The 57,143-nt window shown below is 71.8% G+C and carries 49 protein-coding genes (1 of these 49 running past the window's edge); 14 read left to right on the plus strand and 35 right to left on the minus strand.

Going from position 1 to position 57,143, the window contains the following annotated elements; translation table 11 throughout:
* A partial coding sequence (locus ACIQ7M_RS38550) for a hypothetical protein (RefSeq protein ID WP_403653173.1) occupies positions 1-3,338 on the minus strand: 3,338 nt, incomplete at its 3' end.
* A 143-nt stretch (positions 3,339-3,481) separates the two neighbouring features.
* Entirely contained in the window at positions 3,482-3,814 is a 333-nt protein-coding gene (locus tag ACIQ7M_RS38555; protein ID WP_403653176.1) for a trypco2 family protein, read from the minus strand.
* A gap of 1,420 nt (positions 3,815-5,234) precedes the next feature.
* Between ACIQ7M_RS38555 and ACIQ7M_RS38560 the strand changes: the two genes are divergently transcribed.
* A complete protein-coding gene (locus ACIQ7M_RS38560; protein WP_403653179.1) occupies positions 5,235-6,284 on the plus strand; it encodes a lytic polysaccharide monooxygenase in 1,050 nt (349 codons plus the stop codon).
* A 158-nt stretch (positions 6,285-6,442) separates the two neighbouring features.
* Here ACIQ7M_RS38560 and ACIQ7M_RS38565 read toward each other — a convergent pair whose 3' ends face one another.
* Together ACIQ7M_RS38565 and ACIQ7M_RS38570 are read right to left on the minus strand one after the other, a co-directional pair.
* Positions 6,443-7,303, minus strand: a complete 861-nt coding sequence (locus tag ACIQ7M_RS38565) for an alpha/beta fold hydrolase (RefSeq protein ID WP_355769392.1) — start codon at positions 7,301-7,303, stop codon at positions 6,443-6,445.
* 170 nt (positions 7,304-7,473) lie between these two features.
* Positions 7,474-7,920 (minus strand): MarR family winged helix-turn-helix transcriptional regulator, encoded by a 447-nt coding sequence (locus ACIQ7M_RS38570; RefSeq protein WP_403653182.1) that lies wholly within the window; start codon positions 7,918-7,920, stop codon positions 7,474-7,476.
* Positions 7,921-8,045: 125 nt separating this feature from the next.
* On the opposite strand from ACIQ7M_RS38570, the gene ACIQ7M_RS38575 reads away from it, so the two are divergent.
* The gene (locus tag ACIQ7M_RS38575; RefSeq protein ID WP_403653185.1) at positions 8,046-8,420 is read left to right on the plus strand and encodes a cupin domain-containing protein; all 375 of its coding nucleotides are present in this window, start codon (positions 8,046-8,048) and stop codon (positions 8,418-8,420) included.
* A gap of 24 nt (positions 8,421-8,444) precedes the next feature.
* Here the strand turns inward: ACIQ7M_RS38575 and ACIQ7M_RS38580 are convergent, their stop codons facing one another.
* From ACIQ7M_RS38580 to ACIQ7M_RS38610, 7 genes are all read right to left on the minus strand, one after another.
* Positions 8,445-9,419, minus strand: a complete 975-nt coding sequence (locus ACIQ7M_RS38580; protein WP_403653188.1) for a DNA polymerase thumb domain-containing protein — start codon at positions 9,417-9,419, stop codon at positions 8,445-8,447.
* A complete protein-coding gene (locus tag ACIQ7M_RS38585) occupies positions 9,416-13,192 on the minus strand; it encodes a DNA polymerase III subunit alpha (protein WP_403653191.1) in 3,777 nt (1,258 codons plus the stop codon). Before ACIQ7M_RS38585 ends, ACIQ7M_RS38580 begins: the two co-directional genes overlap by 4 nt.
* A gap of 217 nt (positions 13,193-13,409) precedes the next feature.
* A complete protein-coding gene (locus ACIQ7M_RS38590) occupies positions 13,410-14,456 on the minus strand; it encodes a S1 family peptidase (protein ID WP_355769378.1) in 1,047 nt (348 codons plus the stop codon).
* Between the two features lie 418 nt (positions 14,457-14,874).
* The gene (locus ACIQ7M_RS38595; RefSeq protein WP_403653273.1) at positions 14,875-15,660 is read right to left on the minus strand and encodes a slipin family protein; all 786 of its coding nucleotides are present in this window, start codon (positions 15,658-15,660) and stop codon (positions 14,875-14,877) included.
* Between the two features lie 236 nt (positions 15,661-15,896).
* Positions 15,897-16,796 (minus strand): S1 family peptidase, encoded by a 900-nt coding sequence (locus ACIQ7M_RS38600; RefSeq protein ID WP_389849974.1) that lies wholly within the window; start codon positions 16,794-16,796, stop codon positions 15,897-15,899.
* 262 nt (positions 16,797-17,058) lie between these two features.
* Positions 17,059-17,841 (minus strand): DUF1684 domain-containing protein, encoded by a 783-nt coding sequence (locus ACIQ7M_RS38605; RefSeq protein WP_386988583.1) that lies wholly within the window; start codon positions 17,839-17,841, stop codon positions 17,059-17,061.
* Between the two features lie 36 nt (positions 17,842-17,877).
* Positions 17,878-19,140, minus strand: a complete 1,263-nt coding sequence (locus ACIQ7M_RS38610; RefSeq protein ID WP_403653195.1) for a DUF5685 family protein — start codon at positions 19,138-19,140, stop codon at positions 17,878-17,880.
* A 289-nt stretch (positions 19,141-19,429) separates the two neighbouring features.
* On the opposite strand from ACIQ7M_RS38610, the gene ACIQ7M_RS38615 reads away from it, so the two are divergent.
* Complete coding sequence (locus ACIQ7M_RS38615) at positions 19,430-19,867, plus strand: cell division protein SepF (protein WP_355770299.1); 438 nt, start codon at positions 19,430-19,432, stop codon at positions 19,865-19,867.
* A 51-nt stretch (positions 19,868-19,918) separates the two neighbouring features.
* Here ACIQ7M_RS38615 and ACIQ7M_RS38620 read toward each other — a convergent pair whose 3' ends face one another.
* Both ACIQ7M_RS38620 and ACIQ7M_RS38625 read right to left on the minus strand, forming a co-directional pair.
* The gene (locus tag ACIQ7M_RS38620; protein ID WP_389849981.1) at positions 19,919-21,109 is read right to left on the minus strand and encodes an acyl-CoA dehydrogenase family protein; all 1,191 of its coding nucleotides are present in this window, start codon (positions 21,107-21,109) and stop codon (positions 19,919-19,921) included.
* A 144-nt stretch (positions 21,110-21,253) separates the two neighbouring features.
* The gene (locus ACIQ7M_RS38625; RefSeq protein ID WP_403653199.1) at positions 21,254-22,978 is read right to left on the minus strand and encodes an MFS transporter; all 1,725 of its coding nucleotides are present in this window, start codon (positions 22,976-22,978) and stop codon (positions 21,254-21,256) included.
* 256 nt (positions 22,979-23,234) lie between these two features.
* Here ACIQ7M_RS38625 and ACIQ7M_RS38630 point away from each other — a divergent pair, with 256 nt between their 5' ends.
* Positions 23,235-24,413 carry a glycosyltransferase family 39 protein gene (locus ACIQ7M_RS38630; protein WP_403653202.1) on the plus strand — a complete coding sequence of 393 codons (1,179 nt, stop codon included), beginning with the start codon at positions 23,235-23,237 and terminating at the stop codon, positions 24,411-24,413.
* 251 nt (positions 24,414-24,664) lie between these two features.
* On the plus strand, positions 24,665-25,711 hold the full coding sequence (locus ACIQ7M_RS38635) for a phosphatase PAP2 family protein (protein WP_403653205.1): 1,047 nt from the start codon (positions 24,665-24,667) through the stop codon (positions 25,709-25,711).
* A 141-nt stretch (positions 25,712-25,852) separates the two neighbouring features.
* Here ACIQ7M_RS38635 and ACIQ7M_RS38640 read toward each other — a convergent pair whose 3' ends face one another.
* The 4 genes from ACIQ7M_RS38640 to ACIQ7M_RS38655 form a co-directional block, all read right to left on the minus strand.
* Positions 25,853-26,068 carry an I78 family peptidase inhibitor gene (locus tag ACIQ7M_RS38640; protein ID WP_384802721.1) on the minus strand — a complete coding sequence of 72 codons (216 nt, stop codon included), beginning with the start codon at positions 26,066-26,068 and terminating at the stop codon, positions 25,853-25,855.
* Between the two features lie 363 nt (positions 26,069-26,431).
* A complete protein-coding gene (locus tag ACIQ7M_RS38645; RefSeq protein ID WP_403653208.1) occupies positions 26,432-27,478 on the minus strand; it encodes a helix-turn-helix transcriptional regulator in 1,047 nt (348 codons plus the stop codon).
* Between the two features lie 90 nt (positions 27,479-27,568).
* Positions 27,569-28,849, minus strand: a complete 1,281-nt coding sequence (locus ACIQ7M_RS38650) for an ABC transporter substrate-binding protein (RefSeq protein ID WP_403653211.1) — start codon at positions 28,847-28,849, stop codon at positions 27,569-27,571.
* A 6-nt stretch (positions 28,850-28,855) separates the two neighbouring features.
* Positions 28,856-29,386 (minus strand): hypothetical protein, encoded by a 531-nt coding sequence (locus tag ACIQ7M_RS38655; RefSeq protein WP_403653214.1) that lies wholly within the window; start codon positions 29,384-29,386, stop codon positions 28,856-28,858.
* 122 nt (positions 29,387-29,508) lie between these two features.
* On the opposite strand from ACIQ7M_RS38655, the gene ACIQ7M_RS38660 reads away from it, so the two are divergent.
* The 3 genes from ACIQ7M_RS38660 to ACIQ7M_RS38670 are packed head-to-tail and all read left to right on the plus strand — an operon-like array spanning position 29,509 to position 33,910.
* On the plus strand, positions 29,509-30,042 hold the full coding sequence (locus ACIQ7M_RS38660; protein WP_403653217.1) for a hypothetical protein: 534 nt from the start codon (positions 29,509-29,511) through the stop codon (positions 30,040-30,042).
* The gene (locus ACIQ7M_RS38665) at positions 30,042-33,185 is read left to right on the plus strand and encodes an ATP-binding cassette domain-containing protein (protein ID WP_403653220.1); all 3,144 of its coding nucleotides are present in this window, start codon (positions 30,042-30,044) and stop codon (positions 33,183-33,185) included. Before ACIQ7M_RS38660 ends, ACIQ7M_RS38665 begins: the two co-directional genes overlap by 1 nt.
* Complete coding sequence (locus ACIQ7M_RS38670; RefSeq protein ID WP_389850007.1) at positions 33,182-33,910, plus strand: ATP-binding cassette domain-containing protein; 729 nt, start codon at positions 33,182-33,184, stop codon at positions 33,908-33,910. The genes ACIQ7M_RS38665 and ACIQ7M_RS38670 overlap by 4 nt, the downstream gene beginning before the upstream one ends.
* Here the strand turns inward: ACIQ7M_RS38670 and ACIQ7M_RS38675 are convergent.
* Both ACIQ7M_RS38675 and ACIQ7M_RS38680 read right to left on the minus strand, forming a co-directional pair.
* Entirely contained in the window at positions 33,798-34,505 is a 708-nt protein-coding gene (locus tag ACIQ7M_RS38675) for a transglycosylase family protein (RefSeq protein ID WP_403653224.1), read from the minus strand. The genes ACIQ7M_RS38670 and ACIQ7M_RS38675 overlap by 113 nt on opposite strands.
* Positions 34,506-34,693: 188 nt before the next feature.
* Entirely contained in the window at positions 34,694-35,386 is a 693-nt protein-coding gene (locus ACIQ7M_RS38680) for a transglycosylase family protein (protein ID WP_355775671.1), read from the minus strand.
* A 534-nt stretch (positions 35,387-35,920) separates the two neighbouring features.
* Between ACIQ7M_RS38680 and ACIQ7M_RS38685 the strand changes: the two genes are divergently transcribed.
* Together ACIQ7M_RS38685 and ACIQ7M_RS38690 are read left to right on the plus strand one after the other, a co-directional pair.
* Entirely contained in the window at positions 35,921-36,694 is a 774-nt protein-coding gene (locus ACIQ7M_RS38685) for a hypothetical protein (protein ID WP_355775669.1), read from the plus strand.
* Positions 36,695-36,961: 267 nt separating this feature from the next.
* Positions 36,962-37,303, plus strand: a complete 342-nt coding sequence (locus ACIQ7M_RS38690) for a hypothetical protein (RefSeq protein ID WP_403653228.1) — start codon at positions 36,962-36,964, stop codon at positions 37,301-37,303.
* 76 nt (positions 37,304-37,379) lie between these two features.
* Here the strand turns inward: ACIQ7M_RS38690 and der are convergent, their stop codons facing one another.
* From der to aroH, 5 genes are all read right to left on the minus strand, one after another.
* Positions 37,380-38,858, minus strand: coding sequence for a ribosome biogenesis GTPase Der (der, locus tag ACIQ7M_RS38695; protein WP_355768068.1), 1,479 nt, complete (start codon positions 38,856-38,858; stop codon positions 37,380-37,382).
* 77 nt (positions 38,859-38,935) lie between these two features.
* The gene (locus ACIQ7M_RS38700; protein ID WP_403653231.1) at positions 38,936-39,649 is read right to left on the minus strand and encodes a lysophospholipid acyltransferase family protein; all 714 of its coding nucleotides are present in this window, start codon (positions 39,647-39,649) and stop codon (positions 38,936-38,938) included.
* Positions 39,607-40,302, minus strand: coding sequence for a (d)CMP kinase (gene cmk / locus ACIQ7M_RS38705; RefSeq protein ID WP_355768071.1), 696 nt, complete (start codon positions 40,300-40,302; stop codon positions 39,607-39,609). Before cmk ends, ACIQ7M_RS38700 begins: the two co-directional genes overlap by 43 nt.
* Before the next feature lie 133 nt (positions 40,303-40,435).
* On the minus strand, positions 40,436-41,521 hold the full coding sequence (locus ACIQ7M_RS38710; protein WP_355768074.1) for a prephenate dehydrogenase: 1,086 nt from the start codon (positions 41,519-41,521) through the stop codon (positions 40,436-40,438).
* A complete protein-coding gene (aroH, locus tag ACIQ7M_RS38715; RefSeq protein WP_266757076.1) occupies positions 41,518-41,880 on the minus strand; it encodes a chorismate mutase in 363 nt (120 codons plus the stop codon). The genes ACIQ7M_RS38710 and aroH overlap by 4 nt, the downstream gene beginning before the upstream one ends.
* Positions 41,881-42,143: 263 nt before the next feature.
* Between aroH and ACIQ7M_RS38720 the strand changes: the two genes are divergently transcribed.
* From ACIQ7M_RS38720 to ACIQ7M_RS38735, 4 genes are all read left to right on the plus strand, one after another.
* Complete coding sequence (locus tag ACIQ7M_RS38720) at positions 42,144-42,827, plus strand: hypothetical protein (RefSeq protein ID WP_403653236.1); 684 nt, start codon at positions 42,144-42,146, stop codon at positions 42,825-42,827.
* A gap of 25 nt (positions 42,828-42,852) precedes the next feature.
* Complete coding sequence (locus ACIQ7M_RS38725) at positions 42,853-43,437, plus strand: DUF6529 family protein (RefSeq protein ID WP_386984231.1); 585 nt, start codon at positions 42,853-42,855, stop codon at positions 43,435-43,437.
* Positions 43,434-43,844 (plus strand): Rieske (2Fe-2S) protein, encoded by a 411-nt coding sequence (locus ACIQ7M_RS38730; RefSeq protein WP_355768082.1) that lies wholly within the window; start codon positions 43,434-43,436, stop codon positions 43,842-43,844. The genes ACIQ7M_RS38725 and ACIQ7M_RS38730 overlap by 4 nt, the downstream gene beginning before the upstream one ends.
* A gap of 174 nt (positions 43,845-44,018) precedes the next feature.
* Entirely contained in the window at positions 44,019-44,672 is a 654-nt protein-coding gene (locus ACIQ7M_RS38735) for a DNA polymerase beta superfamily protein (protein ID WP_403653276.1), read from the plus strand.
* Here ACIQ7M_RS38735 and ACIQ7M_RS38740 read toward each other — a convergent pair.
* The 11 genes from ACIQ7M_RS38740 to ACIQ7M_RS38790 form a co-directional block, all read right to left on the minus strand.
* Positions 44,640-45,458 carry a DNA polymerase beta superfamily protein gene (locus ACIQ7M_RS38740; protein ID WP_355768088.1) on the minus strand — a complete coding sequence of 273 codons (819 nt, stop codon included), beginning with the start codon at positions 45,456-45,458 and terminating at the stop codon, positions 44,640-44,642. The genes ACIQ7M_RS38735 and ACIQ7M_RS38740 overlap by 33 nt on opposite strands.
* 3 nt (positions 45,459-45,461) lie before the next feature.
* Entirely contained in the window at positions 45,462-46,484 is a 1,023-nt protein-coding gene (locus ACIQ7M_RS38745) for an ADP-ribosylglycohydrolase family protein (protein ID WP_403653241.1), read from the minus strand.
* An 11-nt stretch (positions 46,485-46,495) separates the two neighbouring features.
* Positions 46,496-47,239, minus strand: a complete 744-nt coding sequence (locus tag ACIQ7M_RS38750; RefSeq protein WP_386984226.1) for an NUDIX domain-containing protein — start codon at positions 47,237-47,239, stop codon at positions 46,496-46,498.
* A 174-nt stretch (positions 47,240-47,413) separates the two neighbouring features.
* On the minus strand, positions 47,414-48,685 hold the full coding sequence (locus tag ACIQ7M_RS38755) for a pseudouridine synthase (protein WP_355768097.1): 1,272 nt from the start codon (positions 48,683-48,685) through the stop codon (positions 47,414-47,416).
* On the minus strand, positions 48,685-49,341 hold the full coding sequence (scpB, locus tag ACIQ7M_RS38760) for an SMC-Scp complex subunit ScpB (RefSeq protein WP_355768100.1): 657 nt from the start codon (positions 49,339-49,341) through the stop codon (positions 48,685-48,687). Before scpB ends, ACIQ7M_RS38755 begins: the two co-directional genes overlap by 1 nt.
* Positions 49,338-50,747, minus strand: coding sequence for a segregation and condensation protein A (locus ACIQ7M_RS38765; protein ID WP_403653246.1), 1,410 nt, complete (start codon positions 50,745-50,747; stop codon positions 49,338-49,340). The genes scpB and ACIQ7M_RS38765 overlap by 4 nt, the downstream gene beginning before the upstream one ends.
* A gap of 18 nt (positions 50,748-50,765) precedes the next feature.
* Positions 50,766-51,344, minus strand: a complete 579-nt coding sequence (locus ACIQ7M_RS38770; protein WP_355768105.1) for a hypothetical protein — start codon at positions 51,342-51,344, stop codon at positions 50,766-50,768.
* A complete protein-coding gene (locus tag ACIQ7M_RS38775) occupies positions 51,329-52,456 on the minus strand; it encodes a ParA family protein (protein WP_386984222.1) in 1,128 nt (375 codons plus the stop codon). Before ACIQ7M_RS38775 ends, ACIQ7M_RS38770 begins: the two co-directional genes overlap by 16 nt.
* A 424-nt stretch (positions 52,457-52,880) precedes the next feature.
* Entirely contained in the window at positions 52,881-54,005 is a 1,125-nt protein-coding gene (ald, locus tag ACIQ7M_RS38780) for an alanine dehydrogenase (protein ID WP_355768111.1), read from the minus strand.
* 161 nt (positions 54,006-54,166) lie between these two features.
* The gene (locus ACIQ7M_RS38785) at positions 54,167-56,248 is read right to left on the minus strand and encodes a tetratricopeptide repeat protein (RefSeq protein ID WP_403653250.1); all 2,082 of its coding nucleotides are present in this window, start codon (positions 56,246-56,248) and stop codon (positions 54,167-54,169) included.
* A 287-nt stretch (positions 56,249-56,535) separates the two neighbouring features.
* A protein-coding gene (locus tag ACIQ7M_RS38790) for an NUDIX hydrolase (RefSeq protein ID WP_355768117.1) crosses the window boundary here: on the minus strand, positions 56,536-57,143 show its 3' portion. Its footprint extends 19 nt past the window's final position; the window shows 608 of its 627 coding nt (coding positions 20-627); the start codon falls outside the window, past its right edge — the gene reads right to left on this strand; the stop codon is at positions 56,536-56,538.

The following is a 57,143-nucleotide window of genomic DNA, read 5'->3' on the forward strand; positions in this document are numbered from 1 at the left end:
TCCGGATTGGCCAGCACGAGCTCGCGGTAGTGACCGACCGCTTCCCGGCCCACGGCCACAGCTCCCTTCCGCTGCCCCACCGCACCCAGGCCAGCGGACAGGGTGTTGAGGGACTTCGCGAGCTTGGGCAGGTGAGCGTCCGGATTGGCCAGCACGAGCTCGCGGTAGTGACCGACCGCTTCCCGGATCGCGGCCAGGCTCTCCTGGCGCTGCCCCACCGCACCCAGGCCAGCGGACAGGGTGTTGAGGGACATGGCGAGCTTGGGCAGGTGAGCGTCCGGATTGGCCAGCACGAGCTCGCGGTAGTGACCGACCGCTTCCCGGCCCACGGCCAGGCCCTCCTGGCGCTGCCCCACCGCACCCAGGCCAGCGGACAGGTTGTTGAGGGACATGGCGAGCTTGGGCAGGTGAGCGTCCGGATTGGCCAGCACGAGCTCGCGGTAGTGACCGACCGCTTCCCGGCCCACGGCCACAGCCTCCTCCCGCAGCCCCACCGCACCCAGGCCAGCGGACAGGGTGTTGAGGGAGATGGCGAGGTGGGGCAGGTGAGCGTCCGGACGCGCCAGCACGAGCTCGCGGTAGTGACCGACCGCTTCCCGGATCGCAGCCAGGCCCTCCTCCGGCCGCCCCATCTCACCCAACTGGGCGGACAGAGTGTTCAGGGACATGGCGAGGTGGGGCAGGTGAGCGTCCGGATTGGCCAGCACGAGCTCGCGGTAGTGACCGACGGCTTCCCGGATCGCGGCCACAGCCTCCTCCCGCAGCCCCACCGCGCCCAACTGGGCGGACAGAGTGTTGAGGCACATGGCGAGGTGGGGCAGGTGAGCGTCCGGATTGGCCAGCACGAGCTCGCGGTAGTGACCGACCGCTTCCCGGCTCGCGGCCAGGCCCTCCTCCCACCGCCCCATCTCACCCAACTGGGCGGACAGAGTGTTGAGGGACGCAGCGAGGTGGGGCAGGCGAGCGTCCGGATTGGCCAGCACGAGCTCGCGGTAGTGACCGACGGCTTCCCGGATCGCGGCCACAGCCTCCTCCCGCAGCCCCATCTCACCCAGCTGGACGGAAAGGTTATTCAGGGATCCAGCGAGGTGGGGCAGGCGAGCGTCCGGATTGGCCAGCACGAGCTCGCGGTAGTGACCGACCGCTTCCCGGATCGCGGCCACAGCCTCCTCCCGCAGCCCCACCGCGCCCAACTGGGCGGACAGGTTACTCAGGGATTCAGCGAGGTCGGGCAAGTGAGCATCCGGATTCGCCTGAGCGAGTGCGCGGTGGTGACTGGCGAGGATGTGGGCCAGGCGAAGCGCGGTGCGAGCGAGGCGCTGACTGGATTGCGGGAAGTGGTAGTAGAGGGTGGTGAGGTCGTCCAGGGTAGTAGCGGGGTCGGTGGTGATCGTGTCGAGTGCGGCGGTGAGGGGGGCAGGGTGATCGGTTCGGGTGGCAGTAGCGATGACCGCCGCAGCGAGCTGCTGGGAGCGGCGAGTGCAGAGGGTAGTGAGCTGGCCGTCCAGGCGGTGGTTGAAAGCGGGGTGGGCAGCGGCGCGGCTGTAGACAGTCAGGAGCTGGTTTGTCTGGGTGTCGTCGGCGCCGTCGAGGAGATGATCGGCGAGCGCGGGGTTGGCGTCTAGAGAGCGGCCGACGTGGCGTTCGGCGAGGCGGTCGGGTCCGATCGTGCCCCAGGGCAGCGGAGCGACGGCTGGGTAAAGGGCGGCGATCCAGGCGGTGACGGCGTCGCGCCGGTCGCGAGGCTGGTCAGCCAAGGCTGGCAGTCGCCCCCATAGCATATCGGCCTGGTCGCGGTCGGCAGCGCCGGCCAAGTGGGCGGCGGCCAGAGCTGTCTCCAGCGTCGCGGTGGATAGGCCCGGGGTGAGGCCGCGGGCAACGGCACTCTGGTGCCAGTAACGGCGTTCGTGACCGAGCAACCGGTCCTCCACACCCTCCGCCTCCTCGCGTGCCGTGTCGCCCATGGCGCAGTGCGGGCCGGGCCCGGGCTCGGCCAGGCCGACCTGCCCGGGTGTGGTGGTGTCGAGGAGGTCGGCGAGGGCGGTCATGTGGAGGGTGAGGGCATTGCCGTAGGCATGCTCGTGCAGCCGCAGAGGCAGGGGAAGGTTGCTCGCAATGTTGGGCCAGTCGTAGCCTGCCAAGCCCGTGACCTGGCCCAGGGCGGGCGCCAGCGCGCGGACGGCGGCCCGGTAAGCGTCAGGCCTGACATCGGGGTCGCCCTCCAGGGGCGCCAGCAGCCGAGTGGGGGCGGCGTCCAGATAATCCTGGGCAAGACTTCCGGCGGTAGCAGCCTGGCGCCACCAGTCGCCGTCGGTACGGGCTAGAAGCAACACCTTGAACGGAGCTGTACCGGGGTGGTCTGCAGCGGCCTCGACCAAGGCGGCCAACTGCTCGGTGCGAGTTTCGGCGTAGTCAAGGACGACCAACAGCGGCTTGGAGACGTCCCGCATTTGCCTCAGCTGATCCGCTGTGGCGTCAGGGCGTGGCCACAGCACAACCCACCGATCGGCCGTTAGCAGCGAAGCGAGGTGGTGTGCGAGGCGAGTCTTGCCTTGCCCACCGGGCCCATGCAGGAGCCACGCCCCGAATCCGCCCCGGGTGCACCAGATCGTCAGTTCTTCCAGTAGCTGCCGACGGCCATGGAAGGGGACGGTCTGCCGCGCGGCGAGCAGCAGCGCGGCCGGTGAGCGCACCGGCCCGGTGCCTCGGGGCCCGGTAGCGGGGTCGGCGAGGTGCTGCAACTCGACCGCGTCCAGACCGGATAGTGGGGCGCCTTGCGTGGCCAGGACAGCGCGGAAGGCGGCGTCGTGATGCAGGACATAGGCGGGGACGGTGTTCAGCTGTCCGTGGCCGGAGTGAGCCCGGTCGGAAGCCACCACACCCACGAGCAGGCGGTCGCAACAGACCGCCGCACCCGACAGCCCGCCCCACGGCGAGGCGCCGGACGCCGACCACTGCGGCGGATGCTGGAGGAGATCCATTACATACTGGTTGTGGGTGATCCCGCTGCCCGGGTTCAGCCTGCCGCGCAGTTGCACGGCCTCCACCGCCCGACTCTTGTGCTGGGCAAGATCGGGCACGCCCCAGGTCTCGCACTCGGCACCAGGCCGGTCGGTGACCAGACGGCCCCAACGAACCGGGGCAACGGGCGCGCTCCACCCCGGGCTGTCGTCGACCAGGACAAGCGCAGCATCGTTCCGGCCGCCTGACGTGCCGCACCACACGACCACCCCATCAAGAACACGGTCCCCGCCGGGATGGAACACCTGAACCCGTCGCCCTATCGGCGCCACGTCCTCCTCCCGCGGAACGGTGACGACGTGCGCGGAGGTCAGCACCAACCGCCCACCCAGCGCGTACCCCGACCCCGGACCACCTAGCCCCGTCACCCCAACAAGTCGTGACCGCTCCACCCCAACACCCCCGCTAACCCGTCACCAACCCGAACCCACAATCCCGTGGACCGCCCCCGACTCACGGGTCAGTCCTCAATGCGTCCCGAGGCGTCCCCGGGGCCCGCTGCGCGGTCGGCGCTGCCGCTAACCAGCAGGTCACCGCCGTTCACGCTGAGCGGCGTCAGCGTGAACTTCACCCGATGCGTACGACCACGTGAGACACCGGCCTTGGCCTCAGCCCCAACCGCCCACAACCGGAATCCTGCCTTCACGCTCGCATCTGCACGAATCTCAACCTCGAACTCCATCTCCACTGGGCCTACCGCGAACACCAAATCTGGATGGCTCCCGCCCGCAGCCGCTGCCGAGATCAACTCATCCCGCACCGCAGCCACCGCAGCCACCAAAGGAATATCCATAGACACCCACCCCTTAGACACAACACGCCATTCCTGTGCCAACACAGTAGAACCGCCATCACGCCACCGGCAGCCCAACCTTCAACCTCACAAGCGTCGGAGCCCGACGGGATACGCCCCAACGGCCTTTTCCACCGGCTGCCGCGAGGTGGCCCCGGTCCGCAGTTCTCCCGCCAGAGCCGCTCAAGGTTCCTACTCCGCTACGTAGCGGAGGAACTCCCGCCCGGACATGATTCCCCTGCCTTGCGCGACCTGGCCGGACTGTCGCGCAGGAGCGACGCGACAGCGATCCGTGAGTTGTACGTCCAGGCCCTGCACGAATTCGGCGTACCGCTTCGCGACGAAAAGGCGGCCGACCGACGCCTCCTCACGAGCCTCGCTTTGGTCTCGCGAAAGGCGATCTGAACCCCAAGGGCGTGGCCGATCGGTTGTCGATGACGGTCGAAGCCAGCGCCCTGGAGGAAACACGGTTCCTCTCCGTCCCAGCGGACTCCAGCAAATGGATCGCCCCGACGAGCTCTCAAGATGGGAGCACGACCTGAGAAGCGCGGCCCACTCGTCGACCGCCTCCACCACCCTCGGCGCCGACATTGGCGTGTCGAGTTCGCGGCGACTGACTCACCCGCTTGAACGTTCTCCCGTGCCAATCCCGTGCCAGATACTGCGGGGAACCACGGGGAACACCGGTGCCCCACCCAGCACACCTTCGGGCCATGACGCCGCTCCGTAGCAGGTCAGCAAGCCTCTCGGCGGTGCAGGGCCCCAGCTTCCCAACCTGATGTCCCACCAAAAGGCAGTGGGCTGGACCGGCCGTCGGCATGGACGACCACGTCCGCCCTTACAAGGCGGTAGTCCGCTAGTCGACGGTCTGCTCGTATCCGCCTTGAAGGCTGGGCCGTCGGAGGGCGGCCACGGCGACCACCAGCGACCGTGGACGGCCACTTGATCGCAAGTCAGCGCCGTCTCGGTGTGCATCGTTCGAGGGCCATCCGGCGCCGCACAAGTTCCTGCGCAAGCGCCAAGAGTAGGAGGGCTCCCACTTCAAGGTGACCGCCTGCAAGCTGTGGAAAGCCCTGCCCGTGCTGTAGACGCGGAGTGGCGCGGGAACGGCCCCAAGAGCCGGCGGCCCTTGGGAGCCAAACGGGGAGCCAACCGAGGCGTCCGACGACGGACGAGTGCGGACCCTCGCGGACAGTGGCAGTGCTCCGCAGCAGGTCAACCCGGCCTCCCCACCCCCCCTTCCTGAGCCCCCCGTTAGCTCTGCCTTAAAGGCACCATAAGGATCTCCCTCACCCGCCTTCAGCAGGCGATTTCTCGGATTCTTGGGGCTAGCTTTCTGATCACCCCCACGGGATCCCCGCACGGAGCGCCGTGCGGGGCTCGCTGGCCCCACGCATCAGGACCGTTCGAGGAGTTCCCCATGTCCGTACGCCGCAAGGCTGCCGGCGTCGCCGTTCTCGGAGTCGCCCCGCTCGCCCTGTCCGCGCTGGCCGCGGTGCCCGCCTCGGCGCACGGGTCGATGGGGGACCCGGTGAGCCGGGTGTCCCAGTGTTACGCGGAAGGGCCGGAGAACCCCAGGTCGGACGCCTGCAAGGCGGTTGTCGCGGCGGGCGGCACCCAGGCGCTCTACGACTGGAACGGCATCCGCATCGGCGACGCGAACGGGCGGCACCAGGAGCTGATCCCGGACGGCAAGCTGTGCAGCGCCGGCAACACCGAGTTCAAGGGGCTCGACCTGGCGCGCTCCGACTGGCCCGCGACGGGCGTGAGCAGTGGCTCGTACACCTTCAAGTACCGGGTGACCGCACCCCACAAGGGCACGTTCAAGGTGTACATCACGAAGTCGGGCTACGACCCCTCGCAGCCGCTGGGCTGGGGCGATCTCGACCTGGCGCACCCGGTCGCGACGGCCACCGACCCGGTGGCCTCGGGCGGCTTCTACACGTTCTCCGGCACTCTGCCGGAGCGCTCCGGCAAGCAGCTCCTGTACGCGGTCTGGCAGCGCTCGGACAGCCCGGAAGCCTTCTACTCCTGCTCCGACGTGGCGTTCGGCGGCGCGAGCGGCGGCAAGGGCACGGGCACCGGCGGCGGCGCTCCCGCGCCCAGCGCCTCGGCGCCGTCCGAGAAGCAGATCGAGGACGGTGGCGACAAGTCGACCGTGGAGCATCACGGCCACGGTGACGACGACGCCGGCACATCGGCTGAGCCGGCCGCGAGCACCGAAACCGGCGAGGCGGCCGAGGACGGCAGCGGTACGACCGAGGACGCCCAGGCCACCGCTGGTGCCGCGGACGTCTCGGAGAGCCGGCCGGAGGCCGCCGGGTCGGCCCGGAGCCTCGCCGAGACCGGCGCCGACGCCTCCACCTCGTACATCGCGATCGGCGGTGCCGCCGCGCTCGCGCTCGGTGCGGCCGCGCTGTTCGCCTCCGTGCGGCGGCGCGCGACACCGGGCGGCCGGCGCGGGCGCTGAACCGCGGACGACTCCGGGGGCTGACCGGCGGCTCAGGCCGGACAGCCCCCGGCGGCGTGGCCCGCCGTCCGCGTTCCGCAGGGGGGTACGCGGACGGACGGACGATCACGCCGGCGTGCTCGGGCGGACCACCATGGACGAGTGGTCCGCCGAGCCGGTCAGCTGAAGACCGACGCGCAGTTGGTGGTGGACGCGTGCGCCGGGTCGAGCGCGTTCGCCACCTCGTGGTACGCGATCCGGTCGAAGACCCCGATGGCCACGTGCTCGGAGAGGTCGAGCGCGCACAGGTTCTGCAACAGGACGTTGTGGACGTCGGATCCGCTCAGGTACTCCGACTCGTACGGCGTGACCACCTCGTCGTACTTGGTGGCGATGACCGTGTAGTGGACGCCGGGGACGGTGTCGCCGCCCGCGTTGAGCTTGGTCATGAACGCGGAGCCGGCGATCTGGTCGGCGAGTCCCGGGGTCGCCGTGGTCAGCAGGTCCTCCGCGCCCGGGAAGTACGGGAGCAGCTTGGTGAATCCGTTGAGGGTCGTGCCGTGGTTGTCGGGGGCGAGACCGACGAGGGCGTTCACCTTGGCGGCTCCGCCGAGGAACTTGAGGTAGTAGCGGGGCATCATGCCGCCCTGCGAGTGGCCCACCAGGTCGACCTTGGCGGCGCCGGTCGCGGCGAGGACCTTGTCGACGAAGACCTGGAGCTGCGCGGCCGACTTGTCGATGGGGCCGAGGCCGTTGAACAGGGGGACGCCGGGCAGTTGCCCGTAGTCGAGGGAGAAGACGCAGTATCCGCGGCTGGTCAGGTAGGGGGCGAGGGCCAGCCAGTTGTCGATGGAGTTCCCGAAGGTCCCGTGGACGAGGACGACGGGGCGGGGGTGCGCGGCGGACGGCTTGCAGGAGTAGTTGTTCCAGCCACTGCTGGGGGCGGAATCAGCTTGTGCTGTGGCAGCGGGGACGACCGCGACCATGGCGGTCAGGAGCAGCGCGGCCAGGGGTCTGAGCACTCGCTTCCAGGGCAGCATCGGGTGATCTCCTTGCGGCTCAAGGGAGTTGTGGGGGTGTACGCCCAGTGATCCGGATCACGAGGATGCTGTTCACTCGTCAAGTTACGGGCGAGTAGCAGACGTGTGAAGTTACGCGTCAGTAAAAACTTTCAGTGATAACCAGGACGGCCGCCGTCGGTGACCGAGTGTCACCAGGCGGGCCTGATGGGACCGTAGGGCGCGATGCTCGCCAAACGCGTGCACAACGCGCGCATTTCACTCTCCCCCAGCACTTCGGCCCACGCCCGTACGGCGTCCGCGGCCGCCTCTTCGGCCGCTCGGGTGCAGGCCCACCCGAGCTCCGTGAGCACGAGGAGCCGGGCCCGCGCGTCGTCGGGGTGCGGCCGCCGCTCCACGTACCCCTTACGGACGAGCTCCTCGACGAGCTGACTGGCGGCCTGCTTGGTGACCCCCAGATGGGCCGCGACCTCGGTGACGGTCGCCCCGCCCGGCGCGAGCCGCGCGAAGGCGAAGCCGTGCGCGGGCCGGACCCCCTCGAACCCCCGGGCGACCACGCCTTCGTGGATACGTTGTGTCAGCTCGCCGGCGGCGGCGAGCAGGACGGCGGACAGGGCCATGGCCTCGGAGTTCTGCACGGACGCATTCAAACACCCTTGACTATTCGGTCAAGCTGCTTGACCATTATCCCGAAGCAAGTAGTCAAGTAGCTTGACCATATTCCGAGCCCCTGGCCGGACACCCGCCGATTCTGGAGGCACCCGTGCCCGTCGTCCGTTCGTCCGAAGCCGTCGCCCACGAGGTCCACGGCGCCCGTTTCACCTCGTACGCCGCTCCCCGCAGCGGCAGCAAGGAGCTGTGCGCCTGGCGCGCGGAGATCCCCGCGGGTCATCAGGCCCCCGTGCACACCGTCAACCGCGAGGAGATCTTCCATCTCCTCTCCGGGGAACTGCTGGTCACCCTCGACGGCCGCACCGAGCGGATCACCGCGGGCGACACCGTGATCATCACGCCGGGTGCGGTCCTCGGCATCGAGAACCCGACCCAGGAGGCCGCGCTCTCCTGGGTCACCACGTCCATCGGTCTCCAGGCGGAACTGGCCGACGGCACGACCCTCACACCGCCCTGGGCCAACTAGGCCTGCCCCAGGCCCCGGAGTCTCTTACGCGGCCAGCGTCCCCGGGCCGATCACGTGCGGGCCGAACCTAGCCCGCGCCCGGTCGGCGACCTCCTCGATGCGGCGGACCTTCTCGTCGACCGGGTCGAAGGTGAGCTGATGGGAAGCCTGCTCCGCGGGGGTCAGCCCCTCGGCGCGCAGGGCGATCACACGGACCCTGGCACGCTGGAGGCCGAGCGCCTCGTACATGCGGTACGCGGTGCCGGTCAGCGTCGAGGAGTGGGCGGTCGCCTCCTTGAGGGTACGGCTGCGGGTGGTCGCGGAGCGGTCGGCGTACCGCACGGTGAGGGTCAGCGTGCGGCAGACCTTCTCCAGGGAGCGCAGCCGGCTGCCGAGCTCCTCGGTCACGGAGAGTAGTGCCCGGCGATGCCTGTCGGGGTCCAACTCGTCGCTCTGGAAAGCTCGTTCGGCGGCCAGGGAGCGTGAGGCGGCGTTCGGTACGACCCGGCCGCGGTCGACGCCGGACGCCTTCTCGCGCAGTTCGCGGCCGGACCGGACGCCGGTGAGACGCTGAAGGGTGGACAGGGGCGCGGCCGCGACCTTGCCGATGGTGTCGAGGCCGTACTCGCACAGGGTGCGGGCGGTGGCACCGCCGACGCCGGGCAGCGCGGCGACGGGCCGGCCGGCGAGGAACTCGGAGACGGCGTCCGGCTCTTCGGACACTACCCGGGGCACGCCGGGCACGGCGTCGCGCAGCGCCATCCGCGCGAGCATCGGTCCGGGCCCGGCGCCGATCACGCAGTCGATCCCGTGCAGGGCGAGGGTCCGCACCCGGATGAGCGAGGCGAACTCGACGGCGCCGCGCCCGAAGTACCGCTCGGCACCCCGCAGATCGAGCAGGGCGCCGTCGGGTGGCAGCGCCTCGACGACAGGGGTGAACTCCTCCAGCACGCCGAGGAGTCGGGGCAGGGCGGCCTCGTACATCGGAGGCAGCGTGAAACGTACACAGAGGATGGTCATCCCGCACTCCCCGGGCTCTGGTGCCACAACTTCTTTCCACCCGCGGGCCCTTCGCCCGCGGGACGCAGATCGGCCCAGGGGTGCATCTCGTACCCCGTGGGCATCCGGATCGTCCGGCCCCCGGACGGACCGCCGTCGCCGGACGGGCCGTCGTCACCCGACGGGCCACCGTCACCCGACGCTCCCGGCCGCCGCGATCCCCGCGATCCCCGCGGACCGCCCGGTTCACCCGACTCACCCGGTTCCCCACGACCGCCCGACTCCCCCGGACCGCCCGGCTCCCCCGGCTTCCGCGGTGCGGGTTCGGCCAGTCGCGCCGCCACCACGTCGAGGCCCCCCTCGGCCCGCAGTTCGGCCAGTTCGGCGAGGTTCCAGGCGGCCGCGCCCACCACGCTGAGGCTGCGCGGGCCGCGGCGCTGCACCACTCCGCGCACGAGCAGCAGCCAGGAGTGGAAGACGGTATGGGCGCAGGCGTCGTGGGAGTCGTCGAAGAAGGCGAGGTCGACCAGGCCCGTCCCGTCGTCCAGCGTGCTGAAGATGACCCGCTTGCCGGAGCGGATCGGCGGGGTCTGGGTGGCCGCCTTGGCACCCGCGACCAGGACCGTCTCACCGTGCCGCGCCTCACGCAGCCGACGTGCCGTGACCACGCCCAACTCCCCCAGGAACGTGCGGTGGTCGTCCATCAGATTGCGCGAGGCGTCCATCGAGAGCACGCCCAGTTCGGCGCTCAGCCGCTCCGCCGGGGACAGGTCCGGCAGCCCGGCCGAGGCGGTGTTCCGCCCGCCGGACAGCGGGAGTTGGCCACCGCCGGCGCCCCGGGAGCCGCGGTGCAGTTCGGTCAGATGCAGTTGCAGATCACGGCGGTTGGCGCCGAACGCGTCCAACGCGCCGACCTGAGCGAGCCGTTGGGCGAGCGGCCGGCTCGGCCGAGCCCGTTCCCAGAAGTCGAGCAGCGAGGCGTACGGCTGCCCGTCCGCGATCCGCGTCGCCTCGGCCTCACTGATGCCGTGCACGTCGGAGAGCGCCAGCCGGACACCCCAGCGACCGGCGGAACCTACGGAACCACCGGCCCCGACCCCAGCCCCACTCCCGGCCCCGGACGCGACCCCAGCCCCACTCCCACTCCCACTCCCGGACCCGGACCCGGACCCGGACCCGGACCCGGACCCGGACTTGAGCCTAGGCCCAAGCCCCGACCCCGACCCAGCCTCCGCACCCGCACCCACCCCAAACCCCGCCCCGGCCCCAGCCCCCACCTCCAACTCGGACACCAGTTCGATCCGATGGGCGACCGCCGACCGGTTCACGTCCAACGGCAGGATCGGCACCCCGCGCCGCCGCGCGTCCGCCAGCAGCAGCCGCTTCGGGTACATCCCGGGGTCGTGCGTGAGCAGCCCCGCGTAGAAGGCGGCCGGATGATGAGCCTTCAGCCACGCCGACTGGTACGTCGGGACGGCGAAGGCGACGGCGTGCGCCTTGCAGAAGCCGTACGACCCGAAGGCCTCGACGATCTCCCAGGTGCGCGCGATGGTCTCGGCGTCGTACCCCTTCACCGCCGCGTGCTGGGCGAACCAGAACCGGATGCGCTCCTGCGACTCGGGGTCGGAGAGCCCGCGCCGCACCCGGTCCGCCTCGTCGCGTCCGCAGCCGGTCATGATGGCGACGATGTCGATGATCTGCTCGTGGAAGACGACGACTCCGTACGTCTCCCTCAGCGGCTCCTCCAGGTCGGGGTGCGGGTAGCGGACCGGCGCCCGGCCGTGCCGCGCCTCGATGAACGGCCGCACCATGTCGGCGGCGACCGGCCCCGGCCGGAAGAGCGAGATGTCGACGACGAGGTCGTGGAAGGTCGCGGGCTGGAGCCGTCCGACCAGGTCGCGCTGGCCCGGCGACTCGATCTGGAAGCAGCCCAGCGTCTCCGTGGACCGGATCAGCCGGTACGTCGCCGGGTCGCCCGGCGCCACCGCGTCGATGTCCGGCCGGTCCCCCGTGGCCCGCTCCACCTCGGCCACCGCGTGCGCCATCGCGGACTGCATCCGCACACCCAGCACGTCGAGCTTGAGCAGACCGAGGTCCTCGACGTCCTCCTTGTCGAACTGCGACATCGGCAGGCCCTCGCCGCTGGTCGGCACGACCGGGGTACGGGCGAGCAGGGAGGCGTCGGAGAGGAGCACCCCGCACGGGTGCATGGCGATGCCGCGCGGGAGGGCGTCGAGGGATTCGACGAGGTCCCACAGCTTGCCGTATCTGTCCTTCTCCCCCGCCAGCTCGCGCAGTTCGGGGAGTTCCTTCATGGCCAGGCGGGCGTCGCGGGCCCGGATGTGCGGGAAGGCCTTGGCGATCCGGTCGATCTCGGCCGGATCCAGCGAGAGGGCGGCGCCCACGTCGCGGACGGCGTGCCGGACACGGTAGGTCTCGGGCATGGAGACGGTCGCGACCCGCTCGGTGCCGAACCGGCCGATGATCGCGCGATAGACCTCAAGACGGCGCGCGGACTCCACGTCGATGTCGATGTCGGGCAGCACCGGGCGGCGCTTGGACAGGAAGCGTTCCATCAGCAGCCGGTGCTCGACGGGGTCCGCGTGCGCGATGCCGAGGAGGTGGTTGACCAGGGAACCGGCCCCGGAGCCGCGCGCCGCGACCCGGATGCCCATCTCCCGTACGTCGTCCACGACCTGGGCGACCGTCAGGAAATAGGAGGCGAAGTTGTGGTGGGCGATGATGTCCAGCTCGTGGTGCATCCGTTCCCAGTACGCGCGCCGGCCGGCGTAGCCGCGCCGCACCATGCCCGCCGCCGCGCGGGAGGCGAGGACGCGCTGGGCGGTGCGCCGGTCCGCGCCGACGAGCCGCGGTTCGGGAAAGTGCACGCCGCCGATACCGAGGTCGTCCTCGGGGTCGACGCGGCAGGCGGCGGCGGTGGCCCGGGTCTGTTCGAGCAGCCGGTGCGCGGTGTCACGGCGGTAGCCCGCCGCCTCGACGATCCGTTCGGCGGCGGCCAGCATGGCGGCCTCGTCCTTGAGCCAGGCCTCGCCGGAGTCCAGCTCGCGCCGGGGGTCGACGGGGACGAGCCTGCGGGCGGCGTCCAGGACGTCGGCGACCGGGCCGAGGCCCGCGTCGGCGTACCGGACGGCGTTGCTGAGCACGGGACGCACCCGCTGCTCGGCGGCGAAGCCGACCGTGCGGGCGGCCAGACGCAGGGAGCCGGGGCCGGTGCCCTGACGGCCGTGCCAGACGGCTTCGAGGCGCAGGGCGTCGCCGTAGATCTCCCGCCAGGGTGCGAGCAGCGCGGCCGCGCGGTCGGGGCGACCCGCGGCGAGTGCGCGGCCGACGTCGGAGCCGGGGCCGAGCAGTACGGTCAGGCCCTCGGCGTGGTTGTCGGACCAGGGCAGCAGCGGGGGGCCGTCCGCCTTGCCGCCCGCATGGGTCGCCGTGACGATTCTGCAGAGGTCGGCCCAGCCGGCGGCGCCGTCCCGGGCGAGGAAGGTCGCCCGGGGTGTCGACTCGTCGATGAAGGCACCGCCGCGCACCGGGGTGCGGCGCCGCTCCCCCCGTACGGGCTCCCCGACCGCCAGGTCCACGCCGAACAGCGGGCGGATGCCCGCCTTCGCGCAGGCCTTGGCGAACCGGACCGAGCCCGCGAGGGTGTCCCGGTCGGTGAGCGCGAGGGCGTCCATGTCCCGCTCGGCGGCGCGCTCGGCGAGTCGCCCCGGGTGCGAGGCCCCGTACCTCAGGGAGAACCCGGAGGCGGTGTGCAGATGCGTGAATCCCGGCACGCACACCTCCCGACCTGTGAGCCTTTACCAGCTCTCGAACACCTGTTCCCAATTACCCCACCCCCACCATAGACCAATTCTCGAACACTTGTACGACATCCGCTCGGACCCGGCCCCACCTGCGCGAACACCGGCCGGGAAACCCGAGAGCCCCGCCCCCGCGACACGCGCGGGGACGGGGCTCGGCCTTCCCGGGGAGGCCGGGACGGGAAGGCCGTCAGCCGATCTGGGCTCCGAAGGCCGAGAGCGCCTCGGGCACCGGCTGGAAGAACGTCTCGCCGCCCGCGGTGCAGTCACCGCTGCCGCCGGAGGTGAGGCCGATGGCGGTGTCGCCGGAGAAGAGCGAGCCGCCGCTGTCGCCGGGCTCGGCGCAGACGTCGGTCTGGATGAGACCGTTGACGACATCGCCGTTGCCGTAGTTCACGGTGGCGTCCAGACCCTTGACCGTGCCGTCGTGCACATGGGTCGTGGAGCCGCTGCGGGTCACCTTCATGCCGACGGTGGCGTCACCCGCCTTGGTGATGGGCTGCGTGGAGCCGTTGTAGAGGTCGACCTCGCTCGGGTGGTCCGTGGTCGCCGTGTACTTGACCAGGCCGAAGTCGTTGTCGGGGAAGCTGGACTGCTCGTTCGTGCCGATCTCCTTGCCGTCGGCGTCCGACCAGGTGGAGATGTCCGCGGTGCAGTGCCCGGCGGTGATGAAGTACGGCTGCCCGCCCTTGACCACGTTGAAGCCGAGCGAACAGCGCCCGCCGGAACCGCTGATGGCGTCGCCACCGGCGATGAAGGGTTTGAACTCCCCCTTCGTCCGCTTGAGTTCGGCCTTGGCCCCAAGACCGTCGACGACCTTGGTGAGTCTGGCCCACTCGGCGTCGGAGACCGTGCGGTCGGCGGTGACGACGACCTGGTTGGTCTCCGGGTCGGTCGCCCAGGACGTACCGGGGATGGTCGCGTCCTTCTTGAGCGTGGTGCGGGCGCCCGCCAGTTCGGCGAGGGAGTTCTGGACGATCCTGGCCCTGGCGCCCGCGGCCGTGACGGTCTCGGCCGCGGCCTTGTCGAGCACGTTGACGACGAGGTGCCGGGACTTCGCGTCGTAATACGTTCCCGCGGCGTCGGCGCCCAGGTCCTCGCCGAGGTCCGAGGCGAGCTTTCCGGCCGCCGTGACGGAGAGAGTGTGCGGGGCGGGACTCCTCGGGACCTCGCTCGCGTTCGCAGTCTGGAAGGTGACTCCGGCGACGACCAGTGCGGCGATGCCCGCACCCGTCATGAGGGCATGCCTCTTCGATACGCGTCGGTGCTTCAACTCACGTCCTCCTGTGGGGGGTCGGTCCGGGCGGTTGTGGGGACCTCCGGGACCTGAAGGCGTACGACACGGGCGCTGAGCACGGTGGAAAAGTCCGTACCGTCGCGTCCATGCCAGTTGTTCCTCGAACCACTATTCCGAGACGCACAGGCAACACACAAGGTCGACTTCAGGACTCCTGTACGACAACAGCCGTACGCGCTCTACGCTCTGACCGTTCGTGGTCACGCCCGCGGATTCGCACCGCAAACACCGTGCCTCCATCACACCGTCACGATCTACGGGACCCGGGCCTGTCTTGATATCGCCCCCAGACGGAGCGATTCCAGGAAGGCTCACCCGTAAGGCGGTTGCATCCGCACCGGTTGCTCCGCCCGGCGGACTACTCGGACTCGGTTGGCCGCTGTCCCGACTGGGCCCGTTCCAGGAAGCGCAACAGCTCGACCGGGAAGGGCAGGACGAGGGTGGAGTTCTTCTCGGCGGCGACGGCCACCACCGTCTGCAACAGGCGCAGTTGGAGCGCGGCCGGCTGTTCCGACATCACGCCGGCGGCCTCCGCGAGCTTCCTGGACGCCTGGAGTTCCGCGTCCGCGTTGATGACCCGGGCACGCCGTTCACGGTCCGCCTCGGCCTGGCGGGCCATGGACCGCTTCATCGTCTCGGGCAGCGACACGTCCTTGATCTCGACCCGGTCGATCTGCACGCCCCAGCCGATCGCCGGGCTGTCGATCATCAACTCCAGCCCCTGATTGAGCTGTTCACGGCTGGAGAGCAGGTCGTCCAGATCGCTCTTGCCGATGATCGACCGGAGCGAGGTCTGCGCCATCTGGGAGACCGCGAAGCGGTAGTCCTCGACCTGGATGACGGCGTCGGCCGCGTCCACCACCTTGAAGTAGACGACCGCGTCGACGCGGACCGTCACGTTGTCCCGGGTGATGCCCTCCTGTGCGGGAACCGGCATCGTGACGATCTGCATGTTGACCTTGCGCAGCCGGTCCACGAAGGGCACGACCATCGTGAAGCCGGGACCGCGGACCTGGGGGCGCAGCTTGCCGAGCCGCAGCACCACGCCTCGTTCGTACTGTTTGACGACGCGGGCCGCGGCCGTCGTGTAGACCAGTCCCGCGAACACGACGGAGACTCCCGCCGCCACCAGTTCCTCGACCATCACGGCCCCCCAGGGTCCGACGTGGCGCACCGGGCGTGCACAGCGTGTCCGTACAGTGCGTGCTTCGAAGGTAGCCCCGTCACCGGAACAAGGGCGAGCCCCCGCACGCCGGTTGCGTGCGGGGGCTCGCTCATGGGTCCGTCTGCCGTGGGTCCGGTCGCGCGGAATCCGTGGGGGGTGCCGGCTCGGTGGGTCGAGGAGTCGACGAACGGCCGGTCCGTCGCGCGACCGGACGGTCAGCCGACGCTCACGCCGTAGTAGCTGAGCGCCTCGGTGACCGGCTGGAAGAAGGTCGTACCGCCGGAGGTGCAGTTGCCGCTGCCTCCGGAGGTCAGACCGTAGGCCACACTGCCGCCGTACAGGGGACCGCCGCTGTCTCCGCCCTCGGCGCAGACCGTGGTCTGGATCATGCCGTAGACGACGTCACCACTGCCGTAGTTGACCGTGGCGTTCAGGGCGGTGACCCGGCCGCTGTGCGTACCGGTGGTCGAGCCGCGCCGGTAGACCGTCGTGCCCACGCTGGGCGTGGCCGCGCTGCTGATCGTCTGGCTGCCGACCGCACTCGGGTGCGCGACCGTGGTGCTGGTGTACTTGACCAGCGCGAAGTCGTTGGTCGGGAAGCTGTAGCTGACGTTCGTGCCCAGCTTCGTGGTCTGGCCCGAGTTGGAGTACCAGGTGGAGGCGACCTCACCGCAGTGGCCGGCGGTCAGGAAGTAGTACGTGCTGCCGCTGTGCACGTTGAAGCCGAGCGAGCAGCGGTAGCCGCCGCCGTAGATGGCGTCGCCGCCGGTGATCAGCTTCTTGAAGGTGCCGGGGGTGTGCTTGATCGTGAGGGCCGCCGCGTTGCCGCCGGCGTCCCGCCTGATCTTCGCGATCTCCGCCTTCGAGACCGTGCTGTCGACGGTGACGACCACGCGGTTCGTCTTGGCGTCGACGGCCCAGGCGGTGCCCGCGACATCGGACTTGAGCACCGACTGCCTGACGCTGCCGAGCTGGGTGGCGCTGAACGTCTGGGCGTCGGACGCGTTCGCGCTGGGGACCGCGAACGCTGCGGCGGCCACGAGTCCGGTGGACACGGCGATCAGCCGGCTCCGTCTCGCGATGCCACCACGGGGGGTTGTGCGCTTGATCCTCACGTTTCATTCCTCCGAAGGGAAGTAAGGGGCCCCAGGTCGTGGGGTCGGGGCCCGTGAGGCGCAGCCGGGAGCCGCCCGTCCGGATTCCGAACAAGCCATGCCCCTGACAAGCGCTGAGGGGGAGTATTCGGCTGCGCGACCGACAGGCGCAAGGGCGCCTTTCGGCCGTGCAGCCTTCAACTTGCCCCCATACGGAGGAGGTTGATCATCGGATCACTGAAGGCGCCGGATTCCCCCCGAGTCCTCGGGAGTCCCGGGGGCCTCAGCTCAATCGGCGTTCCCCCGCGGCGACGGCCACGCGCAGCGTATTTCCGGGCGGCGGGAACGGGCAGACGAAATGGTCCGCGAACGCGCACGGCGGAAGCACGGTCCGGTTGAAGTCCACCGTCGTACGCCCCTCGGCGTCGGGCGCCGCGGGGCGCAGGAACCGGAAGCGGTAACTGCCGTCCCTGCTGGTGGTGTCGGCGAAGACGGCCCACAGCGTGCCGTCGCTCTCCACCGACACCTGGAGGGTGAGGTCCTGCCCGTCCAGGGTGAAGGCGAGGACTCCGCCGAGCGCGAGCCCACGGGTCACTCCGTCGGCGTTCTCGACGCGCACGGTACGGCCCTCGCCGTACGGGGTGAAGTGTCCGGGCACCGCCCAGCGCTCGTCGTACGGGGTCGCCTCGATGCCCGCGAAGGCTGTCCGGGTGGGCGCGTCGGGGTCGTAGACGCGTACGCCCCAGATCCCCTCGCGCACCAGGACGACGAACCGCCGCTCCCCGCGCGCGACCCGGGCGTCGCCGGCCCCTCCGTAGTCGGCGTCCAGCACGATGTCGCCGGTGAAGGGCTCGCCGTCGACCGTGAGCCCTTCCTCGGCGACCGCCGTCAGGACCACCTGGTCGCCCTTGAGCGCCCATTGCCCGGGAGTGTCCGGAAGTCGCCCTTCCGGATAGTCCTCGATCCAGTGGGTCCCCATGAGCGCGAGCGGGCCGTACGGCGCCGACACCGTCGCCACACGGTGCTCCTGCCAGTGCTTCCAGTCCTCGGATGCGTCCGTCGTCATGTGATCAACTTTTTCACACGGGCTCGGCCGGGCTTCTCACAACCCGCAGTCGCAGCACGAGCAGCACTCACAGCACTGACACGCCTCGCAGCAACCGCAGTCGCAGTCACAGTCGCTCAGGCACCCTTCGCGCTTCTTGCGCGACCACGGACCCTCGTACTCGTCGGCGCAGCACATCTTGCAGGTGCAGCACAGTCCGACGGCCGCGGCGCAGCCGGCCCAGAATCCGCGCCTGCCGGGGGCGGGGGGCGGGAAGGACGGCCCGCCGCCGAAGGGGTTGCCGCCGCCGGTGTACGGATTCCCGCCGTGCTGGGGCGGCGGCCCGAAGGAACCCTCGGGTGCGAGCAGGACCGCGGAGCCCTGCACGTCGAGGAGCCGGCCGGACCCGGGAGAGTCGAGGGAGCCGTGCGGTCCATGCGCCCCGTCCGCGGTGTGCCCGCACCCCGACGTCCCGAACGCGCGGTCCACCGAGCGGCCCAGTTCGTGGACGAGCAGCACGTGCGCCAGTCTGCCGTCGGTGAACTCGGCCTCGCGCAGGGCGAGCCGTATCCCGTGCAGGGCGTCGTCGGCGAGCCTGCGGGCCTCGGTGAGGGAGGTCCCGGTGGCCGTGAGCGGGTTCCAGGCTCCTGACGCGGCGTCCGTTTCCCTGTCCTCCACGGCGTCCAGCAGATGCGCGAGCCGTCCGAAGAGCCGTCCGGCCTCGGCCAGCGGCGCGGCGTTGCCGGAGCGGCCGGCGAGGACGGCGGTGTGCGCGAAGGCGGCGGCGGTGGCGGTCTCGGTGGGTTCCGTGACGGTCAGCAACGGCGTTCCCGGCCCCGCGAGCGCCTCGATCCCGATCTGCCGGTCCACCGCGTCGACGAGCACGGCCGTGTCGAAGCCGACGGCACTTCCCGATCGCGCCCCGGCCCTGCCCCAGCTCGTGGCCACCCGGCGCGCGGCCGGCGCGACCGGCTTGCGCGCCAGGAGCCCGTCCCCGTCGGCGACATGGTCGCGGACCTTCGCCGAGGCGAGGACCAGCGAGACGGCGGCGGCGAGCCGCGCGCCCTCGCCCTGCGCGACGGACGCGGTCCGCATGCCGCGCAGCGGACAGGGGCCCGCGGTGCGCCGCCATCCCGTCGCCTTCTCGGCCTGAGCCTCCGTCAGAACCGATATCAGCAGGCCGTCGTAGTTGGTGACCACCCGCGCGAACTGGCCGTGGTCCCCGCGCAGCGCGAGACAGAGCCCGCACAGATGCGCCATCCACTGCGTCTTGAGCCCTTCACCGAGCCGGTGGCTGCAGGGCCTCACGATTCCGAACACGACACTCCCCCGTGACCCGTACGACATTGCGGTCGGGCATCGTATCGACCCTCCCGTTCACCCGTACGCCCCGCTCGTCACCCGGTCGCCGAGAGAAATCATATTTCACTCTCAGTCAGCAGCCTTACCCCGTACGACCCTTGGGGGGCGCGGGCTCTCGACGGATTCGCTGTGCACCAGTACCGTCACGAAACCCCCACGCGGCGTCTATCCACTTGGCGCGACATCCGCATCATGGACGACCATGGGGATGCGGAAGCACGAAAGACCGCTGTGAGAGGAGGCGTCCATGGGATCGGTGCGCAAGGCGAGTGCCTGGCTTGGCCTCGTCGACGACAACGATGACGAGCGTTACTACGACGACGACTACGCCGAGGGTCAGGACTCCGGCGACGCCTGGGTCACCGACCCTCGCGTGAAGGTTGCTTCCGAGACGGCGGAGGAGAAGGGCCGCCGGATCGGCACGGTCACCCCGGACAGCTTCCGGGACGCACGCGGTATCGGCGAACTCTTCCGGGACGGCGTCCCGGTCATCATCAACCTCACGTCCATGGAGGCCTCCGACGCCAAGCGCGTGGTCGACTTCGCGGCCGGCCTGACCTTCGGCCTGCGCGGCACCATCGAGCGGGTGGCGACACGGGTCTTCCTGCTGACCCCGGCGCACACGGAGATCGTCAGCGGCGAGGCCGCGGGGCGTCAGACGGACGGCTTCTTCAACCAGAGCTGAGGCAGGGCCGCTCACCGGCCCTGCCTCACCGGGGCTTCAACCGCGGGGTCTTCACCGGAAGGCGTCGAGCCCGGTGAGCGCCTTGCCCAGCACAAGCTGATGCATCTCGACGGTGCCCTCGTAGGTGAGCACCGACTCCAAATTCGTGGCGTGCCGCATCACGGGATATTCCAGCGAGATCCCGTTGGCACCGAGGATCGTGCGCGAGGTACGGCAGATCTCGATGGCCTCGCGTACGTTGTTGAGCTTGCCGAAGCTGATCTGCTCGGGGCGGAGCCGTCCCGCGTCCATGCGGCGGCCCAGGTGGTGGGCGAGCAGGATGCCCTTGTGCAGTTCGACGGCCATGTCGGCGAGTTTGGCCTGGGTGAGCTGGAAGCCGCCGATGGGGCGTCCGAACTGCTCACGCGTCCTCGCGTACGCGAGGGCGGACTCGAAGCTGGACCGAGCCGCGCCCATGGCGCCCCACACGATCCCGTACCGCGCGTGCGAGAGACAGCCGAGCGGGCCCTTGAGTCCGACGACGTCGGGCAGGACGGCGTCGGCCGGCAGCCGCACGTCGTCGAGGACGAGCTCGCTGGTCACGCTCGCCCGCAGGGACCACTTGTGCTTGATCTCGGGGGCGGAGAACCCGGGGACGTCGGTGGGCACGACGAATCCGCGGATGCCGTCGTCGGTCTGCGCCCAGACGACGGCGACACCCGCGACGGAACCGTTGGTGATCCACATCTTGCGGCCGTTCAGGACCCAGTCCCCGCCGTCGCGCTTGGCGTGCGTGCGCATGGAGGCGGGGTCGGAGCCGTGGTCGGGCTCGGTCAGCCCGAAGCAGCCGATGATCTCGCCGGAGGCCATGCGGGGCAGCCAGGTCCGCTTCTGCTCCTCGCTGCCGAACCGGTGGATGGCGTACATGGCCAGCGAGCCCTGGACCGAGACGAGCGAGCGGATGCCGGAGTCGGCCGCCTCCAGCTCCAGACAGGCGAGGCCGTACTGCACGGCGCTCGCCCCCGCGCACCCGTACCCCTCGAGCGACATGCCGAGGGCGCCGATCCCGCCGAGTTCGCGTGCCAGTTCCCGGATGCCGGGCAGCTCGCCCTTCTCGTACCAGTCGGCGACGTACGGCAGGACCCGGTCCGCGGCCCAGGCCCGCACGGTGTCGCGGACGGCCAGTTCCTCCGCGTCCAGCAGGTCGTCGATCCCGAGCGGGTCGGCGGGGTCGAAGGACGGCAGCTTCGAGGACGCGGACATACGACAGCCTCCGGCAGGGTGATAACTAGCACCGCTAGTCAAGGATCTCGGCCCGACGTTACGACGCAGTCTCCCGCAAGTCCAGGGCACTTCCGCACACGGCTCCGGCCCAGGGACCGTCCGACACCTCGCGGCCGATCGGCCCTAGGCGGAGACGCGGGCCTCGGAGACGTCGGGCACCCCGGGGACCCCCGGGACGCGGGACACTCCGGGGGCCTCGGAGATCTTGGGGATCTCGGGAGTCCCGGAGGTCCGGGGAGCGTCCGGGATCTCGCGCGGCTCGGCGACGTCCCGCGGAGCCGGGATCCCGGTGGTACCCGCCGCGGGCGCCCCGCAGTCCATGACGCGCGGCAGCCGCAGTGCCATCACGGCGCCGAGCAGCAGCAGGCCCGCGCTCACCAGCAGCGTCACATGCAGTCCGTGCACGAAGGAGTCCCGGGCGGCGTGCCGCAGGGCGTGGCCGGACGCGCCTCCGAGCCGGTCGGCGACCTGGTAGGCCTCGCCCAGCGAGTGTCCCGCCGCCGTCGAATCGGCCGCCCGGACACCGGGGACGGAGGACAGGCCGGGCGCGTACGCCGCGTTCATCACGCTTCCCAGCAGCGCGATCCCGATCCCCGCGCCCAGTTGGTACGAGGTCTCGCCGATCGCCGCGGCACCGCCCGACTGCGCCTGCGGCGCCTCGCTCAGCATGGACTCGTACGCCCCGAAGAGGGTGGTCTCCAGACCGAAGCCCAGCAGGACGAAGCCGAAGAGCAGAAGCGCGGCGTTGTCGTCGCCGCCCATCGCGGTGAGGGTGACCACGGCGGCCGCGGTGAGACAGAACCCGAAGGAGACCATCGCGCGCGGCCCGAACCGGCGCAGCAGCTTCGCCCCCGCGAGACCGGCGGCCATCGCCGCGATGGTGAGCGGCAGCAGCCGCAGCCCGGTCTGGAGAGGGGACAGGCCGAGGACGAGCTGGAGGTACTGCGCGGCGATCAGTTCCAGGCCCACCAGGGCGAGCATGGCGAGGACGATGCACCCCACCGACGTGCTGAAGGCCGGGCGCGCGAACATGCGCAGGTCGACCAGGGGATGCGCGCGCCGCCGCTGCCGCCGCACGAAGGCGGCCATCAGCACGGCGCCGACGAGCAGTGACCCGAGGGTGACGGGGCCGAAGGGCGCCTCACCGCCGCCGAGACGCTTCACGCCGAGGACGATTCCGAACAGGCCCGCGGCGGCCATGAGCGCCCCGACGACGTCCCAGGGACCGTCGCGGTCGCCGTAGGACTCGGGCAGCAGCAGCCGTCCGACCGGAATGCTGATGATCATCAGTGGGATGTTGACGAGGAAGACCGATCCCCACCAGAAGTGTTCCAGGAGGAAGCCGCCGAGGAGCGGTCCGACCGCCGCGCCGACGGCGGCGACGGCGCTCCAGATGCCGATCGCGAGCGCCCGCTCGCGCCGGTCGGGGAAGACCTCGCGCAGGATCGACAGCGTGGCGGGCATGATCATCGCGCCGCCGATGCCGAGCAGGGCGCGGGCGCCTATCAGGAGCTGCGCGTTCCCGGAGAAGGCCGCGATGCCCGAGGCGACTCCGAAGAGGGTGTACCCGAGGAGGAGGACCCGTCTGCGGCCGATCCGGTCACCGAGCGTGCCGAAGAGTATGAGAAGCGAGGCGCAGACGAGCGGATAGACGTCGACGATCCAGAGCAGTTCCATCGCACCGGGCTTCAGGTCCTCGGTGACGGCGGGTACCGCGACATGGAGCACAGTGGCGTCGAGGGCGACCAGCAGCAGGCTGACGCACAGGACGACGAGAACGACCCATCGGTTGGCACCTGCTCCGGTCTCCCGACGGCATCGCGCAGCGGCCGTGGTCGTCCCGGACATGTACGTACCTCCAGAGGTTCCCTCGCGTTCTGCGGATCCGCAGGGTGGGGACTCCCTGGGGCTGCGGCCCGGAGAGCGGAGTCCCGGGCCCACGCAGCAAAGGCGAGTGAGCCGTCAGCGTACGACAGTTCTCGCCCGGGTCACGTGGCGGACCTCTCACGTTCGCCGGCCGGGTGTGTGGCGTGCGCCACGCCGCTCACCTGTCGTCACGCCCCGCGCGGCCTGCCGGTTCCGCCCTGTGCCGATAATCGAGCCCGTGACCGAACCCGACAGTCCCGCCGCGACGAACCTCGCGGGCGCCCTGCGCCGCGCCGCGCCCGCCCTCCTCGGGTACGCGGCGGTCCGCGCCCTGGGCCTCGTCACGCTCGCCGTGTGGAGCGCGGCGGACGGCACGAGCGCCCACCGGCTGCTGTCGGGGCGCTGGGACTCGCTCTGGTACGTCAGGGTCGCCGAGCTCGGCTACGGCTACGAGGTGCGCCTCCCGAACGGTGACGTGCACGCGAATCTCGCGTTCTTCCCGCTGCTGCCCTGGCTGGAGCGGATCGTCCACGCGGTGACACCGCTGTCGTACGCGGACGCCGGCCTGCTGGTCTCCGCGGTGGCCTCGCTCACCGCGGCCTGGGGGATCTTCGCGGTCGCCGACCACGTCCACGGCCGGCGGGCGGGGGTCTGCGCGGCGCTGGTGTGGGCGGTCCTGCCGGTCGGCGTCGTGCAGTCGATGGCGTACAGCGAGTCCCTGTTCACCGCGCTCGCCGCGTGGTCGCTGTACGCGGTGCTGACCGGCCGCTGGCTGACGGCCGGGCTGCTCGCCGCGCTCGCCGGGCTGACGCGGCCGGTGGGAGTCGCGGTGGTCGCGGCCCTGTGGGTGGCGGCGATTACCTCGTTCGTGGGAGAACGCCGGCACGGCGGAAGCACGACTCGGACGGACGGCGCGCGTCCGTGGCGGCGCGCCCTCGCCATGATCATCGCGCCGCTCGGCGCCGCCGGTTACGTGCTGTGGGTGGGGCATCGCACCGGCGGGGGCCCGCTCGGCTATCTCGACGTCCAGGCGGGGTGGCGCAACGGCTTCGACGGCGGTTACGCCTTCGGGCGCTTCGTGGCGGAGAAGTTCACCTCGTTCCCGTCCGCCCTCGCCGGTGCCGCCCTGGTCGCCGGAGTGGTGCTGATCCTGTCGCTCTACGTGACATGCGTGCGCCAGGGGCAGCCGCCGGCGCTCCTCGTCTACGCGGGGGTCGTCGTCGCGCTCGCCCTGTGCGCGTCGAGCTACTTCGGGTCGAAACCGCGCCTGCTGCTGCCCGCCTTCCCCCTCCTGTTCCCTCCGGCCAGAGCGCTGGCACGGCTGCGTACGTCCAGGTCGGCGCTGATTCTCGGGGGCGTCGCCGTGGCCTCGGCGGCGTACGGGGCCTTCTGGCTGAACGGCTCCGGACCCCCCTGACCGGCCCCGCGGCACCCCGCGCGGGACCGGTGAGCGGGCGACGAATTCCACGCCATCATTCGGTGAACGAATATAAAAGTGCCATAAACTCGAAGCCCCTCGGCGATCAATGGAATTGAAGGCTCCGGGGTCCCGGGATTAGCGATTCATTAGAATTAATCATGATCCTGAGAGGAATCCCACATCACATCGTCATCACAAACCGAGTGATTCGGCCTGGAACGCAGCTCACTCGCTGTAACGTCGATTGAGTGCGTACCGAACGAAACCTCACCCGTCTGGACCGGGTCTTCGCCCGGCTGGACCGTGAGCCGGAACGACCGGCCCACATCGATGTGCCGAAGATGAGTCGGCACAGGGTTGTCCTCTTCGCGGCGACCCTGGCCTTCTACCTGGCGATCGTGTGGGCCGTGGCGATCACGTCGTGGCTGGTCCGGTTCGACTGGCAGGTCATGTTCTTCCGGCCCTACCAGCAGTGGCCGGAGATCCATGCGTTCCTGGACTACTACGTGGTACTCGGCCAGCGCGGCCCCACCGCGGTGATGGTCGCCTCATGGCTGGGCTGGCGTTCCTGGCGCCAGCACACACTGCGCCCGCTGCTCACCCTGGGCGCGTCCCTGCTGCTGCTCAACATCACGGTGGGCGCCGCGAAGCTCGGCATGGGCCGTCTCGGCCCGCACTACGCCATCACCATCGGCTCGAACGAGATGGGCCTGGGCGGCGATATATTTCCCTCGGGCCACACCGCCAACGCCGTCGTGACCTGGGGAATCCTGGCCTATCTGGCGTCGACCCCGAGAGCCAGACGCTGGCTCTCGGCGCTGTCCGCCGTGACCTCGCTGGGCGTCGGCCTCACCACCGTCTACCTGGGTACGCACTGGCTGAGCGATGTCCTGCTGGGCTGGGCCGCGGGTCTGCTGATCCTGCTGGCGCTGCCCTGGTGCGAGCCGCTGATCGCCCGCTCCGAGGCCGGGATCTTCGCGCTGCGCGATCTGTGGCGCACCCGTCGCGACCGCACCGCGCCCAGGCCCGCCCCGGTTCCCTCTCCGGTGCCCGCGCCGGTCATGTCCTCGCGGGCCGCCGCGGTGGACAGCGAGGTGCCGGCCCGCGGTGCCGTCGCCTCCCGCCCGCCCAGATCCCCCGTCCACCTGGCTCCGGGCCCGCACACCGCCCGCTCGGAGCGCACGCCGGTGACACCGGCGGGCAGCCGCCGTCCGGCCCACCCGGACCGTCCGCCGCATCCGGACCGTCCGACGCGCGCGACCGCCGCGGCCGCCCGTCCGCTGACGGGCGGCTGAGGACCGCGGGGCCGGTACGCACAACCTCTCCCCGCACAGTGAAGGCCCCCGGCTCGTCGAGCCGGGGGCCTTCGCACGTCGTGGGGCGGTGCTCACCCCGGTGCGGCGCGGCGGCGTGCCGCCGGGGCCGGGGCCGGGAGTTCAGCCCTTCCAGCAGCGCGTCACCGTACCGTCCGTGACCTCGAAGTTCAGCCGCCCCACCAGGTACTCCATGGTGATGATCGCGCCGGGCGGCAACGAGCGGACCGTCGGCCAGCCGCGCTCCCGCGCACGCTCGCGCGCCCCGCTCACCTCCAGCCCGACATAGCTCTCCGGATCGTCCTGCGGCTCTGTGTGAGAGGGGGGATTGGGTGCCATGACCGCCACGTTAGGCGGCACGCCCGGGCGGTGGAAGCCCGATCGGCGACGAAGCGTCACCTGTCCCCCGCCGGTCACGCTTCTGTCACAGGATCACGACACGTGTTTCGCCGAACTCCATCACCCGTATGAGGGGCCGCTTCCGGGTTCCGCACACCTTCGAACGCAATTCGGAGTCGTCGTACGAACGCCCCGAATAGCCTCGCGGAATGTGAGCGGCGGTGGCCCGGGCGGGCCCTGCGGCGCTTTTCCATTCCGGTCCGCTCCGATTCCGGCCCGGACCGCGGGAGCTGACGCCGCATAGGAAATACACGCCACGAGCACACAACCCCCGCACAGCCTCCGAGGCATCCAGGACTTCCGCTACGGCACGTGGACCGTGACCGGCGTCCCCTCGGGGCCGGGGTCCCCGGGCCCCTGCTTCGCGGGTCTCGATTCCCCGGGCTTCCGCCTCTCCAGCGCCCGGGACAACCGGTCCCGGGCCGTCCTGATCACGTCGCCGAGTTCGGGCGGCTCCAGGATCTCGAAGTCGAGGCCCGTCATCATCACGTGGACGACCATGACGTCGAGGCTCGGCGCCCCCGTGCGCAGGATGCAGGTGTCCTCGTCCGAGGCCTCCAGGGTCCCGGCCGAGGGCGAGATCCGCGCGGCGGCCTCCTCCAGCGGCACCAGCAGCCGGACGACGGCGTGCGTGGCGTAGGCGCCCGTGGAGACGCCCCTGGAGACGTACTCGGCCAGGTTCGCGGCCGGTGGCGTACGGGGCGTGAAGCGCGGTCCGTGCGGCGGGCGGGGCGTGACGCGGTCGGCCCGGAAGGTACGCCAGTCGTCGCGGTCGACGTCCCAGGCGACCAGGTACCAGCGGTGCTCGGTGCACACCAGCCGGTACGGCTCGACGGTCCGGCGCGTCGAGGACCCCCCGTGGTCGCGGTACTCGAAACGCAGCCGCTCACTGTCACGGCAGGCGTTGGCCAGTTCGGTGAGGACGGCGGGATCGACGACGGAGGCCCCCGGGCCGCGCAGCATCGGCACGGTGAAGGCGTTCAGCGCGCCGACCCTGCGGCGCAGCCGGCCGGGCAGGACCTGTTCCAGCTTGGCGAGCGCGCGTACGGAGGACTCGCCGATGCCCTCGATGCCCTGCCCGGCCGCCGTGCGCAGCCCCACGGCCACCGCGACGGCCTCGTCGTCGTCCAGGAGCAGCGGCGGCAGTTCGGCCCCCGCGCCGAGCTGGTACCCGCCGCCCGTACCGGGGCTGGCGTTGACGGGATAGCCGAGCTCGCGCAGCCGGTCCACGTCACGGCGGACGGTGCGTGCGGTGACGCCCAGCCGCTCGGCGAGGTCCGCGCCCGACCAGTCGCGGTGGGCCTGCAGCAGTGAGAGCAGGCGCAGCAGTCGTGCGGATGTCTCCAACATGCCGCCGAGTCTGCCAGCGCTCGCGGACAGCCACTGTCCGCAAGGCGCCGTCCCGTTACGGGCTTCACGGATTCACGGGCTTCACGGGCTTCACGGGCGGTAGGCGATCTGCGGTACGTCGAAGCAGTTCGTGTTCATGTCGCCCTGGGTGACCCAGCCCCTGCCGTCGCGCCAGCGGGCCACCGAGAGGCACGTCCGGCGCGTCTTCGGCGGCTCGGCCAACCGCTCGTAGGTGACGGGGAGCAGCAGGCCGCCCGCGGTGTAGGGCTCGCCCCGGTTCATGAACGCGTCGACGCACCCCCGGGTGATGCCCGTACGCGCGCAGGACCCGGCCGCGTCCGTGAACCACCGGGCCGCCGCCCATCCCTCCAGTTGCCACTGGGAGTGGGTCGACAGCCCCTTCGTCGCGTCGCGGAACTCCCGTACGGCGGTGTCGCCGGTGTCCTCGTAGTTGCGGCTCGACCCGGTGGCCCACAGCGCGTTGCGGCAGCGCGGCGCGTCCTTGTAGTCCTCGGGCACGCCGGACGTCCAGTTCTGGACGTTGGTCACCTTGGCGGTGACGTGGGCGCCGACATCGTCCATGGCCTTGCAGAGCTGGGAGTTGCCATGGGTGTCGAGGGCGTCGAAGACGAGGTCCGCGTGCTGTGCCTTCAGGTCGGCCGCGGCGGCCCGGAAGTCGGGCAGCGCGAAGTCGACCTGTTCGGAGACGACCCGGTAGCCCTCGGCCCTGAGCCCCTCGGTGACCAGCCGGGCGTAGGCGGCGGAGGCGGACTGGTTGTAGGAGACGACGGCGGCCGTACGGGCACCGTGGACGCGCTTGAAGTAGCGGTAGACCTCGGTGCCGCCGTACAGCTCGCCGCCCCAGCCGGGCGTGCCGTGGCGTGGCGCGAGGCTGCCGTAGATCCCGTACAGATGCGGATACGTGTCGTAGGCGGCGCCGATGGGCTGGCCGCCGATGTCGGGCACGCCCGCGCGGGACACCTGGGAGGCGCCCGCGTAGTCGAGCGCGGTCGTGGCGACGAGGGCGACGACCTTGTCCTGGTCGATCAGCCGGCGCACGCAGGCGCTGTTGCCGACACCGCTGCCGCCGTCGTCGCACGTCCGCACCTCGACCCGCCGCCCGTCGATGCCGCCCCGGGCGTCGAGCCGGTCGAACCAGGCCTTCGCCCCGTCACGCGGTCCGGTGAACGCGGAGGCGCCGACGGGGCTGGTGGCGCTGCTGATGACGCCGACGCGGATCGGCTCGGCGGACGCCCGGGGTGTGGGCGTGGCGCGGTTCTCGAAGTCGCTCTCGGGGAGCCGGCTGCCGCAGGCCGTGCCGAGCAGGAGCAGCAGGCCCGCGACGGCGGCGCCGGTCGCTGTGCGCCGCACCGCTGATCAGCAGCCCGGGACGGGACTCGACGACCCGTTGCCGCTGAGCTGCACCAGCGCGCAGAGCGTTTTGACGGAAACCTTCCAGGTGCCGTTCTGCTCGACGGCCGTCCCCGAGGCGTTCGGCAGGGCGGTGGCGCCGTTCAGGGTGAGCGTGTAGGTCACGTTCGCCTCGGTCGGCGAGGTGAACTCGATCTTCTCCACGTTCGACTTCACCTGCTGACCGCGCTGGTCACCGTTGAAGCCCTGCAGCACCGGGGCCATCCGCTCACCGTTCTCCAGGACGGCCAGCTTGTCCTTCGCCGAGACGGCCGGGTCGAAGAACTTCTCCCAGTTCTGCTTGATCTCCTGCTGGGCCGCGGCCGGGTCGGCCGGAGCCGTGGCGGTGGACTGTTCCGCCGTGGGTGTGGGCGACGCGGAACTCCCGCCGCCGCCGTTGTCGTCGCTGCACGCCGTGAGGGCCGCGGCGAGGACGAGAACCGCTGCCGCCGCCACTGACCCGACGTTCCCCCGCTTGAGGTCGCTCCCGAGAACCATCTGGCTCACCACCGGGTGTCGGTCCGGGCCAAAGGCGCCCGGTGCTTTCAGGGTCAGCTTCCAGAAGGCATAGTGCAAGCCATCGGCTGACATGGACAGATACCCGACGTGTGGGAGTCCGGATGCGGACAGCTCGACTGCGGGGCGCGCACCCCGTCCTGTGGGCCGGCTGGGCCGCGCTGGCCGCCGGGGCCGTGCTGTGTGTCATCGGCTGGTACGGCATCTCGGGCGAGCGGTACGCGGAACGCCAGCTCCCCTATCTCGCCTCCTGCACGGTGCCCGGTGCCGCGCTGATCATCGCCGGCGCGGTGCTGCTCACCCATGGCCGGAACGCCTCGGCGACGGCGCGCGTCGAGGAGCTGTACGGGCTGCTGGTGGCGGCCGGGGCCGCCGACGCCGAGGAGCCGGGGCCGCCGCCGGCCGTGCCGGTGGGCGCCGGCGGAGACCTCCTGATGGTGCCCGGCGGCACCCTGTACCACCGCGCGGACTGCCCCTTGGTGGCCGGGAAGCCGGAGGCCGTGCCGGCCGACTCGCGCGTCCTCGCGAGCGGGGACCTGGGACCGTGCCCGATCTGCGAGCCCGGCGCCGAGGAAGCCCCCTCCGCCGGTCCCGGCGACTCCGCCGGTCCGGGCGACTCAGCCGGTCCGGGCGACTGATGTCCTCGTTGACGTACGACCTCACGCTGGCCGGGCTCTCGATCGGTGCCGCCGCCGCGCTCACCGGGATCGGGCTGATCGTCACCTATCGCGCCACCGGCGTGCTCAACTTCGCGCACGGCGCGATCGCGATGGTGTGCGCGTATCTGCTGCGCCAGTTCACGGTCGAGTGGGGCTGGCCGCTCGCGCTCGGCGCGTCGGTGACCCTGCTGCTGGTGGCCCCGGCGATCGGGATGGCCTTGGAGTACTTCGTGTTCCGGCCACTGGCCCTCCTCGACGGGGACCCGGCGCAGACCCTCGTCGCGAGCATCGGGGTCTTCGTGCTGCTGGTCGGCGGGGCGGTGCTCGTGTGGGGCACCGGCGCGCGGGCGGACGCGCCGACGCTGGTGTCGGCGGATCCGTGGGGACAGCTCGCGGTGGCCGCCGTGCTGGCCGCCGGGGTGGGCGCGGTGACCCGCTGGACCCGCTTCGGAACGGAGCTGCGGGCGGTCGTCGACGACCGGCCGCTCGCGGTGCTCGGCGGGATCGACGCGGACCGGGTGGCCGCGGCGGGCTGGGCGTTCGGCTCGTTCACGGCGGGCCTGACCGGCGTGCTCCTCGCGCCGTACGTGCGGCTCGACCCGTACGGGCTGCCGCTGCTCGTCATCGAGGTCATGGCGGTCGCCGTGGCGGCCCGGATGCGCAGCCTCCCGGTGGCGATCGTGGTCGCGCTCGGCATCGGTGTCGCCCAGAGCCAGCTCACCCGGCTGCACCCCTCGGGCTGGGCGGAGCCGCTGCTCCTGGCGGTCGGCGCCAACCTCTTCGTGGTCGCGCTGCTCGTCGCCGCGCTCGTCCTGCCCGGCATCGGCACCCGTGACGCGCTCCCGCGCCCGGCGACGGTCCGCGTGCCGACGCCGCCCGGGGCCCGGGCCGTGGCCGTCGTGCTGTTCCTGCTGCCGCTGGGGTTCGCGGGCTCGGACCTGCACACGGCGGTGCAGGTGCCCGCGCTCGGTGTCGTCCTGCTGTCGTTGGTCGTGGTCACCGGCCGCGGCGGCCAGATCTCGCTGGGGCAGGCCGCGTACGCCGGTCTCGGCGCCCTGTTCACGGCGCTGCTGGCCGCGGGCCGGTTCCCCGGGCTGCCCCGGCTGCCCGAACTGGCCGCGCTCGCGGTGGCCGTGCTCCTGGTGGCCCCGCTCGGTGTGCTGACCGGCTGGCCGGCCATCGAACGGCACGGTCTGGCGCTCGCGGTGGCCACCTTCGCGGTGGGTGTGGGTGTCAGCCGGTTCGTGTTCGCGCAGCCGTACGCGGTGGCGGGCCTGTCCCTGGGCCGGCCGGCCGGATTCGGCGGGGACCGCGCGTACTACGTCCTCGAACTCGTCCTGCTGGCCGCCGCCCTGCTCGCCGCGCACACCCTGCGCCGGGGCAGGACGGGCCGGGCCCTCGCCGCCATGCGGGACCACGAGGCGGGCGCGTCGGCGGCGGGCGTCCGCGTCCCGGAGCTGAAACTGACCGCGTTCGTCGCGGGGGCCGCGCTGGCCGCGCTGGGCGGGGGCATGCTCGGCATGGGGCTGCGCGCCTTCGACGCCGCCCAGTACGACCCGGTCCGCAGTCTGCTCTGGTTCGCGGCGGTCGTCGTGCTCGGCGCCGACAGCGTCCTCGGGGCGCTCGTCGCCGCGGCACTGCTCGTCGGGCTGGACGCGGGGGCTCGCGGCGGGGTGGCGGCCGCCCTGATCGGCCTCCTCGCCGTCCTCGTCGGCCGCTTCCCCGAGGGCCCGTACGAGGCCCTGCGCACGGCCACGTCCCGGCGCCGCCGCCCCCGGGCGACCCTGACCCCTCTGGGCACCCGGGCCCGCCGCCACCTGCGCACCGCCGACAGGGGCCACCTCGCAGCAGTCGGGCCCCCGGCGGGCCGGGGATCATTGCCGGCGAAGGACGCCATGGCGGCCACGGGGGCCAGGGCGGCGGAGGGCGCCGCGGCCCCCGCGGCGACCGGCCCCGCCGGGGAACCCGGGCCGCCCCGCCGACGTCCGGCGGCACCAGCCGGCATCAGCCCGAAAGCCCGACCACGTCCGGGCCCTGCCACCGCCGACCCGCACCGAGAAGCCGGACAGGGCCCGAGTCCCACCACGCCGACCGACACCGGCCGGAAAGGCGAGCCTCGCCCGCGCCCCACGGCGGGCGCCGACACCGGCCGGAAAACCGGACCACACCCGGAACCCGCCACGCCGACCGACACCGGCCGGAAGACCGGACCCCGCCCGAGTCCCACGGCGCCCACCGACACCGGCCAGGAGACCGGGCCTCGTCCGAGTCCCACCGCGCCCACCGGCACGGGCCGGGACCCCGGACCCCGCGCGGGCGCGACCGCGTCCGTCTCGTCCGCCGGAGGTGTCGGCGCGGGAACGCGGGCCGGGGGCCGAGGTGGACCGGGGCGGTGGGCCGGGGGCGGAGGAGTCCGGTCCGGGGGTTCGGGCGGGCCGTTGCTGACCGCCCGTCGGCTTCGCGTCGTCCACGGCGGGTTCACCGCCCTCGACGAGGTCGCCCTCGACGTCCCAACCGGCCGGGTCACCGCGGTCGTGGGACCCAACGGGGCCGGGAAGAGCACCCTCTTCCACTGTCTCGCCGGCACCCTGCGCCCCTCGGGCGGTCAGGTGCTGCTCGGAGGGCGGGACATCACACGGCTGGCGGCGCACGCCAGGACCCGGCTGGGCATCGCGCGGACCTTCCAGCAACTGGCCGTCTTCCCGTCGCTGACCGTCGCCGAGAACGTGCGCGTGGGCGCCGAACAGGGCGGCCGTACCGTCGATCGGGGGTCGGCGGAGCGGGCGTTGCGGCTCTTCGGGCTCGACGGGCCGGTGCGGTCGCTGCCCGCGGCGGGCCTTCCCACCGGCACACTCCGGCGCGTGGAACTGGCCCGCGCGCTCGCCGGGAACCCCCGGGTGCTGCTGCTCGACGAGCCCGCGGCCGGTCTCGACACCACCGAGGTGGCCGCGCTGGCCCGGGTCCTGCGGGCGCTGGCCGCGGACGGCATGGCCCTCCTGGTGGTCGAGCACGACCTCGATCTGGTCGCCGACCTGGCGCACACCGTCCACGTGATGGCGGCCGGACGGATCGTCACCTCGGGTCCCGCCGACCGCGTCCTGGACACGGGGACCGGCGGATGAGCATCGCCCTGCGCGCCGCGCGCGTACGCTACGGCCCCCTGGAGGCCCTGCACGGCGTGAGCCTGGTGGCCCCCGGCCCCGGCCTCACCGTGCTGCTGGGACGCAACGGCTCCGGCCGTACGACGGCGCTGCGTGCCCTCGCCGGGACCGTGCCGCTCGCGGCCGGCGCCGTCGTCTGGGACGGCGCCGACGTGACCCGCCTGCCCGCGTTCGAGCGGGCCCGGCGCGGGCTGTGCCTCGTCCCGGAGCGCCGGGCGGTGTTCGGTTCCCTGACCGTCCGCGAGAACCTGGAACTCGGGGCGGCCGACCTCCCGGCGGCCCTGGAGGCCTACCCGGAACTGGCCCCGCTGCTCCCCCGCCGCGCGGGGACCCTCTCCGGCGGCGAACAGCGCATGCTGGCCCTGACCCGCGCCCTGGCGGCCCGCGCGCGCGTGGTGCTCGTCGACGAACCGGCGCAGGGCATGTCGCCAGCGGTCGCGGCCCGGACGTACGCGCTCCTGGGCGCTCTCGACGCGTGCGTGGTGATCGCCGAGCAGCGGCTGCCGCCGGGACTGCGCGAGCGGCCGGGCCGGACGACGTACGTGCACGAACTGCGCCGTGGCGCGGTCGTGTTCAGCGGAGAGGCCACGGAGACGGTGGCGCGGAGTGGTGGGCCACCGGGTTCAGGGGCGGCCCGAACAGGACGGGACCCCCGGCGCGGGATGCGCCCGCCGCCCTCGGGATGACGAGCTGGAGGCCCTTGACCAGCCGGTCGGGGCTGGCGCCGATCTTCTTCTTGTTGACGTTGTAGAGCGTGCGCCAGCCACCCTGCACCTTGTACTTGCGGGCGATCGACACGAGCGTCTCGCCCGCCTTCACCACGTGGAAGGGCCCCTGGAGTCCGTACGTCCTGGAGCACTCGGGCCAGGCGCCCCAGCCCTGGACGGCCTGCACCTTCTTGGCGACCTTGATCTGCTGGGCGCGGGTGGCGAGATCGGCGCGCGGCGCGTAGGCGAGCCCTCCGAACGCGACCCAGGTGGGCTGCCAGAACTGGAGGCCGCCGTAGAAGCCGTTCCCGGTGTTGATGTGCCAGCGGCCGCCGCTCTCGCACTCGGCCAGACAGGTCCAGGGCCACTCGTCGTTCGCGCAGTCGAAGGCCCCGCGGACGGATCCGGGACCCGGGAGCGGGGGCGGTGCCGCCGTGTCCGCGGCGTTCGCGGTGCCGGGGACGAGGGCGGCCAGTACGGCGGCCACGGCGGCGGCGTACCGCACACGAGCGGTCGGCAGCCGGGACGCGGTGCGTGCGGTCGGCGGAATCCGCCTGCTCGGCATGAAGGACATCGGGCCACGCTAAGCAGCGCGTCCCGCCCACCCGACGAGCCCACGCCCGGCACGCCCGGGGCCCCACCCGGTCGGAGGACCGGGCGGGGCCCGAGGCATGTCCGCGAGGCTCGCCCGCGGTCACGCCCCACCCGGTCCGGTCCTGAGGACCGGACCGGGTCCGTGCCCGGCGCGAGGGGGAGCGTGGCTCAGATGTCGAGCCGCTGGCCGGGCACGATCAGGTCGGGATCACCGCCGATCACGGACTGGTTGGCGGCGTAGATCTTCCGCCAGGTGGTCCCGTGCCGCGCGGCGATGGCACTCAGGGTGTCGCCTTCACGGACGGTGTAGTCGCCGCGGGACGAGCCGCGGTTCACGTGGCCCGGCGTACGGGACGGCGTCTTTGCCGCTTCCCGCCTTGCCGGGACGGACTTCTGTGCCGGCTTCGAGGCCGCCTTGGCGCTCGCGGAACCCGTCGACCGCCCGGAGCCCGAGGAGCCGGGCGCGTTGCCGTAGGCGCCGGCGCGGGCAGAGCAGGTGGGCCAGGCGCCCCATCCCTGTGCGCCCTGGACCTTGGTCGCGACGGCTATCTGCGCGCTCCTGGAGGCCTTGTCGGCGGTCGGCGCGTACGCCGCGCCGCCGTAGGCGCGCCAGGTGCCGGCGGAGAACTGGAGTCCCCCGTAGTAGCCGTTGCCGGTGTTGATGTGCCAGTTGCCGCCGCTCTCGCACTGGGCGATGCGGTCCCACACTCCACTGTCGGCCGCCGTGGCGTCGCCGGTCGCGGCGAGCAGTCCGAGCGGGGCGAGCAGTGCCGCCCCGGCGAGGACCGCCGTCGTACGTGTCTTGTTCGCCGTACGAGCCTTGTGGCCGTTCTCGTGAGTGCTGTCGGCACATGCGGACATGTATTTCCCTCTCGAAACACCCGGGGTCCCCCAGGACGGGACGCGGTGACCTGCGCGTAGGACGCGGCCCTCGCGCTCCGACCCGTCCACCGGCGGCGTGCTGTGATCCGAAGCGGATCGGCCGGCGGACGTTCCCGAGCGGTGCTCGTTGCACACGGCGCAGGAATCTATGGACCCCGGCGCCCCGATATCAACCAACTCCTTGTCATTCGAGGCCAGTTAGCAGTTACCGCAAGTATCATCGATTTTCGGCCACCCACTTCATTGGGTGATTTCCGGATTTGTCGACCCGCGCCCGGTGTGATCTGTGACTTACTTCACCCAGTCAACTTCCTTAGGCCTCTTGGAAGTTGACTGGGAGTAACCAATTCCGGGGGCGTCTTCACCCTGGGCGTCGGATGGTTCGATTCCGTTCGCCCTCGGGCGTGACTCCGGCCACAGATCACCCGTTGACATCTTCATGAGCCGGGAACCCCCGATTCATGGGCCGGGAGCCACCCGGCACCGCCACGCACCGCATCCCGAGGAGCCACCGTGCCGCGCATGCTCGACGTCAGCGACGACGTACGCGCCGAGATCGGCGACGAAGAAGCCGACCGGCTGCTGGCCGGAGAGAACGCCCCCGGCAGTTACGACTGCACGTCGTGCCGCACCCCGGGCGACTCGGAACAGGAGCGGACCAGCACCGTCCTGTTCATCGGCGACGAGACCGCCGTCCTCGCCTTCGCCCACGCCACCTGCCTGCCCTCGCAGGTCGTCCAGGTCACCGAGGAACAACTCCAGGGCGCCGTCCGCTCGATCCACCCCGACGGCGCGCCCGCCGACCCCGTCCCCGAGCAGGCCGTGCTCGGTGTCACCAGCGGACTCGTCCTGATCAACGGCGAGCTGCACCCGGCACTCGTGGTCGAGCCGACAGGGCCGATCGTGCGACCGGGCTCGACCGACATCGGCGACGACTTCCTGCCCCTGCTGATCGAGCAGGGCTTCATGCCCGCGACCGAGCTGCACTCGGTGCCGCCGGTCCTGCACGGCTGGTCCGTCCTGCTCGCGGCGGGCCAGCTCCACGCCGTGCTCCAGCCGGGCACCGGCGGCGGCTCGCCCGTCGCCTGGTGGCAGGCCCACCAGGCGCTCCAGGTCACCGACGGCTGGCGCGCCGCCGCGAACAAGCTCCAGCAGGTGCTCCTGTTCGCGGCGCCGGTCGGCTCGATCGGCCGTCAGCCGCGGGAGGACCTGCTGCGCGACGCGCTCGACAAGGCGGCGGCAAACGGCAAGCTGGTCGCGGCGGCGATGCCGCTCGCCGGCATCTGAGACCGGCCGACGGGCAGGGCGGGGAACCGCGGGCGGGGCGGCCGGCATCGGCCGCCCCGGGGTGCCCGCGCGGTTCCCCGCGCCCCCGCGCGCGCCGGTCACTCCGGACCGCCCGCGAAATGACCGTTCCGGCCGCATCCGTTGGGCGGCGGGGTCGTTGGCACGTACGTGCACACCTACGACGTCCCCGGCAACCGGCCGTTCCAGCCGGTCCCCCCCTCTGGCTCCCCCCTCCGTTCGAGCAGAGAGGTGCAGGCGTCGAGTCGGGTGCTGGACTCCCATCAGGCCGGCTCATCGGCCACGCCGATCTACGACGCGCTCTACGCCGAGTGGATCAGGGCGTTCAGGACCCTGCCCGGCGACCGTCACGGCGAGGAGAACATGGGCTTCAAGGCCTTCGGGATCCTCGGGCGCGGTTCGAACTCGTTCAGCTCGTCGGGCACGTACAGCTCGTACAGCGCGGGAGCGCAGACGGCCCGGCAGATCGCCGCACAGCACGCGCACACCTCGACCACGACGTCCCCCTGGCAGCCGGGCTCCGGCCGGCACGGCGCCGGGACGCACCACATCCCGGCCGCGCTGCCGCCCGCCCCCCGCAGGGGCCTGTAGCGGCGAGGACCGTGAGCGAGGACGCGTGAGGGGCGGCTCCCCGGGGGAGCCGCCCCTCACGTTTCGCCCGTGGGCGTTACTTCTTCTTGTTCGCGCCGCGCTTCTCGCGCACCCGCACCGAGATGTGGATCGGCGTGCCCGCGAAGCCGAACTCCTCGCGCAGCCGGCGCTCGATGAAGCGGCGGTAGCCGTGCTCGATGAAGCCTGAGGCGAAGAGCACGAACCGCGGGGGCTTGGTGCCCGCCTGCGTGCCGAACAGGATGCGGGGCTGCTTGCCGCCGCGGACCGGGTGCGGGTGGGCGGCGACCAGCTCGCCGAGGAAGGCGTTCAGGCGGCCGGTCGGGACGCGGGTCTCCCAGCCGTCCAGGGCCGTCTCGATCGCCGGGACGAGCTTCTCCATGTGCCGGCCGGTGCGGGCCGAGACGTTCACCCGGGGCGCCCAGGCCACCTGGGCGAGCTCGGTCTCGATCTCCCGCTCCAGGTAGTAGCGGCGCTCCTCGTCGAGGGTGTCCCACTTGTTGAAGGCGAGGACGATGGCGCGGCCGGCGTCGACGGCCATGGTGACGATGCGCTGGTCCTGCACCGAGATGGTCTCGGACGCGTCGATCAGGATGACCGCGACCTCGGCCTTCTCGACGGCGGCGGCGGTGCGCAGCGAGGCGTAGTAGTCCGCGCCCTGCTGGAGGTGGACGCGCTTGCGGATGCCCGCCGTGTCGACGAACTTCCAGGTGATGCCGCCGAGTTCGATGAGCTCGTCGACGGGGTCACGGGTGGTGCCCGCGATCTCGTTGACGACCACGCGGTCCTCGTTCGCCACCTTGTTCAGCAGCGAGGACTTGCCGACGTTCGGGCGGCCGATGAGGGCGATGCGGCGGGGGCCGCCGACCGCGGTGCCGAAGGTCTGCGCCGGGGCCTCGGGCAGCGCCTCCAGGACGGCGTCGAGCATGTCGCCGGTGCCGCGGCCGTGCAGCGCGGAGACCGGGTGCGGCTCGCCGAGCCCGAGGGCCCAGAGGTACGAGGCGTCGGACTCGCCGCTCATGCCGTCGACCTTGTTGGCGCACAGGACGACGGGCTTGCCGGCCTTGCGGAGGAGACGTACGACCGCCTCGTCGGTGTCGGTCGCGCCGACCTTGGCGTCGACGACGAAGACGACGGCGTCGGCGGCCTCGATCGCGTACTCGGCCTGGGCGGCGACGGACGCGTCGATGCCGAGGACGTCCTGCTCCCAACCGCCGGTGTCGACGAGCTTGAAGCGGCGGCCCGCCCACTCGGCCTCGTAGGTGACGCGGTCGCGGGTGACGCCGGGCTTGTCCTCGACGACGGCCTCGCGGCGGCCGATGATGCGGTTCACCAGGGTCGACTTGCCGACGTTCGGGCGGCCGACGACGGCGAGGACGGGCAGCGGGCCGTGGCCCGCCTCCTCGATCGCGCCCTCGACGGCCTCGATGTCGAAGCCCTCTTCCGCGGCGAGCTCCATGAACTCCGCGTACTCGGCATCGCCAAGCGCCCCGTGATCGTGCTCTGCCGAGCCGTCGGGCTGGATGTGGTCGTTCATGAAGTCCGTACCTCGTCGTTCATTCGTGGTGATCGGTGGGTCACCCGCAAACCGGGTGATCCACTACTAAGTGTCGCCTAACGCCCGGCGGGGCGCCCGGCGTTTTCCCGGCGTCCGGTCAGATGTCTGGCGTTGTCCAGGTGTGCGCTGAGGTGCTTCTGGATGCGGCCGGTGGCCTCGTCCAGCGCCTGTCGCGTGCGCCGGCCGCTGCCGTCGCCCGCTTCGAAGGGGTCTCCGAAGACGACGTCGACCCTGCTGCGCAGCGGGGGCAGCGCCTTGGTCAGCCTGCTGGTCCGCTCGGAGCTTCCCAGGACCGCCACGGGGACGATCGGGGCTCCGCTGCGTACCGCGAAGTACGCGAGCCCGGCCCGCAGCGAGGCGAAGTCGCCCTCGCCCCGGGTGCCCTCGGGGAAGATCCCGAGGACTCCGCCGGACGCCAGGACGCCGAGGGCGTCCGTGATGGCGGCACGGTCGGCGATCTCCCGGTCGACCTTGAGCTGGCCGATGCCCAGCAGGAACGGGTCGAGCGGGCCGACGAACGCTTCCTTCTTGATCAGGAAGTGCGTGGGCCTGGGCGCGACGCCCATGACCATCGGCCCGTCGATGTTGTGGGAGTGGTTCACGGCCAGGATCGCCGGTCCGGTCGCGGGGACCTTCCAGGCGCCGAGCACGCGCGGCTTCCACAGCCCGTACATCAGACCGACGCCGATGCGTCGCCCGACGTCGGCGCGTCTCGCGGAGGGTGCGCTCACTTGGCGGCCCGCTTCTCCTCGACGAGGGTGACGACACACTCGATGACCTGCTGGAGCGTGAGGTCGGAGGTGTCCACCTCGACCGCGTCGTCCGCCTTGGCGAGGGGGGAGGTCTTGCGGCTGGAGTCGGCCGCGTCCCGCTTGACGAGCGCCTCGCGGGTCGCGTGTATGTCCGCGCCCTTGAGCTCACCGCTGCGCCGGGCGGCACGCGCCTCCGGGGAGGCGGTGAGGAAGATCTTCAGGTCGGCGTCGGGCAGCACGGTGGTGCCGATGTCCCGGCCCTCGACGACGATGCCGGCCGGCGCGGACGCGGCGAGCGCGCGCTGCAGCTCGGTGATGCGGGCACGCACCTCGGGCACCGCGCTGACCGCGCTGACCTTGGAGGTGACCTCCTGCGTACGGATCGGGCCGGCGACGTCGGTCCCGTCGACCGTGATGGTCGGCTCGGCCGGGTCGGTGCCGGAGACGATCTCCGGCTTGCCCGCGGCGGCGGCGATCGCGGAGGTGTCCGTGATGTCGATGTCGTTGCTGACCATCCACCACGTGATGGCGCGGTACTGCGCCCCCGTGTCCAGGTAGCTCAGACCGAGCTTCGCGGCCACGGCCTTCGAGGTGCTCGACTTGCCCGTGCCGGAGGGGCCGTCGATGGCGACAATCACAGCCGGAGCGGTACGGGCGGCGCCGTTGTCCACGGTGGGAACACCTTCCTGGTGCGGGGTGGAGGTCTCTGCGGGACGCGAGCGCGCCCCGCACAAGGTTACCGGCCCCGGAGACCCCGTATTACTGGCCCTTCCCGGGGCCCGCTCACCGGGAAGGGCGCCGGTCCTACTGGCGCAGCGCCCAGCCCCGCTCCCGCAGGGCCGCGGAGAGCACCGGCACGGCCTTCGGCTCCACCATGAGCTGCACCAGACCGGCCTGCTGACCGGTGGCGTGCTCGATGCGTACGTCCTCGATGTTGACGCCGGCCATCCCCGCGTCGGCGAAGATGCGGGCGAGCTGACCGGGCTGGTCGTCGATGAGGACGGCCACGACCTCGTAGACGCGCGGCGCGGAGCCGTGCTTGCCGGGGACGCGGACCTGGCCCGCGTTGCCGCGGCGCAGGACGTCCTCGATGCCGGAGGCGCCCTCGCGGCGCTTGGCCTCGTCGGAGGACTGCAGGGCGCGCAGGGCCTGGACGGTCTCGTCGAGGTCGGCGGAGACGTCCGCGAGGAGGTCCGCGACGGGGCCCGGGTTCGCGGAGAGGATGTCGATCCACATCCGGGGGTCGGAGGCCGCGATCCGGGTCACGTCGCGGATGCCCTGGCCGCAGAGCCGTACCGCCGTCTCCTCCGCGTGCTGCAGGCGCGCGGCGACCATGCTGGACACCAGGTGGGGCATGTGCGAGACGAGCGCCACGGCGCGGTCGTGGGCGTCCGCGTCCATGACGACGGGCACGGCACGGCAGTGCGAGACCAGTTCCAGGGCGAGGTTCAGGACCTCGGTGTCCGTGTCACGGGTCGGGGTGAGGACCCAGGGCCGGCCCTCGAAGAGGTCGCCGCTCGCGGCCAGCGGGCCGGACTTCTCGCGGCCGGACATGGGATGGGTGCCGATGTACGGGGTGAGGTCGAGGCCGAGCGCCTCCAGCTCGCGGCGGGGGCCGCCCTTGACGCTGGCGACGTCGAGATAGCCGCGGGCGAGACCGCGGCCCATGGCGTCCGCGAGGGTCGCGGCCACGTGCGCGGGCGGTGCGGCGACGATCGCGAGGTCGACCGGTCCCTCGGGTGCCTCGTCCGTGCCGGCGCCGAGCGCGGCCGCCGTACGGGCCTGCTCCGGGTCGTGGTCGGCGAGGTGGACGACGACGCCGCGGGCGGCGAGCGCGAGGGCGGCGGACGTGCCGATCAGCCCGGTTCCGATGACGAGCGCGGTCCTCACTGGGCGATGTCCTTGCGCAGTGCGCCCGCGGCGCCGAGGTAGACGTGCACGATGTCGGCGCGCGGCCGGTCGGACTCGATGTGGGCGAGGACACGGACCACCCGGGGCATCGCGCCCTCGATGTCCAGTTCCTGGGCGCAGATCAGCGGGACGTCGACGATGCCCAGCTTGCGCGCCGCCGCGGCCGGGAAGTCGCTGTGCAGATCGGGGGTCGCGGTGAACCAGATGCTGATCAGGTCGTCCGTGGTGAGCGCGTTGCGCTCCAGGATGGCGGTGAGCAGCTCGCTGACCTGCTCGTCCATGTGTCCGGCCTCGTCCCGTTCGAGTTGGACGGCGCCCCGGACCGCTCGTACCGCCACGGTGATGCTCCTCGCTGATCTGTGTGCCTGTCGTGTCACACCAGCGTAGTCAGCCCCTCGCGCGCGGGTGCGCGGCGCCCGCCTGACGAGACGCGGGGAACGCGTGGGACCGGGCCCGGGACGGCGGCCCGGCCCCGCCGGTGTCACCCGAATCGCCCCATTCCGTCACCTCTGGCGAGAACGCGTCCGTGCGCCTCTGGACGCGGGCGCGCTCGTCCGCTCTCATGGCTCATGGCAGGCGGCCCGCGCCGGGGGAGGACCGGATGAAGCGACCAGGACCCCTTCTCACCCTCCTCGCGGGGCTCGTGCTCGGTGTGTTCCTGTTGACGCTCAACGCGACGACCGGGACGAAGAGCACCTCGAATCCGTACAAGGAGGCGTCGCCGGGCGTCTCGGTGTCGGCCACCGCGCCACCGGCCTCCGCCTCTCCCCCGCAGTCGCCGTCGGCGTCGTCGACTCCGTCTCCCTCCCGCACCGCCGTGCCCAACGCCGACTACGCGGGCCGCACCGACGACGACTCCTCGGCCGTCGCGGTCTCCCTGCGGGGCGGCAGGGCGATCGCCTATTTCTGCGACGGGCACGACAAGGAGTCCTGGCTGAAGGGTGACGTCGAGGACGACGGCACCATGAAGCTCACGGGCGGGAACGGCGACGAGCTGAACGGCACCCTCCGGGACAACAAGCTGATCCGCGGCACGGCCGACGTCGGCGGGCAGCGGTACGCGTTCACCGCCGACCGGGCCGTCAAGCCGTCCGGCCTGTACCGGGCGACGGCCACCGTGCGCGGCGCGAAGATCGACGGCGGCTGGATCGTGCTGCCCGGCGGGCGGCAGGTCGGCGTCGTCGAGCGCGACGGCACGCCCTCGGCGGCGCCCGAGATCGACCCGGAGACCGGCGCCGTGACCATCGACGGCCAGAAGATCATCGCCCGTCCTGTCACCCCCTGACCTCCTCCTCCACAGGGAGCCGTTCATGACCGTGGACCCGAACGCCGCCACCCAGGGCTTCCCCTCCCCGCCGCCCGGCCACGGCCGCCCGAGCGCCGCCCGCTACCTCGTCCCGGCCCTGGTCGGCGCGGCCGTCGCGGTCGCCCTCGGCGCCTACGGCAAGGTCCACGACCCGGCGGGAACGGCGTTCAACCTCGCCGGTTTCAGCAGCGAGGGCGCCGTCAAGTCCTGGCTGGCGACGACGGCCTTCTTCTTCGCCCTCGTGCAGCTCGTGTCGGCGCTCATGCTGTACGGAAAGCTGCCGGGCCCGTCCTGGTCGGCGACGCTGCACCGGTGGTCGGGGCGCGTCGCGTTCCTGGTGGCGGTGCCGGTCGCGGTGCACTGCCTGTACGCGTTGGGCTATCAGACGTACAGCACGCGCGTCATGTGGCACTCGCTCCTGGGGTGCTTCTTCTTCGGTGCCTTCAGTGCCAAGATGCTGCTGCTCCGCTCGGAGCGCCTGCCCGGCTGGCTGCTGCCCGTCGTCGGCGGCCTCGTCTTCGCCGTGCTCACCGCACTCTGGCTGACGTCCGCCTTCTGGTTCTTCCGTACGTTCGGAGTGACGACATGACCCACCGCTCGACACGGCGCACGGTGATCCTCACCACGGGCGCGTCCGCGCTGCTCGCGGCGTGCAGCCAGTACAGCGACGGCAACGGCTCCTCGGACACGTCCCCGAAGGCGTCCAGCGGACAGCAGCTCGCCACGACCGGCGACATCCCGGTCGGCGGAGGCACCGTCTTCAAGGACCAGAAGGTCGTCGTCACCCAGCCGGCGAAGGGCGACTTCAAGGCCTTCTCGGCCGTCTGCACCCACCAGGGGTGCCTGGTGGACAAGGTGGCGAGCGGCACGATCGACTGCCCGTGCCACGGCAGCAAGTTCAGCGTCGAGGACGGGGCGGTGAAGGCCGGTCCCGCGCCGCGTCCGCTGCCCGCGGAGAAGATCACGGTGCAGGGAAACTCGATCCGGCTGGCGTGAGAGGGCCCGTACGCTCCTGGCATGCGCTCCGAGCCCCCCGTACCCCAGGCAGCCCCGACGCGGCCGGTGTCCCCGGCACCGGTGGTGCCGCCCTCGCCGTCCGACGCGTCCGCGGCGGCGGTCCCGGCGGCCGGGCTCTCGCTGGTGCGGGACCACACGGTCTACTCCTGCGTGATGGGGTCACGCGCCTTCGGGCTGGCCACGGACGACAGCGACACGGACCTGCGGGGCGTCTTCCTCGCCCCCACCGCGCTGTTCTGGCGCTTCGAGAAGCCGCCGACCCATGTGGAGGGCCCGGCGCCGGAACAGTTCAGCTGGGAACTGGAGCGGTTCTGCGCGCTCGCGCTGCGCGCCAACCCGAACATCCTGGAGTGCCTGCACTCCCCCCTGGTCGAGTACGTGGACGACTGCGGCCGTGAACTCCTCGCCCTGCGCCAGGCCTTCCTGTCCCGTCAGGCGCACGAGACGTTCACCCGCTACGCCGTGGGCCAGCGCAAGAAGCTGGAGGCCGACGTCCGCACGCACGGCGCCCCGCGCTGGAAGCACGCCATGCATCTGCTGCGCCTGCTGACGAGTTCGCGCGACCTGCTGCGCACCGGGTACCTGACGATCGACGTCGGGGAGCAGCGCGAGCCGCTGCTCGCGGTGAAGCGGGGCGAGGTGTCCTGGGGCGAGGTCGAGCGCCGGATGCTCCGGCTGGCGGCGGAGGCCGACGAGGCGGCCGACCGCAGCCCGCTCCCGCCCGAACCGGACCACGCGCGCGTGGAGGACTTCCTGATCCGGACCCGCCGCGCCTCAGCGCTCCGGGACGCCGCCGGACACCGCTAGACGGCCGGGGACCATGTCCTCGCCTCCCCCGAAGCCGTCCAGGCGGACCCTGACGACGAAGTCGTGCAGCGCGTCGAATGCGGAGGCGGTGTCCGGCAGTTCGGAGGCCTCCTGTGCCTCGTCGAGCAGGACGTGCAGCCTCTCGACGTCCTCCTCGACCCGGTCGCGCGGGATGTCCGCCGGCCCGTGCTCGCGCTCCGCCTTCGCGGCGATCAGGTCCGGGAGATACGCGGGTGAGGCGATCTGTCCGGCCAGCGTGGGCAGATCGGCCTGCACCTCGCCGCTGCGCATGAGGTGGACGCCGGTGAGCAGCACACGGAACGTGTAGAGCAGCGGCTTGAGTTCGCCGCTCTTCTCGAAGAGCCGCCACTGCGTGGCCGCGAACCCGCGGTAGTGGTGGGCGTGGTGGCGGGTGAGGACCCCGGGGGCGAGCGCGATCAGTTCACGGTGCTCCTCGCTCGTGCGCACGACCAGCGGCGACAGCAACTGCTCCAGCACATAGCCGTTGCGCCGCAGCATGAGCCGTACGAACTTGCGCAGGTCGTGGGTGACCAGGTCCATCTCGGTCCCGTCCTGGAACCACATGCGCGACCGGGTCTCCTCCGGCTCGCCCAGCCCGACGAGGGCGGCCGTCGGCAGCAGGTGGACACCGCGCAGGTCGACGTCGGAGTCGCGGGAGGGGAAGCCGTACAGGTGCGCCCCGGAGACGGTGGCGAAGAGGACGGGGTCGGGCTGTTCGCCCACCACGCTCGCGAGATCGGCGCCGGGACCGAGGACGTCTGTCATGGCTCAAGCATCCCAGAGCGCCCCCAGGGACATGAGGTCGCTGTGGTACTCGATGCGGTCGGCCCAGTCGGTCGGCCAGGCCTCGGAGCCGAGGTGGGCTCCCGCGAACGCCCCGGTCAGGCAGGCGATGGAGTCGGAGTCGCCCGAGGTGCAGGCGGCCCGGCGCAGCGCGGTGACGGGTTCGTCGACGAACATCAGGAAGCACAGCAGACCGGTGGCGAACGCCTCCTCGGCGATCCAGCCCTCGCCGGTGGCGAGGCAGGGGTCGTCCTCGGGCGACGCGGTGCGCACGGCCTGGCGGAGGTTGCCCAGGACGGCGATGCACTCGTCCCAGCCGCGGGAGATGTACACCTCGGGTGTGGCGTCGTGGGAGAAGGCCCACAGGTCGCCGAGCCAGCGGGAGTGGTAGCGGTACCGGTTCTCGTGCGCGTACGAGAGCAGCAGGCCGATCAGTTCCGCGGGCTCGGCTCCCTGGGAGAGCAGCCGGACGGTGTGCGCGGTGAGGTCCGAGGCGGCGAGCGCGGTGGGGTGGCCGTGGGTGAGGGCGGCCTGGAACTGGGCGGCGCCCGCGCGCTGTTCGTCGCTGAGGCCGCGGACGAGGCCCACGGGAGCCACGCGCATGTTGGCGCCGCAGCCCTTGGAACCGGGCTGGCTGGCCTCCTGCCAGCGGCGCTTCTCGTCCTTGAGGAGGTCGCAGGCGACGAGGCAGGTCCGGCCGGGGGCCCGGTTGTTCTCGGGCGACTGGTACCAGTTCACGAACTCCTCGCGCACCGGCCGTTCCATGCGCAGCGGGCCGAGCAGGCCGCGGTCCATGGCGGTGCGCAGTCCGTGGGCCAGCGCCAGGGTCATCTGGGTGTCGTCGGTGACGATCGCGGGCCGGGGCAGCGCCATCTGCCGCCAGGGGCCGAACTTGTCGAGTATCGCGGGCACGGAATTGAACTCGGTGGGGAACCCGAGCGCGTCTCCGAGGGCCAGGCCGATGAGCGAACCGGTGGCGGCGCGTTTGGTCAGGGTCGTGCTGGTCATCGGGGCCGTCCTTACGAGGTGGGACGCAGCAGTGGTGGATGCAGAGCCTTGGCGTCGCCCGCGCGGTAGAGGGCGGCGGGTTTGCCGCGGCCGCCGGTGAGGCGTGCGGCACCGGGGACCTGTTCGACGAATCCGGGCGTGGCGAGGACCTTGCGCCGGAAGTTGGGCCGGTCGAGCGCGGTGCCCCACACCGTCTCGTAGACGTGCTGCAACTCGCCGAGGGTGAACTCGGGCGGGCAGAAGGACGTGGCGAGGCAGGAGTACTCCAGCTTGGCGCCGACGCGTTCGTGGGCGTCGGCGAGGATCCGGTCGTGGTCGAAGGCGAGCGGGCCGAGCGCGTCGAACGGCCGCCATTCGGCCCGTGCCGCGTCGCCGCCGCCGCGCGGTTCGGGCGGGTCGGGCAGCAGGGCGGCGAACGCGACGGAGACAACCCTCATACGGGGGTCGCGGTCGGGTTCGGTGTAAGTGCGCAACTGCTCCAGGTGCAGTCCCGAGAGGTCCGACAGGCCGGTCTCCTCGGCGAGTTCACGCCGTGCCGCCGCCTCGGCGGACTCGCGGGGCAGCACGAAGCCGCCGGGCAGGGCCCAGCGGCCCGCGTACGGTTCCTGGCCCCGTTCGATCAGCAGCACCTGGAGTGCGCCCGCGCGCACGGTCAGGACGGCCAGGTCGACGGTGACGGCGAAGGGCTCGAAGGCGTATTTGTCATAGCCCTCGGGTGCCGCACCACCGGGCGTGCGGCTCTCCCCTGTCCCCACCCCGTGCCCCTTTCTTTATGGTCATCTTGACCATGGTCACTACGACTATAAAGGGAGCGGTGGCTGTCAACAAGGTTCTCGGACACGGAAGTTGCGCTCGCGTGAGCCGGGGCGGAAACACGACGGCCGGCCCCGGAGAAGCTCCGGGACCGGCCGTCGTACGAGCGGGAGGGATCAGAGACCGACCTCGGCCATGAGCATGCCGACCTCGGTGTTCGACAGGCGGCGCAGCCAGCCCGACTTCTGGTCGCCCAGGGTGATCGGGCCGAAGGAGACGCGCACCAGCTTGTCGACCGGGAATCCGGCCTCGGCGAGCATGCGGCGCACGATGTGCTTGCGGCCCTCGTGCAGGGTCACCTCGACGAGGTAGTTCTTGCCGGTCTGCTCGACGACACGGAAGTGGTCCGCCTTCGCGTACCCGTCCTCGAGCTGGATGCCGTCCTTGAGCCGCTTGCCCAGGTCACGCGGGATCGGGCCCACGATGTGCGCGAGGTAGACCTTCTTCACGCCGTACTTGGGGTGGGTCAGCCGGTGCGCCAGCTCGCCGTGGTTGGTGAGCAGGATGACACCCTCGGTCTCGGTGTCGAGCCGGCCCACGTGGAAGAGCCGCGTCTCGCGGTTCGTCACGTAGTCGCCGAGGCACTGACGGCCCTCGTTGTCCTCCATCGTGGAGACGACACCGGCGGGCTTGTTCAGCGAGAAGAACTGGTACGACTGCGTCGCGACCGTCAGGCCGTCGACCTTGATCTCGTCCTTCTCCGGGTCGACGCGCAGACCCTGCTCCAGGACGATCTCGCCGTTGACCTCGACCCTGGCCTGGTCGACCAGCTCCTCACAGGCACGCCGGGAACCGTAGCCCGCGCGCGCGAGCACCTTCTGCAGGCGCTCGCCCTCCTCCTCGGCGCCCGGGAAGGTCTTGGGCAGCTTGATCTCGGGCTTGCCCGCGTACCGGTCGCGGTTGCGCTCCTCGGCCCGGGTCTCGTACTCACGGGAGCGCGCGTTCTCGGTACGGCCGCCGCGCTGCTGGCTCTGCTTGGGGCCGCCCTTGGCTCCGCCGCGTGCCGAGGCTCCGCGCCCGGACTTCGGGCCCTCGTGCGTGCCACCGGGGCCTACGTCGTAGCGACGCTCCTCGGGACGGGGCTTGCTGGGACGCTTGGGCTGGTCGTCACGCCCCGTGCCCGAACCCGCCGCCGAGCTCCTCGGCTGGAAGCCGCCGCCCGTACCGCGCGAGCCGCCACCGCTGCCACCGCGCGAGCCGCCACCGCTCCCACCACGGGAGCCGCCACCGCTCCCACCGCGGGAGCCGCCACCGCTTCCGCCGCGCGAGCCACCGCCTCCGCCGGCCCCACGGGGCGCGCCGCTGCCACGCGAACCGCCGCTCCCGCCGGTTCCGCGCGGGTTGCCGCGCCCGCTGTTACTGCCACTGCCGCTGCCACTGCTTCGCATCAAAGTTCCGTCGTCGTCGTGTCGTCTGCGTCTGCATCCGGTGCGTCCGGATCGAACGACGGGACCCCTTCCAGCGTCTCTGCCTCGATCGCGTCCGCCTCGGGGAGGAAGGGCGCGAGCTCCGGGAGCTCGTCCAGACCTCGCAGGCCCATTCGCTCCAGGAAGTAGTTCGTCGTCGTGTACAGGATCGCACCTGTTTCGGGTTCCGTGCCCGCCTCCTCGACCAGACCGCGCTGGAGGAGGGTCCGCATCACGCCGTCACAGTTGACTCCGCGGACCGCGGAGACCCGGGACCGGCTCACCGGCTGGCGGTACGCGACGACCGCCAGAGTCTCCAGGGCCGCCTGGGTGAGCCGGGCCTGCTGGCCGTCCAGGACGAAGCGTTCGACGGCGCTCGCGTAGGCGGGACGCGAGTAGAAGCGCCAGCCGCCCGCGATCAGCCTGAGCTCGAATCCGCGGCCCTGGACGGTGTACTCGTCGGCCAGCGCGCGCAGCGCGTCCGCGACCTGCCGCCGGGGCCGCTCCAGGATCTTGGCGAGGTGCTCCTCGGTGGCCGGCTCGTCCACGACCATCAGGACGGCCTCCAGGGCGGCCCCGAGATCGAGGTCGGCGACGGTGGGCGGCCCCGCGGGGGTGCCGGTGGTCTCCTCGCTCACGCCTTCTCCTTCTTGGTCCCGCGCCCCGCCCCGTCGTCCGCCTTCTTGGTCCCGCGCCCCGCCTCGTCGTCCGCCTTCTTGGTCCCGCGCCCCGCCTCGTCGTCCGCGGTCTCCGCCGGCCGGTCGAACTCGTCGGTCACCCGGGGCGTCTCTTGGCCCTCCCCGCCCGTCCAGCGCACCATGAGGTCCCCGAGGGCCTCCTCCTGGTCCAGGGCGACGGCCTTCTCCCGGTAGAGCTCCAGCAGGGCCAGGAAGCGGGCGACCACGGTGAGGGTGTCGTCGGTGTCCTCGACGAGCGAGCGGAAGCTGGCCTCACCGAGTTCCCGGAGCCGCGCCACCACGATCCCGGCCTGCTCCTGCACGCTGACGAGCGGCGCGTGGATGTGGTCGACGTACACCTGGGGCTTGGGCTTCGGCTGCATCGCCTTCACGGCGAGCCGCGCGAAGCCCTCGGGACCGATGCTGATGACGACCTCGGGCAGCAGCTCGGCGTACTGCGCCTCCAGGCCGACGGTACGGGGGTAGCGGCGGGCCTCCTCCGCCAGGCGCGTGTTGAAGATGTCCGCGATCTGTTTGTACGCGCGGTACTGGAGCAGCCGCGCGAACAGCAGGTCCCGGGCCTCCAGCAGAGCCAGGTCGCCCTCGTCCTCGACCTGGGCGGAGGGCAGCAGCCGGGCCGCCTTCAGGTCGAGGAGGGTCGCCGCGACGACGAGGAACTCGGTCGTCTGGTCGAGATCCCAGTCCGGGCCCATCGCGCGGATGTGTGCCATGAACTCGTCGGTGACCTTGGACAGCGCCACTTCGGTGACATCGAGCTTGTGCTTGGAGATGAGCTGGAGCAGCAGATCGAAGGGCCCCTCGAAATTCGAGAGCCGCACCTTGAAGACCCCGTCCCCTCCCCCGTCCCCGGCGGGGGCTCCGGGCGTCCCGGAGGGCTCGGCCGGGGCGTCTCGCGGATCGGGGGGCTCCGTGGATGCCGGGGGCGCCTCGGTCGTCGCTCCGGCCGCCATCGACCGCTCTCCCGGCTCGTCCGGCGGCGCGAGCGGCTCGTCCGGCGGCGCGGGCGGCTCGTCTGGCGGCGCGAGCGGCTCGTCCGGCGGCGCGGGCGGCTCGTCCGGCGGCTCGGCGGGGCCTCCTGGCGTCCCGGAGGGCTCGGCCGCGGTACCCGGCCCCGCCGGCCCCCCGGCGCCCTCACGGGGCGCCTGGGAGGGCTCACGGGGGCTCTTCGGGGGTTCGGCCGACGGGCCGGGCGGCGGTTCGACGGGCGGGGCGATCGTGGGGCCGGCCGGTGTGCCGGTCGGCTCGGGCGGTGCCTCGACCGGTCCTGGCGCGCTGCCGGGACCGCGCCCCAGTGCACGCCGACGGCCGCCGGGGGCGGCTGACGGAGGCGGGACGTTCGAGGTCATAGCCGTCGAAGGCTATCTCTACCGCCCGCGCAGGCGCCGTACGAGAATGCTCGCGTCCCCGCGGGACTCCAGGTCCGCCAGGACCACGGCGACCGCCTCACGGACGATCCGCCCGCGGTCGACGGCGAGACCGTGTTCACCGCGGAGCACCAGACGCGCGTGTTCGAGGTCCATCAGCTCCTCCGCGGACACGTACACGGTGATCTTCTCGTCGTGCCGCTCCCGCCCACTGGGCCGGCGGTTCGCCCCGCGCCCCCGCTTGCGGGACGACTGCACGGACGTGGAGGGAGCGCCAGAACCTTCCTGCGCCGGCCGGCCGCGCACCGAACGGTCCGGCGCGCCGCCCCGGCTGCGCGACTCCCCCGCGTCGGACGGCTCGGCGTCGGTGGCGACGTGTTCGTCGCCCTCGCCGTCACCGCCCTGGACGGGCACCGACTGGGGCGCGTCCTCCCCGGCCGCCGCGTCGCTCTCGCCGGCCGGGGCCGGCACGCGGGCCTCGCCGTTGGTCCGGCGCGTGGGGGTGGACGACTGGAGTGCCATGCCCCCGGTGGTACGGAACAGTTCGTCGGCCCCCGGCAGACTCACTCGGCGTGACACCGGGCGAGCACCTCCCTGGCGAGCTGGCGATAGGCGGCGGCCCCGACGGAGTTGGAGGCGTACGTGGTGATCGGCTCACCGGCGACCGTGGTCTCCGGGAAGCGGACGGTCCGGCCGATCACGGTGTGGTAGACGTGCTCGTCGAAGGCCTCGACCACGCGCGCGAGCACCTCACGGCTGTGCACCGTGCGGGAGTCGTACATCGTGGCGAGGATGCCGTCGAGCTCCAGCTCGGGGTTGAGCCGTTCCTGGACCTTCTCGATCGTCTCGGTGAGCAGCGCGACACCGCGCAGCGCGAAGAACTCGCACTCCAGCGGCACGATCACCTTGTGGGCCGCCGTCAGCGCGTTCACGGTGAGCAGGCCGAGCGAGGGCTGACAGTCGATCACGATGTAGTCGTAGTCGGCCATCAGCGGCTTCAGGGCGCGCTGCAGCGTGGACTCGCGCGCGACCTCGCTCACGAGCTGCACCTCGGCGGCGGACAGGTCGATGTTGCTGGGCAGCAGGTCCATGTTCGGGACCGCCGTCTTCAGGAGCACCTCGTCGGCCGCCATGCCCCGCTCCATGAGCAGGTTGTAGACGGTGAGGTCGAGCTCCATCGGGTTGACGCCGAGTCCCACGGACAGCGCGCCCTGCGGGTCGAAGTCGACGAGCAGCACCCGGCGTCCGTACTCCGCGAGCGCGGCACCCAGGTTGATGGTCGACGTGGTCTTGCCCACGCCGCCCTTCTGGTTGCACATTGCGATGATCGTCGCGGGGCCGTGACTGGTCAACGGACCCGGGATCGGGAAGTAGGGCAGCGGGCGCCCTGTCGGGCCGATGCGCTCACGGCGCTGACGGGCCGCGTCGGGCGCGAGCGTCGCCGCGTACTCCGGATCGGGCTCGTACTCGGCGTCGGGGTCGTAGAAGTGCCCCTCGGGCAGTTCGTCGTAGTCGGCGAAGTGGGTGTGGTTCCCGCCACTTCCGTTGCCGGCCATGGCGTTCACGTGATGGCCATCCATGCTCGGGTGTGCTGTCTGAGTCATCCGGGGACTCTGGTGGGCTGCGAAGGTGCGGACAGCGACGGAACCGACAGCCTCGAGCCCCGTGGGGCTCTGGCCCCGCGCCGGCATTCCTGGTTGACCACCCCCGGGAGTAAATGTCGACTCATTCACAAGTCGTCTTACCTCCTTGGTGACCAGGGAACTTCTCGATAGGTCAGCGTGGCACCATGCCGACGATTGGCGACTCTATGGCGTGTCACCGCTCCGCAGCAACACAATCCGCCGGACCCGACCCGATGTGTCGGCAACCGAACACCCCTCTGTCAAGGGCGTAAGGCCGTCGCACGGCAGGTTTCACCGGTGTGCGAATCGGTTGAAGAGTTACGTTCGTGCCGAGTTGAACGAGTGTCGCAAAGTGAGCCGACACACACCCGGCCGGACCCTGTCGTGCAAGGTCCGGCCGGGTGAGCGATGTTGACGACCGTGTTGACGTATCGCCTTTTGTCGACGCCGAGTCGACCGAAAATGTCGACTAATGGAGCCATCGGCAAACTCAGCCGAGCAGGCTCTCCAGTGCGACGTGCTCCAGTCCGTGCGCCTCGGCGACCTCGCGGTAAACAACCTTGCCGTCATGGGTGTTGAGACCCTTGGCCAGCGCGTTGTCACGGCGCAGCGCCTCGGTCCAGCCCCGGTTCGCGAGCTCGACGATGTACGGCAGCGTGGCGTTCGTCAGCGCGTACGTCGAGGTGTTGGGGACCGCGCCGGGCATGTTGGCGACGCAGTAGAAGACCGAGTTGTGGACCGGGAAGGTCGGCTCGGCGTGCGTGGTGGGGCGCGAGTCCTCGAAGCAGCCGCCCTGGTCGATCGCGATGTCGACGAGGACACTGCCCGGCTTCATCCGGGAGACGAGCTCGTTGGTGACCAGCTTCGGCGCCTTGGCGCCGGGGATCAGCACGGCACCGATCACGAGGTCGGCCTCGAGGCAGGCCTTCTCCAGCTCGAAGGAGTTGGACATGACGGCCTTGACCTTCGTGCCGAAGATCTTGTCGGCCTCGCGCAGCTTGTTGATGTCGCGGTCGAGCAGCGTCACCTCGAAGCCCATGCCGATGGCGATCTGCGCGGCGTTCCAGCCGGAGACACCGCCGCCGATCACGACGGCCTTGGCCGGCAGTACGCCCGGGACACCGCCGGGCAGGACACCGCGGCCGCCGTTTGCGCGCATCAGGTGGTAGGCGCCGACCTGCGGGGCGAGGCGGCCCGCGACCTCGGACATCGGGGCGAGCAGCGGCAGGGCGCGGCTGGGCAGCTCGACGGTCTCGTAGGCGATCGCCGTGGTGCCGGACTCCAGGAGCGCGTCCGTGCACTCCCGGGAAGCGGCCAGGTGCAGGTAGGTGAAGAGCGTCTGGTCCTTGCGGAGGCGGTGGTACTCCTCCGCGATGGGCTCCTTGACCTTCAGCAGCAGGTCGGCGGTGGCCCAGACCTCGTCGGCAGTGGGCAGGATCCGCGCGCCGGCGGAGACGTACTCCTCGTCCGTGATCGAGGAGCCGACACCGGCGCTCTGCTCGACGAAGACCTGGTGGCCGTGGCGCACGAGCTCGTGCACACCGGCGGGGGTGATGGCCACCCGGAACTCGTTGTTCTTGACCTCGCGGGGGATGCCGACCTTCACGTCGATCACGGTCCTTGACTCAGAGGGCTCTGGGGGATGCATGCCGAGGCGATGCAAGCCAGGCAATGCATGTCATACCCGACGTACGGGAGCACACCGGGAGACACCACGGAAGAACGCGGCGGAGCCAGTCTAATGAAGGGATTCCCTCTGTCTAGCCTTTCAATGCATCAATCTTCAGCGGATGCACTGCGGATTTCGTAGGCATTACCGTCGCGTTCCGAGCCGGATGTGCTCTCCGGGAGCTCCTCTCCCAGCATGCGCTCGGCCGCCGCTCGGTGCAGCCGGGCGGCCGCGGGGTCGCCGAGCCGCTCCAGGGTGTCGGCCAGCCTGACCTGAAGCGCGGCCTGCAGGCGTACGTCGTCCGCGCGGCGCGCCCACTCCACGGCCTCCTGGCAGGTGCGCAACGACTCCTCGGGCCGTCCGGCGTACTCCTGGACCCGGGCCATCTCGCTCAACGCCCTTGCCTGGGAGGCGACATCACCGTTCTTGCGGTGCCAGGCGACCGCGGCGCGCCAGTTGACCTGAGCCTCGCCGTAGCGGCCCGCGTAGGTGTGCGCGGTGGCGATGCGCCCGTACAGCCGGGCGGCGTCCACGCGCTCGTCCCGCGCGAGCCGCTGGGCGAGCGCCCTGCCGTACCAGTCGGCGGCCCGGTCGTGGTCCCCGAGTTCCTGGTGGGCACCGCCTACGGATTCCATCGCGCGGCCGGTCGCGTACGGGTCGTTCGCCTCGCGTCCGGCGTCGAGCGCGGCCCGGTAGCGGGCGAGGGCGTCGGTCTTCCGGCCGGTCTGCGCGTCCAGGTCGGCGAGATTGAGCAGCGCCGCCGCCTTCTCGCGGGGCAGGTTCCGGCGTTCGGCGACGTCCAGGACGAGCCGGTGGACGCCGTACAGATCGGGTGCCGCGGCCCGGGTGCCGAAATGAGCCGCCATCGCCCGCACCAGGGCGGCCATCAGCCGCCGGGCGAGGGTGTCCAGCTCCCCGTCGGCGACCGCCAGCCGGGCAGAGGCGAGCAGCGCCGGCCGGCGCACGCGCAGCCAGTCCTCGGCCGCCCGGGGACTGGCGAACCGCAGGGCGCGCGGCATGCCGGCGAGCTTCTCCCGGGCGGGCGAGCTGTCGGTCTCGGTGATGGCGCGGCAGGACACCAGGAGCCGTACGGTCCGCTCCAGCATCCGGGCGCGGGCGAGCTGCACCTCGGCGGGCCGGTCATGGGTGTCGACGAGCGCGCGGAGCAGCGGATGGAGGCAGCCGGGGACCTCGTACTGCGGCAGCGGCGAGGGGACCGCCCGCACCAGGCCGAGGCCGACGAACTCGTCCAGCGCGGTATGCGCCGCCTGGACCGAGCAGCCGGCCAGCGCGGAGGCGGTGTGCGGGTCGACGAGGCCCGCGGGGGCGAGCGACAGCAGTCGCAGTATCCGCGCGGCGGTGCCCGGCAGGGAGGTGTACGCGAGCCGGAGGACGCGTTCCAGCGGTGTGCCGTCCTCGCCCTCGGTGCGCAGGTGCTTGGCGAGGTCGGCGACGGCGGAGGCGGGACGCGCGGCGAGCCAGCCGCCGGCCAGCACCAGGGCGGTGGGCTGACCCGCGCACAGTTCGACCAGCCCTTCGGCGGCGAGCGGGTCGACGGTGATGCGCACCGAGCCGGTGAAGTGGTCGAGGAGTTCGAGGGCGGACTTGGTGTCCAGGCCGCCCAGGGTGCAGGGGCGGACGTCCACGATGCCGGTCAGCGGCCCGCCGGAGACGGCGATCACCAGGCAGTCCGGGGAGTCGGGCAGCAGCGCGTCGACCTGCTCGGCGTCGGCCGCGTCGTCGAGCAGGAGCACCGCCCGGCGGACCGCGAGGGCCTCGCGCAGCCGCTCGCCGAGGTCGTCGGCGCCGGCTCCGGGGGGTGCGGTCAGGCCGAGGGCGGTGAGCAGCTCGCGCGCGGTGGCCTCGGTGGGCACCCGTGTGCCGTCGGGTTCGGTGAGCCGGGCCCGCAGGAGGCCGTCGGGGTAACTCTCGGCGACCTGCTCGGCGAGCCGGCCGGCGAGCGCGCTGCGGCCGGAGCCGGGCTTGCCGGCAATGAGGAGAACCCGGGCCCGCGGCGCCTTGCGGCCGGCGATGGTGTCGAGGCCCGCGCGCTCGATGTCCGCCCGGAGTTCCTTCAACTCTCTTGTACGGCCCAGGAACTGACTCTCCGTAGGGGGGGACCCGGCAGCCGGGGGCTGCCCCTGGGACGACACCTTGGTGCCGCCGTCGTCCACCACCTGATCCGCCACGGGCCACGCTCCCGTTCCACCGCACGCGCAAGCCCGCCGGGACTCCGGTACGGGCGTTTTCCAGAGCCTAGTTCACGCTCTGCGACGATCCGTGCGGAGCGCGACGACGGCATCCCCCGATCGGATCAGGCGATCGTAGGACCGGCATCCCCGGATGGGCGTACCCGGTTCCCCGGACGGGCGTAGCCGGACTCCTCGCGCTGGCGTGGCCGGACTCCTCGGACGGGCGTACCCGGCCCGTCCGAGGCGGGTTCCGGGTCGGCGCTCCGCCTTCCCGGAGGCGGAGCTCAGGCCTCGAAGGGGCGGGCGGGCCAGGGTGCGTCGGCCGGGCGCAGGGCCGCGAGTCCGTCGCCCTGCCGTGCGGCGAGAAGCGAGAGAACGCCCACGACCAGGCAGTTGTTGTGCAGGTCGCCGGCGAGCACACCGCCGACGAGTTCACCGAGGGGGACGCGGGCCAGCTCCATGTCGGCCTCCTCGTCCTCGACCTCGAACCGCTCGCCCTCCGCCTGGGAGAGGTCGGTGGCCAGGAAGATGCGGATGGCCTCGTCGCAGCCGCCGGGAGTGGTGTACACGTCGGTCAGCACCCGCCAGGTCTCCGCCTTGACGTGCGCCTCCTCGTAGAGCTCGCGCCGGGCGGCGTGCAGCGGGTTCTCGCCGGGGATGTCGAGCAGGCCCGCCGGGATCTCCCACAGCTTGTGGCGCACGGGGTGGCGGTACTGGCGCAGGACGAGGACCCGGTCCTCCTCGTCCAGGGCGAGCACGGCCACGGAGCCCGGGTGGACCTGGTAGTCCCGGCGGACGACGGATCCGTCGGGCATGACCACGTCGTCGGTGCGCACCGAGGTCTTGTTGCCCTTGAAGGGGGTCTCGGTCGCCCGGACCTCCCACTCCTCGG

The organism is Streptomyces sp. NPDC096324, assembly GCF_044763015.1.
GTDB lineage: Bacteria > Actinomycetota > Actinomycetes > Streptomycetales > Streptomycetaceae > Streptomyces.

Bases quoted from the DNA above. Each gene is read 5' to 3' on its own strand.
- ACIQ7M_RS38665 (WP_403653220.1), top strand. From the start codon at position 30,042: ATGTCCTCGTTGACGTACGACCTCACGCTGGCCGGGCTCTCGATCGGT.
- ACIQ7M_RS38595 (WP_403653273.1), bottom strand. From the start codon at position 15,660: ATGGTCGAGGAACTGGTGGCGGCGGGAGTCTCCGTCGTGTTCGCGGGA.
- ACIQ7M_RS38640 (WP_384802721.1), bottom strand. From the start codon at position 26,068: ATGGCACCCAATCCCCCCTCTCACACAGAGCCGCAGGACGATCCGGAG.
- der (WP_355768068.1), bottom strand. From the start codon at position 38,858: ATGAACGACCACATCCAGCCCGACGGCTCGGCAGAGCACGATCACGGG.
- ACIQ7M_RS38605 (WP_386988583.1), bottom strand. From the start codon at position 17,841: ATGACGACGGACGCATCCGAGGACTGGAAGCACTGGCAGGAGCACCGT.
- ACIQ7M_RS38725 (WP_386984231.1), top strand. From the start codon at position 42,853: ATGACCGTGGACCCGAACGCCGCCACCCAGGGCTTCCCCTCCCCGCCG.
- ACIQ7M_RS38680 (WP_355775671.1), bottom strand. From the start codon at position 35,386: ATGTCCGCATGTGCCGACAGCACTCACGAGAACGGCCACAAGGCTCGT.
- ACIQ7M_RS38590 (WP_355769378.1), bottom strand. From the start codon at position 14,456: ATGACGGGTGCGGGCATCGCCGCACTGGTCGTCGCCGGAGTCACCTTC.
- ACIQ7M_RS38565 (WP_355769392.1), bottom strand. From the start codon at position 7,303: ATGCTGCCCTGGAAGCGAGTGCTCAGACCCCTGGCCGCGCTGCTCCTG.
- ACIQ7M_RS38655 (WP_403653214.1), bottom strand. From the start codon at position 29,386: ATGGTTCTCGGGAGCGACCTCAAGCGGGGGAACGTCGGGTCAGTGGCG.
- ACIQ7M_RS38615 (WP_355770299.1), top strand. From the start codon at position 19,430: ATGGGATCGGTGCGCAAGGCGAGTGCCTGGCTTGGCCTCGTCGACGAC.
- ACIQ7M_RS38675 (WP_403653224.1), bottom strand. From the start codon at position 34,505: ATGTCCTTCATGCCGAGCAGGCGGATTCCGCCGACCGCACGCACCGCG.
- ACIQ7M_RS38560 (WP_403653179.1), top strand. From the start codon at position 5,235: ATGTCCGTACGCCGCAAGGCTGCCGGCGTCGCCGTTCTCGGAGTCGCC.
- ACIQ7M_RS38765 (WP_403653246.1), bottom strand. From the start codon at position 50,747: ATGACCTCGAACGTCCCGCCTCCGTCAGCCGCCCCCGGCGGCCGTCGG.
- ACIQ7M_RS38720 (WP_403653236.1), top strand. From the start codon at position 42,144: ATGAAGCGACCAGGACCCCTTCTCACCCTCCTCGCGGGGCTCGTGCTC.
- ACIQ7M_RS38735 (WP_403653276.1), top strand. From the start codon at position 44,019: ATGGGGTCACGCGCCTTCGGGCTGGCCACGGACGACAGCGACACGGAC.
- ACIQ7M_RS38670 (WP_389850007.1), top strand. From the start codon at position 33,182: ATGAGCATCGCCCTGCGCGCCGCGCGCGTACGCTACGGCCCCCTGGAG.
- ACIQ7M_RS38755 (WP_355768097.1), bottom strand. From the start codon at position 48,685: ATGCGAAGCAGTGGCAGCGGCAGTGGCAGTAACAGCGGGCGCGGCAAC.
- ACIQ7M_RS38620 (WP_389849981.1), bottom strand. From the start codon at position 21,109: ATGTCCGCGTCCTCGAAGCTGCCGTCCTTCGACCCCGCCGACCCGCTC.
- ACIQ7M_RS38660 (WP_403653217.1), top strand. From the start codon at position 29,509: ATGCGGACAGCTCGACTGCGGGGCGCGCACCCCGTCCTGTGGGCCGGC.
- ACIQ7M_RS38555 (WP_403653176.1), bottom strand. From the start codon at position 3,814: ATGGATATTCCTTTGGTGGCTGCGGTGGCTGCGGTGCGGGATGAGTTG.
- ACIQ7M_RS38775 (WP_386984222.1), bottom strand. From the start codon at position 52,456: ATGCCGGCGCGGGGCCAGAGCCCCACGGGGCTCGAGGCTGTCGGTTCC.
- ACIQ7M_RS38645 (WP_403653208.1), bottom strand. From the start codon at position 27,478: ATGTTGGAGACATCCGCACGACTGCTGCGCCTGCTCTCACTGCTGCAG.
- ACIQ7M_RS38730 (WP_355768082.1), top strand. From the start codon at position 43,434: ATGACCCACCGCTCGACACGGCGCACGGTGATCCTCACCACGGGCGCG.
- ACIQ7M_RS38625 (WP_403653199.1), bottom strand. From the start codon at position 22,978: ATGTCCGGGACGACCACGGCCGCTGCGCGATGCCGTCGGGAGACCGGA.
- ACIQ7M_RS38580 (WP_403653188.1), bottom strand. From the start codon at position 9,419: ATGACCATCCTCTGTGTACGTTTCACGCTGCCTCCGATGTACGAGGCC.
- ACIQ7M_RS38745 (WP_403653241.1), bottom strand. From the start codon at position 46,484: ATGACCAGCACGACCCTGACCAAACGCGCCGCCACCGGTTCGCTCATC.
- ACIQ7M_RS38740 (WP_355768088.1), bottom strand. From the start codon at position 45,458: ATGACAGACGTCCTCGGTCCCGGCGCCGATCTCGCGAGCGTGGTGGGC.